Annotated in this window: 47 protein-coding genes and 1 pseudogene (2 of these 48 cut by a window edge); 13 read left to right on the top strand and 35 right to left on the bottom strand. The window is 66.6% G+C overall.

Features of this window, described 5'->3' with window-relative positions:
* Nucleotides 1-2508, bottom strand: the 5' portion of a protein-coding gene (gene clpB, locus ACO06P_RS17425) for an ATP-dependent chaperone ClpB (RefSeq protein ID WP_420346493.1). It extends 84 nt beyond the left edge of the window; only the first 2508 of its 2592 coding nucleotides appear in the window; its start codon is at nucleotides 2506-2508; its stop codon lies off the left edge, out of view.
* Between the two features lie 374 nt (nucleotides 2509-2882).
* Nucleotides 2883-3923, bottom strand: a complete 1041-nt coding sequence (locus ACO06P_RS17420; protein ID WP_420346492.1) for a cytochrome-c peroxidase — start codon at nucleotides 3921-3923, stop codon at nucleotides 2883-2885.
* Between the two features lie 391 nt (nucleotides 3924-4314).
* Between ACO06P_RS17420 and ACO06P_RS17415 the strand changes: the two genes are divergently transcribed.
* Nucleotides 4315-5937 (top strand): BCCT family transporter, encoded by a 1623-nt coding sequence (locus ACO06P_RS17415; RefSeq protein WP_420346491.1) that lies wholly within the window; start codon nucleotides 4315-4317, stop codon nucleotides 5935-5937.
* Nucleotides 5938-6026: 89 nt separating this feature from the next.
* Here the strand turns inward: ACO06P_RS17415 and ACO06P_RS17410 are convergent, their stop codons facing one another.
* Entirely contained in the window at nucleotides 6027-6440 is a 414-nt protein-coding gene (locus tag ACO06P_RS17410) for a universal stress protein (RefSeq protein ID WP_420346490.1), read from the bottom strand.
* A gap of 563 nt (nucleotides 6441-7003) precedes the next feature.
* On the opposite strand from ACO06P_RS17410, the gene ACO06P_RS17405 reads away from it, so the two are divergent.
* The gene (locus tag ACO06P_RS17405) at nucleotides 7004-7801 is read left to right on the top strand and encodes an MOSC domain-containing protein (protein ID WP_421938137.1); all 798 of its coding nucleotides are present in this window, start codon (nucleotides 7004-7006) and stop codon (nucleotides 7799-7801) included.
* A gap of 82 nt (nucleotides 7802-7883) precedes the next feature.
* On the opposite strand, the gene ACO06P_RS17400 is transcribed toward ACO06P_RS17405, so the two are convergent.
* From ACO06P_RS17400 to ACO06P_RS17360, 9 genes are all read right to left on the bottom strand, one after another.
* Entirely contained in the window at nucleotides 7884-8648 is a 765-nt protein-coding gene (locus tag ACO06P_RS17400) for a DUF4167 domain-containing protein (protein WP_420346488.1), read from the bottom strand.
* Nucleotides 8649-8834: 186 nt separating this feature from the next.
* Entirely contained in the window at nucleotides 8835-9785 is a 951-nt protein-coding gene (gene prmC, locus ACO06P_RS17395; protein ID WP_420346487.1) for a peptide chain release factor N(5)-glutamine methyltransferase, read from the bottom strand.
* On the bottom strand, nucleotides 9782-10858 hold the full coding sequence (gene prfA, locus ACO06P_RS17390) for a peptide chain release factor 1 (protein WP_420346486.1): 1077 nt from the start codon (nucleotides 10856-10858) through the stop codon (nucleotides 9782-9784). The genes prmC and prfA overlap by 4 nt, the downstream gene beginning before the upstream one ends.
* The gene (hemA, locus tag ACO06P_RS17385) at nucleotides 10855-12165 is read right to left on the bottom strand and encodes a glutamyl-tRNA reductase (protein WP_420346485.1); all 1311 of its coding nucleotides are present in this window, start codon (nucleotides 12163-12165) and stop codon (nucleotides 10855-10857) included. The genes prfA and hemA overlap by 4 nt, the downstream gene beginning before the upstream one ends.
* 10 nt (nucleotides 12166-12175) lie before the next feature.
* Nucleotides 12176-13450: a histidine--tRNA ligase gene (hisS, locus tag ACO06P_RS17380; protein ID WP_420346484.1), complete on the bottom strand. Its 1275-nt coding sequence runs from the start codon at nucleotides 13448-13450 to the stop codon at nucleotides 12176-12178.
* Between the two features lie 17 nt (nucleotides 13451-13467).
* Complete coding sequence (gene ispG, locus ACO06P_RS17375; RefSeq protein ID WP_420346483.1) at nucleotides 13468-14646, bottom strand: flavodoxin-dependent (E)-4-hydroxy-3-methylbut-2-enyl-diphosphate synthase; 1179 nt, start codon at nucleotides 14644-14646, stop codon at nucleotides 13468-13470.
* 219 nt (nucleotides 14647-14865) lie between these two features.
* Nucleotides 14866-16359: a helix-turn-helix domain-containing protein gene (locus ACO06P_RS17370; RefSeq protein ID WP_420346482.1), complete on the bottom strand. Its 1494-nt coding sequence runs from the start codon at nucleotides 16357-16359 to the stop codon at nucleotides 14866-14868.
* Between the two features lie 152 nt (nucleotides 16360-16511).
* Nucleotides 16512-18791 carry a phosphoenolpyruvate--protein phosphotransferase gene (ptsP, locus tag ACO06P_RS17365; RefSeq protein ID WP_420346481.1) on the bottom strand — a complete coding sequence of 760 codons (2280 nt, stop codon included), beginning with the start codon at nucleotides 18789-18791 and terminating at the stop codon, nucleotides 16512-16514.
* Between the two features lie 84 nt (nucleotides 18792-18875).
* Nucleotides 18876-20096 carry an aspartate kinase gene (locus tag ACO06P_RS17360; RefSeq protein WP_420346480.1) on the bottom strand — a complete coding sequence of 407 codons (1221 nt, stop codon included), beginning with the start codon at nucleotides 20094-20096 and terminating at the stop codon, nucleotides 18876-18878.
* 162 nt (nucleotides 20097-20258) lie between these two features.
* Here ACO06P_RS17360 and ubiG point away from each other — a divergent pair, with 162 nt between their 5' ends.
* Complete coding sequence (gene ubiG, locus ACO06P_RS17355) at nucleotides 20259-21209, top strand: bifunctional 2-polyprenyl-6-hydroxyphenol methylase/3-demethylubiquinol 3-O-methyltransferase UbiG (RefSeq protein ID WP_420346479.1); 951 nt, start codon at nucleotides 20259-20261, stop codon at nucleotides 21207-21209.
* Between the two features lie 55 nt (nucleotides 21210-21264).
* On the opposite strand, the gene ACO06P_RS17350 is transcribed toward ubiG, so the two are convergent.
* Both ACO06P_RS17350 and ACO06P_RS17345 read right to left on the bottom strand, forming a co-directional pair.
* On the bottom strand, nucleotides 21265-22560 hold the full coding sequence (locus ACO06P_RS17350; protein WP_420346478.1) for a methyltransferase domain-containing protein: 1296 nt from the start codon (nucleotides 22558-22560) through the stop codon (nucleotides 21265-21267).
* A 290-nt stretch (nucleotides 22561-22850) separates the two neighbouring features.
* Entirely contained in the window at nucleotides 22851-23273 is a 423-nt protein-coding gene (locus ACO06P_RS17345; RefSeq protein WP_420346477.1) for a DUF1178 family protein, read from the bottom strand.
* Between the two features lie 169 nt (nucleotides 23274-23442).
* On the opposite strand from ACO06P_RS17345, the gene ACO06P_RS17340 reads away from it, so the two are divergent.
* Nucleotides 23443-24054 (top strand): class I SAM-dependent methyltransferase, encoded by a 612-nt coding sequence (locus tag ACO06P_RS17340; RefSeq protein WP_420346476.1) that lies wholly within the window; start codon nucleotides 23443-23445, stop codon nucleotides 24052-24054.
* A 13-nt stretch (nucleotides 24055-24067) separates the two neighbouring features.
* Here ACO06P_RS17340 and grxC read toward each other — a convergent pair whose 3' ends face one another.
* Together grxC and ACO06P_RS17330 are read right to left on the bottom strand one after the other, a co-directional pair.
* A complete protein-coding gene (gene grxC, locus ACO06P_RS17335) occupies nucleotides 24068-24331 on the bottom strand; it encodes a glutaredoxin 3 (RefSeq protein WP_420346475.1) in 264 nt (87 codons plus the stop codon).
* A gap of 129 nt (nucleotides 24332-24460) precedes the next feature.
* Nucleotides 24461-25159, bottom strand: coding sequence for a double zinc ribbon domain-containing protein (locus tag ACO06P_RS17330; RefSeq protein ID WP_420346474.1), 699 nt, complete (start codon nucleotides 25157-25159; stop codon nucleotides 24461-24463).
* 215 nt (nucleotides 25160-25374) lie between these two features.
* Between ACO06P_RS17330 and ACO06P_RS17325 the strand changes: the two genes are divergently transcribed.
* Nucleotides 25375-26340 carry a methyltransferase domain-containing protein gene (locus ACO06P_RS17325; protein ID WP_420346473.1) on the top strand — a complete coding sequence of 322 codons (966 nt, stop codon included), beginning with the start codon at nucleotides 25375-25377 and terminating at the stop codon, nucleotides 26338-26340.
* 6 nt (nucleotides 26341-26346) lie between these two features.
* Here ACO06P_RS17325 and ACO06P_RS17320 read toward each other — a convergent pair whose 3' ends face one another.
* From ACO06P_RS17320 to ACO06P_RS17300, 5 genes are all read right to left on the bottom strand, one after another.
* Entirely contained in the window at nucleotides 26347-26553 is a 207-nt protein-coding gene (locus ACO06P_RS17320) for a ribbon-helix-helix domain-containing protein (RefSeq protein ID WP_421938136.1), read from the bottom strand.
* A 263-nt stretch (nucleotides 26554-26816) separates the two neighbouring features.
* Entirely contained in the window at nucleotides 26817-27209 is a 393-nt protein-coding gene (locus ACO06P_RS17315) for a (deoxy)nucleoside triphosphate pyrophosphohydrolase (RefSeq protein WP_420349659.1), read from the bottom strand.
* A gap of 112 nt (nucleotides 27210-27321) precedes the next feature.
* Entirely contained in the window at nucleotides 27322-28509 is a 1188-nt protein-coding gene (gene argJ, locus ACO06P_RS17310; protein WP_420349658.1) for a bifunctional glutamate N-acetyltransferase/amino-acid acetyltransferase ArgJ, read from the bottom strand.
* A 105-nt stretch (nucleotides 28510-28614) separates the two neighbouring features.
* The gene (locus tag ACO06P_RS17305; protein WP_420346471.1) at nucleotides 28615-29619 is read right to left on the bottom strand and encodes a peptidylprolyl isomerase; all 1005 of its coding nucleotides are present in this window, start codon (nucleotides 29617-29619) and stop codon (nucleotides 28615-28617) included.
* A 110-nt stretch (nucleotides 29620-29729) separates the two neighbouring features.
* Nucleotides 29730-30812, bottom strand: coding sequence for a foldase protein PrsA (locus ACO06P_RS17300; protein ID WP_420346470.1), 1083 nt, complete (start codon nucleotides 30810-30812; stop codon nucleotides 29730-29732).
* Between the two features lie 226 nt (nucleotides 30813-31038).
* Between ACO06P_RS17300 and secA the strand changes: the two genes are divergently transcribed.
* Entirely contained in the window at nucleotides 31039-33786 is a 2748-nt protein-coding gene (gene secA, locus ACO06P_RS17295; RefSeq protein WP_420346469.1) for a preprotein translocase subunit SecA, read from the top strand.
* A gap of 129 nt (nucleotides 33787-33915) precedes the next feature.
* On the opposite strand, the gene acdA is transcribed toward secA, so the two are convergent.
* Both acdA and ACO06P_RS17285 read right to left on the bottom strand, forming a co-directional pair.
* Nucleotides 33916-35121: a 3-sulfinopropanoyl-CoA desulfinase gene (gene acdA / locus ACO06P_RS17290; protein WP_420346468.1), complete on the bottom strand. Its 1206-nt coding sequence runs from the start codon at nucleotides 35119-35121 to the stop codon at nucleotides 33916-33918.
* A 97-nt stretch (nucleotides 35122-35218) separates the two neighbouring features.
* Nucleotides 35219-36247 carry a flippase-like domain-containing protein gene (locus tag ACO06P_RS17285; protein ID WP_420346467.1) on the bottom strand — a complete coding sequence of 343 codons (1029 nt, stop codon included), beginning with the start codon at nucleotides 36245-36247 and terminating at the stop codon, nucleotides 35219-35221.
* A gap of 210 nt (nucleotides 36248-36457) precedes the next feature.
* Here ACO06P_RS17285 and ACO06P_RS17280 point away from each other — a divergent pair, with 210 nt between their 5' ends.
* On the top strand, nucleotides 36458-36874 hold the full coding sequence (locus ACO06P_RS17280; RefSeq protein WP_420346466.1) for a diacylglycerol kinase: 417 nt from the start codon (nucleotides 36458-36460) through the stop codon (nucleotides 36872-36874).
* Nucleotides 36875-36906: 32 nt separating this feature from the next.
* Here ACO06P_RS17280 and ACO06P_RS17275 read toward each other — a convergent pair whose 3' ends face one another.
* The 10 genes from ACO06P_RS17275 to ACO06P_RS17230 all read right to left on the bottom strand — a co-directional run bounded on the left by ACO06P_RS17275 (nucleotide 36907) and on the right by ACO06P_RS17230 (nucleotide 48545).
* A complete protein-coding gene (locus ACO06P_RS17275; protein WP_420346465.1) occupies nucleotides 36907-37896 on the bottom strand; it encodes an ABC transporter ATP-binding protein in 990 nt (329 codons plus the stop codon).
* Nucleotides 37893-38942, bottom strand: a complete 1050-nt coding sequence (locus tag ACO06P_RS17270; RefSeq protein ID WP_420346464.1) for an ABC transporter ATP-binding protein — start codon at nucleotides 38940-38942, stop codon at nucleotides 37893-37895. The genes ACO06P_RS17275 and ACO06P_RS17270 overlap by 4 nt, the downstream gene beginning before the upstream one ends.
* Before the next feature lie 2 nt (nucleotides 38943-38944).
* Nucleotides 38945-39844 carry an ABC transporter permease subunit gene (locus ACO06P_RS17265; protein ID WP_420346463.1) on the bottom strand — a complete coding sequence of 300 codons (900 nt, stop codon included), beginning with the start codon at nucleotides 39842-39844 and terminating at the stop codon, nucleotides 38945-38947.
* The gene (gene oppB, locus ACO06P_RS17260) at nucleotides 39844-40767 is read right to left on the bottom strand and encodes an oligopeptide ABC transporter permease OppB (protein WP_420346462.1); all 924 of its coding nucleotides are present in this window, start codon (nucleotides 40765-40767) and stop codon (nucleotides 39844-39846) included. Before oppB ends, ACO06P_RS17265 begins: the two co-directional genes overlap by 1 nt.
* A gap of 128 nt (nucleotides 40768-40895) precedes the next feature.
* Entirely contained in the window at nucleotides 40896-42482 is a 1587-nt protein-coding gene (locus ACO06P_RS17255; RefSeq protein ID WP_420346461.1) for a peptide ABC transporter substrate-binding protein, read from the bottom strand.
* Between the two features lie 531 nt (nucleotides 42483-43013).
* The gene (locus ACO06P_RS17250; RefSeq protein WP_420346460.1) at nucleotides 43014-43970 is read right to left on the bottom strand and encodes an acetyl-CoA carboxylase carboxyltransferase subunit alpha; all 957 of its coding nucleotides are present in this window, start codon (nucleotides 43968-43970) and stop codon (nucleotides 43014-43016) included.
* A 236-nt stretch (nucleotides 43971-44206) separates the two neighbouring features.
* Nucleotides 44207-45184 (bottom strand): HpcH/HpaI aldolase/citrate lyase family protein, encoded by a 978-nt coding sequence (locus ACO06P_RS17245; RefSeq protein ID WP_420346459.1) that lies wholly within the window; start codon nucleotides 45182-45184, stop codon nucleotides 44207-44209.
* A gap of 257 nt (nucleotides 45185-45441) precedes the next feature.
* A complete protein-coding gene (gene xerD, locus ACO06P_RS17240) occupies nucleotides 45442-46434 on the bottom strand; it encodes a site-specific tyrosine recombinase XerD (protein WP_420346458.1) in 993 nt (330 codons plus the stop codon).
* A gap of 7 nt (nucleotides 46435-46441) precedes the next feature.
* Nucleotides 46442-48424, bottom strand: a complete 1983-nt coding sequence (locus tag ACO06P_RS17235) for a hypothetical protein (RefSeq protein WP_420346457.1) — start codon at nucleotides 48422-48424, stop codon at nucleotides 46442-46444.
* Complete coding sequence (locus ACO06P_RS17230) at nucleotides 48405-48545, bottom strand: hypothetical protein (RefSeq protein ID WP_299398598.1); 141 nt, start codon at nucleotides 48543-48545, stop codon at nucleotides 48405-48407. The genes ACO06P_RS17235 and ACO06P_RS17230 overlap by 20 nt, the downstream gene beginning before the upstream one ends.
* 369 nt (nucleotides 48546-48914) lie before the next feature.
* Between ACO06P_RS17230 and ACO06P_RS17225 the strand changes: the two genes are divergently transcribed.
* The 4 genes and pseudogenes from ACO06P_RS17225 to ACO06P_RS17210 all read left to right on the top strand — a co-directional run bounded on the left by ACO06P_RS17225 (nucleotide 48915) and on the right by ACO06P_RS17210 (nucleotide 52720).
* Nucleotides 48915-49466: a shikimate kinase gene (locus ACO06P_RS17225; protein ID WP_421938205.1), complete on the top strand. Its 552-nt coding sequence runs from the start codon at nucleotides 48915-48917 to the stop codon at nucleotides 49464-49466.
* Nucleotides 49463-50569: pseudogene (aroB, locus tag ACO06P_RS17220) on the top strand (3-dehydroquinate synthase); the annotation flags it as partial. The gene ACO06P_RS17225 and the pseudogene aroB, both read left to right, overlap by 4 nt.
* Nucleotides 50570-50731: 162 nt before the next feature.
* Nucleotides 50732-52060 (top strand): HlyC/CorC family transporter, encoded by a 1329-nt coding sequence (locus ACO06P_RS17215; RefSeq protein WP_420346455.1) that lies wholly within the window; start codon nucleotides 50732-50734, stop codon nucleotides 52058-52060.
* 213 nt (nucleotides 52061-52273) lie between these two features.
* Nucleotides 52274-52720, top strand: a complete 447-nt coding sequence (locus tag ACO06P_RS17210) for a cyclic nucleotide-binding/CBS domain-containing protein (protein WP_420346454.1) — start codon at nucleotides 52274-52276, stop codon at nucleotides 52718-52720.
* A gap of 80 nt (nucleotides 52721-52800) precedes the next feature.
* Here the strand turns inward: ACO06P_RS17210 and creD are convergent, their stop codons facing one another.
* Nucleotides 52801-54261 carry a cell envelope integrity protein CreD gene (gene creD, locus ACO06P_RS17205; RefSeq protein ID WP_420346453.1) on the bottom strand — a complete coding sequence of 487 codons (1461 nt, stop codon included), beginning with the start codon at nucleotides 54259-54261 and terminating at the stop codon, nucleotides 52801-52803.
* A gap of 214 nt (nucleotides 54262-54475) precedes the next feature.
* Here creD and ACO06P_RS17200 point away from each other — a divergent pair, with 214 nt between their 5' ends.
* On the top strand, nucleotides 54476-55129 hold the full coding sequence (locus ACO06P_RS17200) for a DUF2889 domain-containing protein (RefSeq protein ID WP_420346452.1): 654 nt from the start codon (nucleotides 54476-54478) through the stop codon (nucleotides 55127-55129).
* Here the strand turns inward: ACO06P_RS17200 and ACO06P_RS17195 are convergent.
* Nucleotides 55046-55717: an NnrU family protein gene (locus tag ACO06P_RS17195; RefSeq protein ID WP_420346451.1), complete on the bottom strand. Its 672-nt coding sequence runs from the start codon at nucleotides 55715-55717 to the stop codon at nucleotides 55046-55048. The genes ACO06P_RS17200 and ACO06P_RS17195 overlap by 84 nt on opposite strands.
* Before the next feature lie 119 nt (nucleotides 55718-55836).
* On the opposite strand from ACO06P_RS17195, the gene ACO06P_RS17190 reads away from it, so the two are divergent.
* Nucleotides 55837-57044: the 5' portion of an NnrS family protein gene (locus tag ACO06P_RS17190; protein ID WP_420346450.1), read on the top strand. Its footprint extends 13 nt past the window's final position; only the first 1208 of its 1221 coding nucleotides appear in the window; its start codon is at nucleotides 55837-55839; its stop codon lies off the right edge, out of view.

The following is a 57044-nucleotide window of genomic DNA, read 5'->3' as shown; positions in this document are numbered from 1 at the left end:
GCCCTCCAGGATCATGCTGGCCAGGGGGTTCTGCAGCTCGCGCTGGATGACCCGCTTCAGCGGCCGGGCGCCATAGACCGGGTCATAGCCGCGGTCCGCCAGCCAGGTCTTGGCCGGCTCGTCCAGTTCCAGGGTGATCTTGCGCTCGCCCAGCATGGCGTGCAGGCGGGCAAGCTGGATATCGACAATGCCGGTCATCTGCGGGCGCGTCAGGCGGTGGAACAGCAGCACCTCGTCCAGGCGGTTGAGGAACTCCGGCCGAAAGGCGGCGCGCACCACCTCCATGACCTCGCCGCGCACGGCATCGCTGTCCTGACCTTCCGGCTGGGCGGCCAGGATGTCGGCGCCGAGATTGGAGGTGAGGATGATCATGGTGTTGCGGAAGTCGATGGTCCGGCCCTGGCCGTCGGTCAGGCGCCCGTCGTCCAGCACCTGAAGCAGAATGTTGAAGACGTCCGGGTGCGCCTTTTCCACTTCGTCGAAAAGCACCACCTGGTAGGGGCGGCGGCGGACCGCCTCGGTGAGCGCGCCGCCCTCCTCGTAGCCGACGTAGCCCGGCGGCGCACCGATGATGCGGGCGACGGCGTGCTTTTCCATGTACTCCGACATGTCGAGCCGCACCATGGCCGTCTCATCGTCGAAGAGGAAGCGGGCCAGAGCCTTGGTCAGTTCCGTCTTGCCGACGCCGGTGGGCCCGAGGAAGAGGAAAGAACCGATCGGCCGGTTGGGGTCCTGCAGGCCGGCGCGCGCGCGGCGGACCGAGTTGGAGATAGCGACAATCGCCTCCTCCTGGCCGATCACGCTGCGACGCAGGGCGTCTTCCATGGAGAGCAGCTTCTCGCGCTCACCCTCCAGCATCTTGTCGACGGGGATGCCGGTCCAGCGCGACACCACCGAGGCGATGTCGTTCTCCGCCACCTCTTCGTTCAGCATGCGGTGTTCCTGGGCCGCCTCGGCGTCCTCGAGCTGTTTTTCGAGGCCGGGGATCACCCCGTACTTCAGTTCGCTGGCGCGATTGAGGTCGCCGTCGCGCTGGGCGATTTCCAACTCACCGCGGGACTGATCGAGCTGCTCTTTCAGCTTCTGGGCACCGGCCAGCTTGTCCTTCTCGCCCTGCCACTGGGCGGTCAGTTCCGCCGACTGCTTCTCCAGTTCGGCAATTTCCGCGGTGAGCTTCTCCAGGCGCTCCTTGGAGGCCTTGTCGCTTTCCTTCTGGAGGGCGTTCTCCTCGATCTTCATCTGCACGAGGCGGCGGTCGAGCTCGTCGATCTCCTCGGGCTTGGAGTCGACAACCATGCGCAGGCGGCTGGCGGACTCATCCACCAGGTCGATGGCCTTGTCCGGCAGGAAACGGTCGGCGATGTAGCGGTTCGACAGCGTCGCCGCGGCGACGATGGCCGCATCGGTGATGCGCACGCCGTGGTGCAGCTCGTACTTCTCCTTCAGGCCGCGCAGGATGGAAATGGTTTCCTCGACGCTCGGCTCCGGCACGAAGACCGGCTGGAAGCGCCGCGCCAGCGCAGCGTCCTTTTCGATATGCTTGCGGTACTCGTCCAGGGTCGTAGCGCCGACGCAGTGCAGGTCGCCGCGGGCCAGCGCCGGCTTCAGCATGTTGGAGGCGTCCATGGCGCCCTCGGCCTTGCCGGCGCCGATCAGGGTGTGCAATTCGTCGATGAAGACGATGATTTCCCCGCCGGCATCGGCGATCTCCTGCAGCACCGCCTTCAGGCGTTCCTCGAACTCGCCGCGGAACTTGGCGCCGGCCACCATGGCGCCGAGGTCGAGCGACATCAGGCGCTTGTCCTTCAGGGTGTCGGGCACGTCGCCGTTGACAATGCGCTGGGCGAGACCCTCGACGATGGCCGTCTTGCCGACGCCCGGCTCGCCGATCAGCACGGGATTGTTCTTGGTCCGGCGGGAGAGCACCTGCACGGTGCGGCGGATCTCCTCGTCGCGGCCGATGACCGGATCGAGCTTGCCCTCACGCGCCACCTCGGTCAGATCGCGGGCATACTTGGTCAGCGCCTCGTACTGGTCCTCGGCAGTGGCGGTGTCGGCGCGCCGGCCCTTGCGCATGTCGTTGATCGCCTGATTGAGGGACTTGGGCGTCACCCCGGCGGCGTCCAGCGCCTTGGCCGCATCGCTGCCCGGCAGCATGGCGATGGCCAGCAGCAGCCGCTCGGCGGTCACGTAGCTGTCGCCGGCTTCCTCCGAGAGCTTCTCAGCCTGGGCGAAGAGGTCGTTGGTTTCCTGCGCCAGGTAGAGCTGGCCGGCGCCGGCCCCTTCCACCTTCGGCTGCTTGGCCAGCGCAGCGTCCACGCCCTTGACCGTGGCTTCGGGTTTGCCGCCGGCGGTGCGGATCAGCTTGCGGGCCAGGCCCTCTTCATCGTCGAGCAGAACCTTCAGCAGGTGCTCGGGCGTCAGGCGCTGATGGTGTTTGCGGCTGGCGAGAGTCTGCGCGGCCTGGAGGAACCCGCGCGAGCGTTCGGTATAGCGATTGAAATCCATCTATATCCCCTTTCCCGCACCCTCGGATTCGGCATGCAGGTGAGCCAACAAAGTCTAACGTGGCGCCCGCGCCCGTCCTAGCGGCACACGGTCGCCGGAACCGGCCTCATGGGCCCGGCCCCTACAGGACATATGGGCTGTTGCAAAAAAGACACAAGTCCCATCTGGCGGCGATTTTTGACTGACTTTTCCGGGCTCCGGCCAAGGCGGCGCCCCTGCACCGCGGGCGGGTTCGAAGAGAGCACGGATGCGCCCCTGCTTCGACCCGCCGGCGGTGGTTCCGGAAAGGCACGCCCAGGCGTCAGGCACACCCAGGCGTCAGGCAAGCCCGCGTGGTGGGCTTGCCCCCCGGTCATCGGATCGTCAGCGGATCGTCAGCGGATCACCTCGGCCGTCGGCCGCGGGGTCTCCGCGGTCTCGGGAGGCAGGACAGGCACCGTCACCTCGGGCACCTCGCCGGTCAGGCTCTCAAGAAAGGCGACGATCGCTTCCGCCTCGCTGTCGGTGAGTTCTTCGCCAAGCTGCGACTCCGCCATGATCTGCACGGCCACCTTCAGGTCCCAGACCTTGCCGGAATGGAAGTAGGGCGCGGTCACGGAGACGTTGCGCAGCGGCGAGGCACGGAAGACGTACTCGTCGTCGATGGTCGCGGTGACCGCAAACCGCCCCTTGTCGCCCGGCGGCAGGATCTCCGCGCCCGGCTTCTCGATGAGGCCGAAGGGATAGTAGCCATGGCCGCCGACATTGACGCCGCTGTGACAGGCGGCGCAGCCCTTGTCGATGAACAGCACCAGCCCGTCCTTGGCCTCCTGCGTCAGGCCGTCGTCGTTGCCGTTCAGGAAGGCGTCGAAGGGACCGGGCGTGATCAGGGTGGCTTCAAAGGCCTCGATCGCCTTGGCCAGGTTGTCGAACGTGACGGGCTGCCCTTCCCCGGGAAAGGCCGCGGCAAACCAGTCCCGGTACTGCGGCATGCTCATCAGGGTCGCAATCGCGTTTTCCGGCGTGTTGGCCATCTCGACGCCGGCCTGGATCGGGCCCTTGGCCTGCTCTTTCAGGTCCTCCGCGCGGCCGTCCCAGAACTGCGCCTCGTTGAGCACGGCATTGAAGACGGTCGGGGAGTTGCGCGGCCCGATCTGCCAGCCATGGCCGATGGAGGTTTCCAGATTGTCGTCGCCCCCGGTCGTCAGGTTGTGACAGGAATAGCAGCTGAACACGCCGGAGGCCGAAAGCCGCGGGTCGAAGAAAAGCGCTTTTCCAAGATCGATCTTCTCCGGCGTGATCGGGTTGTCCCGAACGCTGGGGATCGTCGAGGGAAGCGGCTTGAAGTACTCCAGGGCGGTGTCGCGCAGTTCGTTCGCTTCTGCGGCGCCGACCAGGCAGGTGGACATGAAGAGAATGGTAATGAAGCGTTTCATCCTGACCTCCTTGAGCATCAGGAAAATGTCTTGATTTCAAAGCTTAAGGGCCTTGATTTAGATCAATTCTAATCTGTGACACGCTGTCGCATGCCCGCTCCGCCGAGGCCTTTCCGGCTCCGATGACGCGCCCGGAGCGGCCCGCGGGCCGCGCACCCGACGGGCAGCGACCGAAGATGTCGCAAATAGACAACGGGTAATACTGTGACGGACGATTAGACCGGCCGCCGGGTTTCTATGATCTCGGAGCCGTCACCCAGGAAAACGCCAAAAGAACACCCGGTGTTTCTCGGGCCTGTCGGCGGGTGCCGCCCGGAAAGAAGGCGGGACATTACTAGGATCATCGAACCGCACTATTTGCGGCTTCCTAGAGCAATTGAGGGGGACCCCTATGAGCAATCCAGAAACCACGGATTATGAAATCGGCCAGGACAACATACGTCCCTTCGGCCTCGATATTCACAACCCGGTTTTCGTCGTTTCGGCACTCACCATCATCGTTTTCGTCCTGCTGACGCTGGCCTTCCAGGAAGAAGCGACCGAATTCTTCGGTTGGTTGCGGCCGTTTCTGACATCGAACTTCGATTGGTTTTTCCTGCTTTCCGCAAACATCTTCGTGCTGTTCGGCGTCCTGCTGGTGGTGACGCCCCTGGGGTCGGTGCGCCTGGGTGGCCCCGATGCCAAACCCGAATACTCCTACCTCGGTTGGTTCGCCATGCTGTTCGCCGCGGGCATGGGCATCGGTCTTATGTTCTTCGGCGTGTCCGAGCCGATGTCGCACTTCGCGTCTTCGATGGGCGGCACCAGCCTGGAGAACGGCGTGCGGACAGACTGGGCGCCGCTCGGCGCGGCGGCCGGCGACGTGGAAGCCGCCCGCAACCTGGGCATGGCCGCGACCATCTTCCACTGGGCCCTGCATCCCTGGGCGATCTACGCCGTGGTGGCGCTGGCGCTGGCGTTCTTCGCCTACAACTACAATCTGCCCCTCACCCTGCGGTCAGCCTTCTATCCGATCTTCGGAGAGGCCGTCTGGGGCTGGGTCGGCCATGTCATCGACACTCTGGCCGTCTTCGCCACGCTCTTCGGCCTCGCCACCTCGCTCGGCTTCGGCACCGAACAGGCGCTGGCCGGCCTCAACTACCTTTTCGGCACGCCGACCGGCGACGGCGCCCGCGTGCTGCTGATCTCGGTCATCACGATCATTGCGTTGATCTCGGTGCTCCGCGGCCTGGACGGCGGCGTGAAGGTCCTCTCCGAAATCAACATCGCGCTGGCCGCGCTGCTGATGATCTTCGTCATCTTCGTCGGCCCGACCGCGGCCATCTTCGAGACCATCCTGGGCGGCGGTGTCGCCTATGTGAAGGAGGTGGTGCCGCTGTCCAACCCCTTCGGCCGCGAGGACGCCAACTTCTCCCAGGGCTGGACCGCGTTCTACTGGGCCTGGTGGATTTCCTGGTCGCCCTTCGTCGGTATGTTCATCGCCCGCGTCTCGCGCGGCCGCACGGTGCGGGAGTTCGTGATCTGCGTGGTCTTTGTGCCCACCGTGGTCAGCATCCTGTGGATGGGCGCCTTCGGCGGCACCGCCATCGATCAGGTGATCGCCAATCCGGAAGCCGCCGTGCAGTCCGCCTCGCTGGAGTTGAAGCTCTTCGAGATGCTGAAGGACCTGCCCCTGGCCTGGCTGACGTCGTTCCTCGGCATCGTGCTGGTGATCGTGTTCTTCGTCACCTCATCCGACTCCGGCTCCCTGGTGATCGACACCATCACCGCCGGCGGCAAGACGGATGCCCCGGTGTCGCAGCGCGTGTTCTGGTGCACCTTCGAAGGCCTGGTCGCTGCGGCGCTGCTGCTGGTCGGCGGTGCCGGCGCCCTGACCGCGCTGCAGGCCATGGCGGTTTCCACCGGCTTCCCCTTCACCATCGTGCTGCTGCTGATGTGCGTCAGCCTGTTCATCGGCCTCAACCGGGCACGCCGACAGGGAACCCAGGCAACGGCGCCGACCCAGGCGGAATAGCCGCCATCGGACACCCTGACTTCCAAGCCCCGCCGTCTCGGCGGGGCTTTTTCTTTGGGACGCACTGCGTGGGAGACGCGCGGCAAACCTCAGCGCACGACAAACACCGAGATGTCCGTATGGGAGGCCAGATAACCGGCGCGGGACGCGAAGACATGCTCGGTCAATCCGGGAACATGGGACGCCATGACGATGAGGTCTGCACCGATGGCATGGGCCTCGCGGCCCAGGGTCTCATCGAGATCCACGGCCGGGTCCGGGCTGGTGAGGGCATCCGCCGCAAAGGCCACGCCGTGCCTGGCGCTTTCGGCAGCGGCATAGTCCGCCAGCTTGCGCGCAAACTCCTCCGGGTTGTGGGCGACCGCGCTGGGCGCCGTCGTCGTCACCGCAACCATCTGCACCGGCGCCTCATAGACCTTCGAGAGATCCGCCGCCGTCGCCAAAGCCTTGTCGAGCTTCTCGGTATGCCCGAGGTCAACCGGAACCATGATTTTCTTGTACATACTGGCGTCTCCTCCCCCCTTTTCGCGGCCCCCACTTCACGGCCACTGTCTCGCGGCGACTCCGCGCGCCGGTTCTCTCGGCGTTCGATATGGCAGGGTAGGCAAGCCTCTGCCGCCACGGCCATGAGACAGGTCAAAGGCTCCCGACGCGCACAGTTCCGCCCCGGAGCAGATCCGGATTTGGTCGAACCGTCCCTGTGGTTCCAATGGGGCGATCCATCAAACCCCGTGAACCCGCTCTGGCGCCCAAACAAGAACCCCGCCGGGCCTTTCGGCCGGCGGGGTCGGGCATTGCCCAAAGTAGGATCAGGAGAGATCAATGCTTACCCCGCTGCGGGAAACCCGCGTTTCCGGCAGCGGGGGCGGCCATGACAGGCCGATCGCCCCGAATTCCCGGAAGCCGCTGACTCAGCAGCGAAAAGCATGGTCGGACGCTACATCAGCCAATCTGCAATTGCAACTCATTATCAATCTCACAGATGGCTTTTTCCGGACCCATGCCCCTTGGTATCAGGGCCGCTGCTTGACTCTCCCAGGTCGAAAGCGCTTAGGTGCACCGCAACATGAATGAAAGAAACGCGATGACCGCACGCGTCGAGCAGATCCATCGTTTTCCGGTGAAGGGCCTGAACGCCGAATCCCTGGAGTCGGTCGTCCTGACCGCGGGCGCCGGCCTGCCGGAGGATCGGCGCTTTGCCCTGGCTTACGGCCTGACCACCGGCGCCAAGCGCGGTTTCTTTCAGCTGACCACAGAGGAAAAGCTGGCCCAGTTGAGGGTCGCCTACGACGCGGCGGCCCCACTGCTCACCATTCACCGCCAGGGCCGCCAGGTGGTTTCGGCCAACCCCTGCGACCAGACCGGCCGGATGCTGCTCAATCAGTTTTTCGCCGGCTTCTTTGCCGGGTCGCCGCGCGGAGCACCGTCGTTTCAGCAGGTCCGGGGTCCGGCGGCCTCAAGCGAGTCCTCGGCTGAAGCCCTGCCGGAGGCCGTATCCATCATCAATCTGGCCAGTGTGCGCGACTTTGAGCGGGTCGCCCGCACGGCCGTAGACCCGCGGCGCTTCCGCGGCAACATCCTGATCGACGGCCTAGCGGCCTGGGAGGAGTTTTCCTGGCTGGGGCGTGAACTCGTGGCCGGAGAGGCGCGCTTGAAGGTCACCGAACGGACCGAGCGCTGTGCGGCCACAAACGTCAATCCCGAGACGGCCGAGCGCGACATGAACATCCCCCTCACGCTGCGCAAGGGATTCGGTCACATGGACCTGGGCGTCTATGCCGAGGTAACGCTGGGCGGCAGCGTGAAGTGTGGCGACGGACTGGCTCTTGCCGGGGCCGCAGCGGCAGATCTGCCGTTCAGCTGACACAGCAGCCTGCGGGGCAGCTTAAAGGGCAGCGCGTTCACCGCTGCGGACAAAGCCTTCGCGAGATGTCGACAAGGCCTGATCAGGCCGATGCGGGATCGCTTTCCGCTTCGCTCGGCGCGCCTTCTTTGGTCGTGCTGTCTTTCGACGCACGTTCCTTCGGGGCCCGCTCTTTCGGTGCGCCGTCTTTCGGGGCGCTGTCTTTCGAGGCGCTGTCCTTCGCGCCGACATCCTCTTGATCGCCGCTGCGTGCCTTGCGTGGCCGTCCGCGCCGCTTGGGGGCCGGCTTGGGCGCCGCCTCTTCCTGTTCGGACTGCGCGGCTGCCGGCACGATCAGGGTCTCGGCGTTCTGGCCATTCTGGGCACCGTCGGAGCCGTTGTGATGCTGGTCCCCATGTTCCGCCGCGACTTCGACGGCTTGGGCATCGGCCGGTTGTTCGACGACGAGGCTTTCACCGCCGGCGGTCTCCTCCGCTTCGCCATTGACGTGGGCGACGGCCGCTCCCTCGCCGGCCGCCGCGGCGCGGCTGTCGGCGCGCGCGTCCGTGCGGGCGTCTGTCCGGGCGTCCGGGCGCCGTTCGGGGCGCTGCGGATCGGTGGAGTCGCTGAGTATCCGGAAATAGTGCTCGGCGTGCTGGAAATAGGCTTCGGCGGCAATCCGATCGCCGGCCGACTGCGCGTCGCGCGCCAAGGTCAGGTATTTTTCGTAGACCTGCCGGGCATTGCCTCTGACCCGTCCGTCTGGTCCGTTGCTGTCGTAGGTATGGGGCCTCGAAGGCCCACCCCCATGTTGCTTGCGATTGGTTCGGCCACGAGGCCGACGTCCATTGTTGGAACCTTGTCTCATCGTTCGCTTGCTTCAGAATGGATAACGTGCCGCCCGCGCTTCCGAAATCCAGCACGGATCAACTCCGCGAGCTGTAAACCACACACAGGTTAATTTGGGGTGGTTGCGCGTCTCCCGAGACGCTCGGAGCCCCTTGGCTCGGCTCCTTCAAGGTAGAGGCCTTTGACCCTTATTCCAACTCTTTTTTTAACCTGTTTGCCGCGAATCCGAAGGGCTCCCGCGACTTTTGCGCGCCTGCGTGGCAAGAACGCAACGCGCGGTCCCGGATAGGTCACAGGCCGTCTCCAGACCCGTAAATCCGGCTGCGCGGAGGAGGCCGGAAACCGCCTCCGCCTGGCCGGCGCCGACCTCCAGAGCGAGCAGTCCGAGAGGCCGCAGCCCGGCAGCCGCAGCCGGTATGAGGCTGCGGTAAGCGTCCAGACCGTCAGGCCCGCCGTCGAGGGCCGCCCGGGGATCATAGCCCGCCACCTCCGGCGCGAGGGTGGCAATGTCCGCGCTGGGAATGTAGGGCGGATTGCTGACGATGACGTCCCAGGCACCGGCCGCATCGACCTTGTCCGGCGGGCACGGCAGACCGTGCTCCCATGATCGCTTCTGAAAGCGTGCACGATCCGCCAGACCGAGATGCCGGGCGTTGCGTTCGGAAAGCGCCACAGCGCCCGGCGCCGCATCGATGCCGACACCCTCCGCCGCGGGCAGTTCGCTCAGCAGCGCCAGGAGCAGACAGCCGGAGCCGCAGCCGAGATCGAGAATGCGCAGACCGCCATCCGCGCCGCTTCGCTGCGCATCGCGTCGCAGCCGCTTCAGCACCGCTTCCACCAGGGTTTCGCTGTCGGGGCGCGGGTCGAGGGTTTCCGGCCCCAGCAGAAAGTCGAGGCTCCAGAACTCGCGCCGGCCAAGAATGCGCGAAACCGGCTCGCGCCGCTCCCGGCGCAGGATAGCCGCCTCGCAGCGGCACGCTTCCTCGTCGTCGAGCGCACGTTCGGGATGCGCAAGCAGCAGTTCCGGCCCGGCCCCCAGCAGACTACAGATCAGCAATCGCGCATCCCGCCGCGGGCTCTCGACCCCGGCGCTCCGCAGGCGCGCCGCGGCCGTGTCGACGGCTTGCGCCAGCGTGACCGGTGCGCTCAGCCTCACTGCAGTTCAGCCAGCTTCGCGGCCTGGTCATCGGCGATCAGGGGATCGATCAACTCGTCCAGGCCCTCGCCCGTCAACACCCGTTCAAGCTTGTAGAGCGTGAGGTTGATACGGTGGTCGGTGACGCGGCCCTGCGGAAAGTTGTAGGTGCGGATGCGCTCGGAGCGGTCGCCGCTGCCGACCTGGCTCTTGCGTTCGGCCGCTCGCGCATCGGCCTGCTGCTGGCGCTGGACCTCGTAGAGCCTGGCGCGCAGCACCTTCATGGCCTTGGCGCGGTTCTTGTGCTGCGACTTCTCATCCTGGCACTGCACCACCACACCGGTTGGCAGGTGGGTGATGCGCACCGCCGAATCGGTGGTGTTCACGTGCTGGCCGCCGGCCCCCTGGGAGCGGTAGGTGTCCACACGCAGGTCCTTGTCTTCGATGTGGACGTCCACCTCCTCGGCTTCCGGCAGCACGGCGACCGTGGCGGCCGAGGTATGGATGCGGCCGCCCGATTCGGTGACCGGAACCCGCTGCACCCGGTGCGCGCCCGATTCGAACTTCAGACGCGCGAAAACGCCGCTGCCGGTGATCGAGGCGCTGGCCTCCTTGTAACCGCCCAGTTCGTTTTCGGAGGTCTCGATGAGTTCGAAGCGCCAGCCCCGCTGCTCGGCGTAGCGCTGGTACATGCGCATGAGATCGGCCGCGAAGAGCGCGGCCTCATCGCCGCCGGTGCCGGCCCGCACCTCGAGAATGACGTTGCGGGCATCGGCTTCGTCCTTGGGGATGAGCAGCAGCTTCAGATCCTGCTCGAGGGTCGGCAGACGAGTCTTCAGGCTTTCGAACTCTTCCTCCGCCAGCGCCCGCATCTCGCTGTCCGACTCCGGATCGGCGATCATTTCGGCGAGGTCGGCCATTTCGGTCTGTGCCGAGCGCAACGCCTCGATCCCCTCGACCACCGGCGTAAGGTCGGAGAACTCCTTCAGCATCGCGGTGTGCTCCGGCGATCCCGGATTGGCGTGGGTCGCCACCAGGTTCTGCAGCTCGTCATAGCGGCTGAGCACACGGTTCAGGTTTTCGTCGAGGTTCACATATCCTCCTCAGGCTCGTCGCCGGACGCCCTCAAATCAAAAAGCCGCCGCAGACTGCGCTCCAGCGCCTCCCCGGCGGCCGGGTCGCTGCCCGCGGTGTGGCGCAAAGCCTCGGACGGGCCGTGCAGCAGCCTGTTGATCAGCAGCCGGGTGGCCGCCTCGGCGTCACCCGGTCCCTGGGCCAGCACATCCCGGCGCACCGCCTCGAAGTGTTGGCGGAGGGCAGTGACCGAGGGCGCAGCGCTGCGCTCCGCTTGAGCCCGGCAAAAGCGCTCCAGTTCCTCTTCCACCACCGCCCAGGCCATGGCCTCGGCGGCGGCGCGGCCGCCGGCCTCGCTCTGCGCAAGCCGCTCCAGGTCGTCGAGGTCGTAGACGAAGGCGCCGTCGAGCTCCGCCACGGCGGGTTCGATGTCCGACGGCACACCGGCGTCGATCAGCAGAATCGGGCGCCGGCGCCGGCGTTTCAGGGCCGCCTCGACCTGTTCGGCGTTCAAGGTGAACCGACCGGCGCTGTTGTCGGAGATCACGATATCGGCTTCGGCCAGATGATGGTCCAGCATTTCCGGTGGCGCGAAGTTGGAACCGAGGCGCCGCGCGACCGACTCGGCCCGCAACGGCGAGGTGTGCATCACCAGCAGATGCTCGATTCCGGCGGCCAGGAAATCGCCCGACAGCATTTCGCCCATCTCACCGAGGCCCAGCCACAGCAGCTTGAGCGCATCGAAACGCCCGTGCAGGTCTTCGGCGACCTGTCGGGCCACGAGCGTCATGGAACTGGTCTGCTGACCGATCGGGGTTTCGCTGCGCACCCTCTTGGCGGCTGCAAAAGCCGCCTGCAGGACACCGTCCAGCAACGGGCCCGAGAGGCCGGCGTCCCGGCTGGCGCGGTAGCACTGCTTCATCTGACCCAGGATCTGCGGCTCGCCGACCACCAGGCTGTCCAGCGAGGCAGCAACCGCGAAGAGGTGGCGCAGGGCCTCCGTCCCGCTGTGGCAATAGCTCTGGCCGGCCAGATCCACCGGAGAGATCTCCGCCGTCCGGGCGATGCGCTGCAGCAGCTGCGCCGCCGGCTCGCACTCCGCTCTGCCGATCACCGCGAACTCCAGACGCTCGCAGGTGGCGATCGCCAGGGCCTCTTCCCAGTCGGGGCCGCGCAGGACCTCCAGCAGCGCGGCCTGATCCGGCTCCTCATCGAAAAAGCGCCCGCGCAGGGCTGCGTTCACGCTGCGATGGCTGACTCCAACCAGCGACAGGCGCCGAAGCTTGTCGGCGCTCGCCGCGGCCGTGGTGCTGTCGCCCTCCGCCATCGCCGGCCCGCTAAGCCAGGCGGGAGAGGCGCTCGGTCAAGGTCTTGAGCGAGACGAGCTCCTGCTCTCCCGAATCGAGATCGCGCAGGGTGGCGCTGTCGGCGGCCAGTTCCTCATCACCCAGCAGCAAGGCCGCACGGGCGTTCATCTTGTCGGCACGCTGAAGCCGCTTTTTCAGGTTGCCCGAATAACCCAGCTCGGCGACGAAACCGGCATGGCGCAACCCCTGTGTCACCTTCAGCGCCGTCGCACCCGCCGCCTCGCCCACCGGCACGACGACGATCGGCCGCGGCGCAGGCGCGGGTTCCGCCGTCAGCATGGCAAGCCGTTCGACACCCGCCGCCCAGCCGACCCCCGGCGTCTGGGGGCCGCCCATGGTCTTGATCAGGCCGTCATAGCGCCCGCCCGCCATGACCGCGGACTGCGCGCCGAGGCGGTCGGTGGTGAACTCGAACGCCGTGTGGCAGTAGTAGTCGAGGCCGCGCACGAGACGCGGGTTGAGCCGATAGGCGATCCCCAGGCCATCCAGCCCCGCCCGCACGGCGGCAAAGAAGTCCTGGCTTTCCGGGTTCAGATAGCGCTCGAACAGCGGTGCGTCTGCGACCAGCCTGCGGTCCCCTTCATCCTTGGAATCGAGGATGCGCAGGGGGTTGCGCGTCAGGCGCTCGCGGCTGTCCTCGGACAGGCTGTCGCGGTGATCGGAGAAATAGGAAACCAGCGCCTCACGGTAGGTCGCCCGGCTGTCCGGATCGCCGAGGGTGTTGAGCTCCAGCACCACGGCGTCCTGCAGGCCCAGCGCCTCCAGAATCTGCGCACCGCAGGCGATCACCTCGATATCGGCCTGCGGCTGTGGCACTCCGATCAGTTCCACGCCGAACTGGTGGAATTGGCGCTGGCGGCCCTTTTGCGGCCGCTCACGGCGAAACATCGGGCCGGCGTAGAAGGCCTTCATCGGCACCTGCTGCGCCAGACCGCCGGAAATGAAGGCGCGGGCGACGCCGGCGGTGTTTTCCGGCCTCAGGGTGATGCTGTCGCCGTCCGCAGCGCGCGTATCCTGATCGCGGGCCGCGCCCGGAGCGAAGGTGTACATCTCCTTGGTGACGATGTCGGAGGTATCGCCCAGGGTGCGTTTGAAGACCTCGGTGAATTCGAAGATCGGGGTGGCCATTTCCTGAAAGCCGTAGCGCGCGGCGATCTCGCGCGCGCAGTCCACCACCGCGCGGTGGCGGCGCATGGCATCGGGCAACAGATCGTGCGTGCCCCTGACGGGCTGAAGGCTGCTCAAGATGATCTCCGGGAAGGCTAAGAGGCCGCGGCGGCCGGCGTCGGGTCTTCGTTGCTCGCGCCGGGCTCGGCGCCCTGCGCCGCTGCCTCTTCGGCGGCCTTGGCCGCCTCGATCTCGGCCGCCTTGCGCTCCACCATCTCGACCAAATGATCGACGATGTTGTCGTCTTTCAGGCGGTGGTCCGGCAAACCGTTGACATAGACCTGATGGGTGCCGCGCCCGCCGCCGGTGAAGCCGATGTCGGTCATCAGCGCCTCGCCTGGCCCATTGACCACACAGCCGATCACCGAAACCGTCATCGGCGTGGTGATGTGGGCCAGGCGTTTTTCCAGCACCTCGACGGTCTTGATCACTTCGAACTGCTGACGCGCGCAGGACGGACAGGAGATGACGTTCACCCCGCGGTGGCGCAGGCCGAGCGACTTCAGGATGTCGAAGCCGACCTTCACCTCTTCGACCGGGTCGGCCGAGAGCGAGACCCGGATCGTATCGCCGATGCCGGCCCAGAGCAGGTTGCCGATGCCGATGGAGGACTTGATGGTTCCCGTCTGCAGGCCCCCGGCCTCGGTCACGCCGAGGTGCAGCGGATAGTCGCAGGCCTCGGCCAGGGCGGTGTAGGCCGCCACGGCCAGGAAGACGTCGGAGGCCTTGCAGGAAATCTTGAACTCGAAGAAGTCCTCATCTTCCAGGATGCGCGCGTGGTTCAGCGCGCTCTCCACCATCGCCTCCGGACAGGGCTCGCCGTACTTCTCCAGCAGATCGCGCTCCAGGGAGCCGGCGTTCACCCCGATACGGATGGAGCAGTTGTTGTCCCGCGCCGCCTTCACCACCTCACGCACCCGGTCGCGCGAGCCGATGTTGCCGGGGTTGATCCGCAGGCAGGCGGCGCCCGCCGCCGCCGCCTCGATGCCGCGGCGGTAGTGGAAATGGATGTCGGCGACGATGGGAACGGTGACTTCTGGAATGATCTTCTTCAGCGCCGCGGTCGACTCCTCGTCCGGGCAGGAAATCCGCACGATGTCGGCGCCGGCCACCTCCAGCGCGCGCACCTGGGCGATGGTCGCCGCGACGTCGCTGGTCAGCGTGTTGGTCATCGACTGCACGGTAATCGGTGCATCGCCGCCCACCGGCACGGAGCCGACGTGAATCTGGCGCGATTTCCGCCGGTAGATGTCCCGATATGGCCTAACGCTCATGCAGTCCTTCCTGACCCGCCCCGTCGCTGCCTGGCGCCCTGTGACGAAGGACCGGCAGGCTTGCGGCAAGGGGCTCGGCCTCAGCAGCCGCCATTGGGTATAGATGGCTATGCCCTCGGGCGAGAAGATGCGCCGAATTGCCGCAAACTTCAAGGCTGGCCGGAAGTTTTGCAGAGCCGCGGTGGCGGCCCCTTTGCAGGGCGAAAAGCCGCGCTTCGCCTAGCGGCCGGCGCCCGCAACCAGTTGGTCGGGATCGAGCGGGATGTTGCGGCGCACTGCGCCCACCGGCCCGAGCGGCGCCAGGGGCGTGCCGTCAACGAGGATTTCCAGGCCGCCGGCGTTGCCGGTCAGCAGCGTCAGGTCCTCCTGATTGGGCACCCGGTAGCTGTCGCCGACCCGCAGAACGCGGGTCAGGAGCAGCGTACCCTCGCGGTCGCGGACCTGAACCCAGGCATCCTGGTTGGCGCGCAAGACAACCCGGGCATCGGCATTATCGCTGCCGTAGACCTGCGGTTCCTGGTTGACCAGGAAGCTGTTGACCGGGGCGCTCTCCGGCGCCGAAGGAATGGCGTAGGCCGTCTGATCGCTGTCCCCCGACGGCGCGGAGCCCCGCGGCTGCGGCGCAACGCCGCCATCCTGCAGGTTTTCTGCCGGCGCTTCCGGCTGACGCAGGACGATCGCCGGCGCGGGCTCGGCAGCCTGGGGGACCACCGCATCCAGCGGCGCCGTGATCACCGGCGCTTCGGCAACAGAGCTATCGGCTGCAGCGGTATCCGATGCGGCGGTATCCGATGCGGCGATATCCGATGCGGCGGGCGCTTCGGACGGACGCGCCGGCGCAGCAGGCGCCGCGGACTGGGTGCCCTGCTGGGTGCCCTGCCGGGTGTCTTGCTGGGTTTCCGGGGCAACCTCCGCCTCGACCGGCGCAGTCCCGGCAGGCGCCGTCTCAAGCGGCGCGGCCCCTGTCGAGGACGCTTCGGCCGCCGACGATTCGGAAGACGCCTCGGCGGTCGCAGCTTCGCCCGGCGTCGACGCCACAGCGCTCTCTGCGCCCTCGGCCACTGCCGCCGGGTCGGCGGGAACGGCTGACGCAGCCGTTGCGCCGTCTTCGTCCGCGGACGCGGCAGCCGCAGGGGCGCCCGCCGGCGCCGTGGCGGAAGGATCGCCGGATGGATCAGAAGCGGCCAGTTCCTGCAGGCGTTCGGGCACCGGCGCGACAAGGTCGGTGATGGTCTCGCCCTTGTTGGAAAGGTAGAACCAGACGCCGTAGGCGCCTGCGAACAGCAGGGCGGCGACCAGGAAGACGGCCCCGCCGGGCATCTTGCCCTCCGGCGCCGGCGTCGGGAAATGCAGCTTGGTCTGCCCGTTCAGGCCCTGCACCTCGTTCTTGAAGCGTTCGACGATGGTGTCGCCGTCAAGGCCGAGAAACTCGGCATAGGTCCGCACGAACCCCACGGCATAGGTGGCGCCCGGCAAATTCTCGTAATTCGCGCGCTCGATGGCGTCCAGGTAGGAATAGCGGATGCAGAGCACCTGGGCGATGGAGCGCAGGTCCTGACCGTACTGCTGCCGCGCCCTGATCAGGGTGTCGGCAACAGTCTCCCCCTCCAGCTTCTGGGCAATGGTGATCTCCGGGGAGGTCTCCGACTCACTCTCGGAGATCTTGTCGGGATCGATGAGTTTGGGCTCACGTTTCTTGGCTGTCTGGGCCACCGATTCTCACCAGGTTTGCTTTCGGGGCAGCGAAATCGCCCGCTTGCGCGGACACCCGGAAAACGTCCTCCGCCGGACCGCGCGCAGGAGCCAGACTGACCGGCGCCCCTACCCCGTCAAGTTAACAATTTTCTCTTCGCCGCAGCAACGCGTTAGATGGCGATGTTCCGCTCGATCGCATAGGACCTTAACGGTTCCCGGATACTGTGATCGGGTAAAGTTAAGAATTGATTGATGGCATCGCCGAGCGCCTGCACATCGAGACTGCGGACCATCGTCTTGACCGGGCCGACGGCGCTCGGCGTCATCGACAGGCGGCGCACGCCGCACCCGAGCAGCGCCATGGCCTCCAGCGGGTCGCCGGCCATCTCGCCGCAGACGGTAAAGGGCACACTCTGCGCCTCGCACTGGCGGGCGATATCGCGCACCAGGGTCAGCATGGCCGAGGACAACGGGTCGTAGCGGCGGGCCAGCCGGGGATTGCTGCGGTCCGCTGCGAAGAGAAACTGCAGCAGATCGTTACTGCCCAGCGACAGGAAATCGCAGAGCGGCAGCAACTGATGGAGCTGCAGCGCGAGTGCCGGCACCTCCATCATGGTGCCCACCCGCACCGCTTTGGGCAGCGCGCCGCCCAGGGCCGTCTCGCGGTCCATCTCCCGCTGCAGGAGCGCCCGCGCGGCGGAGAACTCCGCGACGCTGCTGATCATCGGGAACTTGACGTAGAGCTCCTGCCCCACTGCCGCCCGCAACAGCGCCCGCAGCTGCTGGCGCAGCAGCGCCGGCCGGTCCAGCCCGATGCGAATGGCCCGCCAGCCCATCGCCGGGTTGTCCTCATGACTGCCGCGCCAATAGGGCAGCAGCTTGTCACCGCCAACATCCAGGGTGCGAAAAACCACCGGCTTGTCGCCGGCGTGCTCGAGGATCCGGCGATAGATGTCCGCCTGGGTTTCGACCCCGGGAAAGGAGTCGCGGATCATAAAGGGAACCTCGGTACGGTAGAGCCCGATGCCTTCGGCGCCGGCATCGCCCAGGTGCGTCAGGTCGATCATCAACCCGGCATTGATCAGCAGCGCGACGGACTGCCCATCCTGCGTCACCGACGGCAGATCGCGCACCGCGCGGTACGCCGCCTGCTGGCGCTTCTTGTTGGCGATGCTCTCCTGAAAGCCGGACCGCACCGAAGCGCTCGGCCGCAGCAGCACCTGACCGCTCTCGCCGTCGACGATGACCGGATCGCCCTCGCCGGCCTGCGTGGCGATGCCCTCGCAACGCCCGATCATCGGGATCTGCAGGGCACGGGCAACGATGGCCACGTGCGACGTCGGCGCACCCTGTTCCAGGACGACGGCGCGCAGACGGTTCTGGTCGTAGTCGAGCAGCTCCGCCGGACCGAGATCGTTGGCAATCAGGACCATGTCCTCTGGCAGGTCTTCACGCCGCTTCTCGTCCAACCCCAGGAGGTGGTGGAGCAGGCGGTTGCCCAGATCTTCCAGGTCGGCCAGGCGCGCGCGCAGGTAGGGATCCTTGATGCTCGCCATGCGCGCCCGGGTCTCGTTCTGCACCTTCTGGACCGAAGCCTCCGCCGTCAGCCCGCCGCGCACCGCATCATGCATGCGCCGGCGCCAGCCGCGGTCGTCGGCAAACATGCGATAGGTCTCCAGCACTTCCCGGTGTTCGCCCGCGACTGCCACCTCCTGGCGCGCCAGCATGGCATCCAGAGCGTCGCGCATTTCGCTCATGGCCGCGTCGAGGCGCTGGCGCTCGGCTTCGGGGTTCTCCGCCACAACCTGGGAAATCACGATGCCGCGGTGATGAGGAACCGCCACGCCGATGGCAATGCCCTGGTTCAGGGTGATGCCGGTGAGGCGCGCGGGCATCAATTCGCTCTCGCCGCCGCCGGAGCCCGCAGTCCGCTCCAGCAGCCGGTCGCCCGCCAGAAGTTCGGCGAGCACCATGGCGACCGTCTCCAGGGCCTCGACCTCCTCCTCGTCGTAGCTGCGCTGGGTGCGGTTCTGAACCACCAGCACGCCGAGCACGCGCCCGCTGCGCATGATCGGCACGCCCATAAGGGAGTGGTAGACCTCCTCGCCGGTCTCCGGCCGATAGGCGAAGTTCGGGTGGCCCTGGGCATCGGCCAGGGCCACGGGTCGCGCCTGGGCCGCAATCAGGCCGACCAGGCCCTCGTTCACCTTGAGCCGGGTCATATGCACCGCGGCGGGCTTCAGCCCTTTGCTGGCAAAAAGCTCCAGAACCTCGCCGCTGCGCATGGCATAGATCGAGCAGACTTCGGCAACGATGTGCTGGGCGATCAGATCGACAACCCTGTCGAGCCGCTCCTGACTGCTGCCGCCGGCCTTCATGAGGTCGCGCAGCAGGCGCAGGAGACGCCGCGAACCGGCCCAGCCGTGGTCGATATCCGAAGGCGCGGTCATTCCGGCTCAGTCCGTCTTTGCGAAATCGCTTCGGCGCCACTGCGCGCCGGCAGTATGTTCGGTTCCCGGCGAACCAAACATTCCCTAAGCCGCGTCCAACCCGTAAGCGCTGTGCAGGCCGCGCAGGGCAAGCTCGGTGTATTCCTCGGCGATCAGGACCGAGACTTTGATTTCCGAAGTCGAAATCACCTGAATGTTGATCCCCCGGTCGGCAAGGGCGCGGAACATCTGTTGCGCGACGCCGGCATGGCTGCGCATACCGACCCCGATGACCGAGACCTTGACCACGTTGGGATCGGACAGCAACTCATCGAAGCCCAACTCTTCCTGGTTGCCGCGCAAGACTTCTTCGGCGCGTTCCAGATCGGCCTTGCTCACCGTGAAGGTCAGATCGGTGCGGTCGGTCTCCGCCGAGATATTCTGCACGATCATGTCGACGTTGATGGCTGCATCGGAAAGCGGGCCGAAAATCCTGGCGGCGACCCCGGGCTGGTCGGGAACCCTCAGCAGAGTGATCTTCGCTTCATCGCGGCTGTAGGCGATCCCACTGACGACGGCTTGTTCCACGATCTCTTCCTCATCGACGACCAGGGTTCCGGGGGCATCCTCGAAGCTGGAGCGCACCTGGATGCGGACATGGTGCTTCATGGCCATCTCCACAGAGCGCGTCTGTAGCACCTTGGCCCCCTGGGAGGCCATCTCCAGCATCTCCTCGTAGGTGATTTTATCCAGCTTGCGGGCCTTCGCAACGATGCGCGGATCGGTTGTGTAGACGCCGTCCACGTCGGTATAGATATCGCAGCGGTCGGCGCCGAGAGCCGCCGCCAGGGCAACGGCCGAGGTGTCGGAGCCGCCGCGGCCCAGCGTGGCGATGCGCCCCTGACCATCGACCCCCTGGAAACCGGCCACAACGGCCACCTGGCCGTCGTCGAAGCGGCGCTCCATCTCTTCGACGGCGATCTCCTGGATCCGCGCGCTGCCATGGGCATCGTCGCAGCGGATCGGGATCTGCCAGCCCATCCAGGAACGGGCGGAAACGCCCAGGTCCTGCAGCACAATGGCCAGCAGCCCCGCGGTCACCTGTTCGCCCGACGAGACCACCACATCGTATTCACGCAAATCAGCCAGCACGGCCGCATCGCGGACCAGGTCAACCATGCCGTTGGTGACGCCGGCCATGGCCGAGACCACCACGGCAACCTGGTGGCCCTGGTCGACCTCCGCCTTGATCCGCCGCGCGGCATTGCGGATTCGGTCCAGGTCGGCAACGGACGTGCCCCCGAATTTCATGACGATACGGGCCATCGACGGTCCTGACTCTTACCTGGGTTCGGCTGCGCACCCGGCGGGCAAGTACTTCAAATGGCTGCACAACCGGCTCTGCCGACCGGCGCGGGACGGTTGCCCCGCAGACGGCGGCTATCCATACTCTCAGCATCTCCTTGACGCAAGGGCACGAGGGGATAGATGACATTTTTGCGGGCCACGGAGCACAAGCGCCAGAAACCCTGGCACAGCGCCTCCACGGTCCCGCAGGACCCGGCCCCACGCATCCGGAAAGGACCGGCCCCCGTGAGCCAGATCTCCATAAGCCAGAGCCCCGCAAGCCAGGACCCCGAGACCGTGCCGCAAAGCCCGACCGCCAACACAGATCCCGCCAACATAGATACCGCCAGCGTAGATCCCGACGAGATCGCCAAGTTCACCGCCATGGCGGAAGCCTGGTGGGACCCCGACGGCAAGTTCCGCCCCCTTCACCGCTTCAACCCGGTGCGCCTGGGCTATATCCGCGACAAGCTCTGCAGCCACTTCGACCGTGATCCCACCGCCGAACGGCCGCTGGAGGGTCTGCGCATCCTCGATGTGGGCTGCGGCGGAGGACTGCTCTCCGAGCCCATGGCCCGGCTGGGCGCTGCGGTCACCGGGCTGGACGCGGCGGAGAAGAACATCCGCATTGCCCGCTTGCACGCCGCGGAGTCACGGCTCGAAATCGACTACCGCCACGGCAGCGTCGAGGACCTGGCCGCCGCCGGCGCAGCGTTCGATGCGGTCCTGAACATGGAAGTGGTCGAACACGTCGCCGACGTGGGCAGCTTTCTGGGCGCCAGCGCCGCCGTCGTGCGCCCCGGCGGGATCATGGTGGTCGCCACCCTGAACCGCACACCGAAGTCCTTTCTGCTCGCCATCGTCGGCGCCGAATACGTGCTGCGCTGGCTGCCGCGCGGCACCCACGACTGGCGGCGCTTCCTGCGCCCTTCCGAACTGGCCGGAGACTTGAGGGCCGGCGGCCTGGAGATCGCCGAGATGACCGGCGTCGCCTTCAACCCCCTGACCGACAGCTGGCGCCTGGCGCCCCGCGATCTGGACGTCAACTACATGGTCTTGGCGACAAAGGAGAGCAGCGCCCTAAAAGGCTGAGGCTCCGGATCAGGGCCGCCTTGCTTGCAATCGGGGCAAGGCCGCAGCAACCAGGTCAACTGCCGGCCGCTTGGCGCAGGGTCCCTGGTGTAGTCCCGAAAAGACGGCGCCACTCTGCAATCGAATAGAGTTTCGTCCCATCATGCGGCGAAACGACGATGTGATCACGCGACTTGGTCTCAGCAAAGGTGAACCACCGCTCGTAGTGGTCAATCACCTTTTCCGGTCGATGGTAGAGATCGCGAATCGCCAAATGACGTTTCGCTTTCTTGCCTTTGGCGAAAGCGGGCTCGATCTCCGCTTCCGTGATCTGCTTTATCAACTGCTCCGGCGGGGTCCATACGGTGACGAAAGTGATCTTTTCGGCCGTATCCAGAATGTCGTTCGTCTCGTCGCGCTCGTGAACCATGGCGCTTCTCATAAAGGGCCGCATGAAATCCTGGTGCAGGATCAAATGCTCCTGGACCGGCTCCATCGGCTGAAAGATCTTCCCCCCGTTCAAGGGAACGCCCCAGATGCTTCCGTCGGGTGTACCAAGCCGCCGGTTAAGCTCAGGCACCTGATTTGCCACCAGGGCCCGCATCAGCGATTTCTTGCCTGCCGAGGTCGGACCGCTGACGACCAAGAGGTGGCCGATTCTGCGTTTCTCCGCGATTGCGATATAGCGGTTCTTATGCTCTGACGGATGCTGCTGCAGTCTGGCGAACATTCCCCGCTGATAGATCAGCAGATTTTCAGTCGCCGAAGGCGAGATAAAGAACTTCTGGACCTGGTGCCTACCCCGCGTGCCGTACCGGCTGACGAAGATGATCGGCAACTTCGACAGTATCTTATGGGTAAACCAGCCAACATTGACTTTTCGCCGGTCATGGCGCCCAAAGCTGGCCAACTCCAAGATCAGACGTTCGTTGGCGCAGGCGGCAAGGTTATCGAGGGCCGCAATCGGATCCTTCAGATGATGAAGCAAGTTCAGGCAAAGCACGTAATCGAAACGCTCGTCGATCGGATCGCGTTCGATATCGCGCTGGGCGAACTCAACCTCGGCACCCATGCATTCGGCAAGAAGTTTGGCTTTTCGAACACTGTCAGGATCCACATCAAACCCAACGACGCGCTTGGCGCCACGCCTCAGTGCCTCGAAGCAGAAAAACCCGAAGCTGCATCCAAGGTCGAGGACGGTTTTGCCAGTGAGATCATCGGGAAAGATACGGGCAGCCGTGGCTGAGCGGTCATGCCCCCCGGTTCGCAAACCAAAAGGAAGCTCTATGTCCTGGTAAGCAAAGTCCTCGCGCGCGAGCAACGCCTCGATCTCTTCCTTACTCCACGTCGAACGTTCGTTTCTTATCTCCACGATTGCTCCAGGCGAGTGTTCGGTTGGTGTTCGTCAGATGGCGCGGAACTCCGCCCCAAGGCGACGAAGCTCAAATGCATGCTGGCCGCGGTTGTTTGCGCGCCAGGCCAGGTGTTGAGGTTGTTTGCGCGCCAGGCCAGGTGTTGACGTCGTCCTCCGGCAGGGCGGACCGGGCGACGTCAGCCGCCGGGCGGTATTGAGCTTCGAGCCGACAGCCAATAGGGGCGGATGGGGCTTGAGTTGCGGCCTGCTGGAGGAAGTTAAGGACGACATTGCCTGCGGTCCGGCGATCAGGAATTCTCGCGCGGCAGCCAGGGGACCTTCTGAACCGCCACGCCCTCGTCCTCCAGGGCCTTGGCCTCGTCGTCGGAGGTCTCGCCGTAGATGCCGCGGCTCTCCGCTTCGCCGTAGTGGATCTTCCGCGCCTCTTCGGCGAACTCCGCGCCCACGTAGTCGCAATTCTGTTCCACGTGCTGGCGGATTTCCTTGAGTTTCTCGCGGATCTGCGCAGCCTGGCCCGCGTCCGAAACGGTCACCTGACGCGCCTCGCCTTTGGCGACGTTGGGCGCCATCAGCGCCTTTTCGACCTTCTTGCTGCCACAGACCGGGCACTGAACCTTGCCCGCAGTCACCTGTTCGCGAAAGCTCTCGCTGTCACGGAACCAGGCTTCAAAGACATGGGCCCTGCGGCACTTCAGATCGAAGACAATCATTTCGGTCCGGCTATCCCGTCTGGCAGCATCTTTTAAGTTCGTCCGGCGGGGCGCCTTTGGGTTCGGACTGCAAAGCTGTCCGGAATCAGGCGCCCGAGGCCCGGAAACGCTGTATCTTCACTCTTAAGGCTTAGCGAAAGAAGCGCATTGAAACAAGACGGCAATCAAAGTGCAGCAGAACAGTAATCAAAGTCGATGGGACGGCTACGCCGGGGCGGACGACGGCGACACACCCGGCCCGCCGGCGGCTGCGCCGCCACCCTCGCCGTGGATCCTGCGCTTTGCCGCACGAATGCCGGCCGGGGGCCGGGTGCTGGATCTTGCCTGCGGCGCCGGGCGGCACAGCCGGCTGTTTCTCGATCGCGGCCACCCGGTGACGGCCGTGGACCGGGATCTGTCGCGCCTCGGGGCGCTGGCGGACCATCCGGGCATCGAGTCACTGCAATGCGATCTGGAAACGGGCGGCAGACCGGCTTTCCTGGAGCGGCCCTTTGACGGCATTGTGGTCACCAACTACCTCTTCCGCCCGCTGTTTCCGGCTCTCCTCGGCGGGCTGGCGCCCGGCGGCCTGCTGCTCTACGAGACCTTCGCGCGGGGAAACGAGCGCTTCGGACGACCCAGCAACCCGGACTTCCTCCTGACGCCGGGCGAACTCCTGACGTGGCTGCACCCGCAATTGCAGGTGCTGGCCTATGAGAATCTGGAGGTGAGCGCGCCGAAACCGGCCATGGTTCAGCGCATCGCCGCTTTGCGCCCCGCCGATCCGGCAGCGGACGACTGAGCGCGCAAGGGACCTAGGTCACCGCCTGCAGCAGCGGATCGAGCTTGTTGCCGGCATCCAGGGCAAAGAGATCGTCGCATCCCCCGACATGGCGATCGTCGATGAAAATCTGGGGCACGCTGGTGCGCCCGCCGCTCCGCTGCACCATCTCGGCCTTGCGGCGCGGATTCAGCATGACGTCGATCTCGGTGAAGTCGGCCCCCTTCTGCTCGAGCAGCTTCTTTGCCCGGTAGCAGTACGGGCACAGCATGCTCGAGTAGATCTCAATCTTCGCCATGATGAACGTCCCACTCCCTTTGCGCGGCTAGCCCGTTGTCAGAAATGGTGCGCCGCAGGGGGAAAATCCAGGGTCGGGCGGCCATCGGAGGCCCGAAACCGGCCGTTCGGCCCGCCATGGGCCGTCTGATCAGTCCCGAAGGGCCCGGGCCAGCACCACCACGTCGACGGCCTCGGCGCCGGCGGCGCGCGCGGCCCGGGCGCAGGCGGCCACCGTGGCCCCGGTGGTCATCACGTCGTCGACCAGCAGCAGGCGCCGTCCGCGCAACAGCGCCGCACGGCCGGGCCGCACCGCGAAGGCGCCGGCGACGTTCTGCCGGCGCTGCGTGGCGCTGAGCCGCCCCTGGCTCGGCGTCGCCCGCAGCCGGACCAGAAGGTCCGGCAGGCCGGGCCGACCGCTCTGCGCGGCCAGCGCCTGGGAAAGCAGCGCAGACTGGTTGTAGCGCCGGCCAAAGAGACGGCGCCAGTGCAGGGGCACCGGCGCGATCACGGCGCAATCGGCCAGCAGCTGCGGCGCCGCCCGAGCCATCCAACCGGCGAAGGTGGCGGCGGCTTCGGTGCGGTCGGCATGTTTGAAGCCCAGCACCAACCGCCGGCTGGCGTCGTCATAGCGCAACACGGCCCGCGCCCGGTCGAAGGGCGGTGCCTCGCGCAGGCAGGCGCCGCAGAGCATTTCGCCGCCCGGATCGTGATCGAACGGCAGTCCGCAGCATCCGCATTGCGGATCGCCGACAAAGGTCATCGCGGACCAGCAGGGGACACAAAGCGCGCCCTGTGCGCTGACCAGGGCGCCGCAGGACAGGCAGCGCGGCGGCAGCAGAAGATCCACAGCCGCCTGCAGGGGCCGCCGGACAGCGCCTGCCCAGAGCCGCTGCCGGTTCTGCGGAAGTTCTTGCGGGGGTTCTTGCGGGGGTTCTTGCGGGCGACCTCGCGCCGCGGCCCCGCTGCCATGACTGATCATCGCCAGAGTCTCACCGCGCCCAAGGGCGCGGTCAAGCGCCGGACGGCTTTCCCTCCGCGCATACCGAGGCCATATTGCAGGCAATGAACGCCTCACCCGAAGTCTTCGACCGGCGCAGCCTGCGTCTGCACCGCGACCGCGCGGCCGCCACCCTGGCCGAGCACGATTTCCTGCTGCGGGAGGTCGGCGAGCGCCTGCTCGACCGCCTGGGCGACATCAGGCGCGACTTTCCCCTGGCCCTCGACCTGGGCTGCCATCACGGCGTCGTCGCCGACCTTCTGGCATCCGGCGCCGCCGGCAAAACCACCGTCGGCACAATGATCCAGGCCGACCTTTCGCTGCCGCTTGCGCGCCTGGCGGCGAAGAAGCTGTCGCCGGCACTGGTCGCCGACGAGGAAACGCTGCCCTTCGCCCCTGGCAGCCTCGACCTCGTCGTCTCCCTGCTCAGTCTGCACTGGGTGAACGATCTGCCCGGGGCGCTGCTGCAGATCGGCCAGGCACTGAAGCCCGACGGCCTGTTTCTCGCGGCCATGATCGGGGGCAACAGCCTTGCGGCCCTGCGCAGCGCACTGATGGATGCGGAGATGGAGATCGAGGGGGGCGCCAGTCCGCGGGTGTCCCCCTTCGCCGACCTGCGCGACATGGGCGGTCTGCTGCAGCGTGCCGGGTTTGCCCTGCCGGTCACCGATGTCGACAGCATCACCGTCAGCTACTCTTCGGCCTTGGCGCTGATGCAGGACCTGCGGGGCATGGGCGAATCCAACGCCAGCAAAGAGCGGCGGCGCACCATCATGCGGCGGGAAACGCTCTTGCGGGCTGCGGCTCTCTATGAAGAACGGTTTGCCGACGCTGACGGACGCATTCCGGCGGTCTTCGACATCATCTATCTGACCGGCTGGCGCCCTCACGGGTCCCAGCAGAAAGCGCTGCGTCCGGGCAGCGCCGCGGCGCGCCTCGCCGCCGCCCTCGACAGCCAGGAAGTCGCCGCCGGAGAGGCGGCACCCCCGCAGCCCGGGGGCAGCGGACGCCGGGACGACGGTTACTCGTGACGACAGCTACTCGTAAGATGGAGCCTTGACGGAGTTGCCATGGGACGCGGCGGTATGTCCCTCCTCCGTCGCCGCAGCGCGAAAATAGTTCAGAATGAAGACCCTGACACCGGCGGTGAGGCCGGACTGCGTGCGCTCCCGGTCGATCTGCGTGCAGATATCGTGCAGGCTTCGGGATTCGCGATTGCAGATTTCGGCCAGGGCATCCCACATCTCAGGTTCCAAACGAATACTGGTCCGCCGATCCGAGAGCGTGACATTACGACTGATGAGCGTAGACACATGCCTCCAAAAGAATCTCTTTAAAGCAATACCGTTCAACGAACTGGGTAAACGATACTAGCCAATAGCAACTATCAGTAGCAAGTCTTTCGGAGACCTACGCGGAAATGTCGCAACAGGTGTTGCAGACAGGCTAGGATCGCCAACCGCGTCGCCTCAAGCCGCAGAAACCCTCAACCGCCCGGGTCTCAGCGTCAGAGCAGATCCCGCAACAGCGCGACCAAAGGCGCATCCGCCGGCGGCATCGGATAGTCGGCCAGCCGTTCCGGGCGCACCCAGGCGAGGCGTTGTCCTTCTTTCGGCTGGACAGTGCCCTGCCAGGTCCGGCAGGCAAACAGCGGCATCAGCAGATGAAAGTCGTCGTAGGCGTGCGACGCAAAAGCGATCGGCGCCAGGCAGCTCCGGCGGGTGTCGATGCCCAGTTCCTCGTGCAGCTCGCGGACCAGGGCCGCCTCCGGCGTCTCGCCTTCGTCGACCTTGCCGCCCGGGAACTCCCAGAGGCCAGCCAGGGAGCGGCCCGGGGGACGCTCCGCAATGAGCACCCGGCCATCCATGTCGATCAGGGCCGCTGCGGCGACCAGCAGAATCGATAAAGCCTTTTCCTGGCGTTCCTCAGCGCCCCAGCAGCCCTGCGAATCCGCCTGGGTTGTCGCCGCGCTGGCGCCTTCCAACTTGTCTCTGGTGACGTCGCCCAGTTGCTCAGCTCCGATAGTCGGCGTTGATCGATATGTAGCCGTGGGTCAGATCGCAGGTCCAGACCGTGGCCCTGCCGCGTCCGACACCGACGTCCACCGCGATGTCGATGGACTCGCCCTGCATATGGGCGGCCACGGGCGCCTCGTCGTATCCGGGCACGACCTCGCCCTCACCCGCCACGGCGACGCCGCCGATCTTGATGGCCAGACGGTCGCGGTCTGCGCGCTCGCCGGACTTGCCCACCGCCATGACGATCCGCCCCCAGTTCGCGTCCTCCCCCGCGATCGCGGTCTTCACCAGAGGCGAGTTGCCGATCGCCAGGCCGATGCGCCGAGCCGCCGAGCGCGAGGCCGCCCCGGTGACGGTGATGGTCACGAACTTGCTGGCGCCTTCGCCGTCGCGCACCACCTGTTGCGCCAGATCGCAGAGCACATCCTCAAGGGCACTCTTGAAGCTCTTGAGGTTCGGGTCCGCGGCGGCTGTGATCTTTGGGTGCCGCACCCTGCCCGTTGCCGCCAGCAACACCGTGTCGCTGGTTGAGGTGTCGCCGTCGACAGTGATGCAATTGAAACTGCGGTCGGCGCTGCGCCACAGAAGGCTCTGCAGCAGCGGCGCCGGCAGGCGCGCGTCGGTGGTGACGAAAGCCAGCATGGTCGCCATGTCCGGCGCAATCATGCCCGAGCCCTTGGCGATTCCCGCGATGGTCACCGGCTTGCCACCGATCTCGCACCTGCGCACAGCCCCTTTGGGAAAGGTGTCCGTGGTCATGATCGCCTCGGCGGCGGCCTGCCAGCGCCCGGGGGCGAGCTCGTCCGCCAGCCCGGCCAGGTGCCCGGTCACCAGACCGTCGGGCAATGCCTCGCCGATGACCCCGGTAGAGGCGACGAAGATCTCGCCGCGCCGGCAGCCAAGACGTTCGGACGCTGCCGCGACGATGCGCTCCACCGATGCATTGCCGCGCTTGCCGGTGAAGGCATTGGCGTTGCCGGAATTCACCACGATGGCGCGCGCGCGCCCGCGCGAGAGGATCTTTCGACACCACTCGACCGGGGCGGCCGCCGTCTTGGAGCGCGTCAGAACGCCGGCGATCGTGCTGCCCGGATCGAGCGCGATCATGCAGAGATCGGTACGCGAGCGGTACTTGATGCCGGCCTTTGCGGTTGCGACGGAGACACCGTCCACCGCCGGCATTGCCGGGAAGCGCCGCGGCGCCAAGGGAGATCGCTTCACTGTCGGCAACGCGGGCTCCGAAGTCCGTCTTGCAGTCGCATGGGGGGTCTGAACCGACGCCGGCGCCTACTGGTTCGTGGAACCGGCGTCCGGTTCCGGCTGCACCTGCGTCCCGCTTTCCGGTTCCCCAGGCTGGTCGGCAGGCTGGTCGGCAGGCTGCCCCCCGTCCGGCTGGCCAAGCAGGATCTCGACCTCCGCGCGCTCGCGCAATTCGGCGTAGAGGTCCTGGACCACCTCCTGCGCGAGCTGTTCGCGCAGTTGCGCATCCAGCGCCTCCTGGCTCGGCGGCTCGGTCATGCGCCGCTCCTCCACCCGGATGACGTGGAACCCGAACTGGGTCTGCACCGGCTCAGCGGAATGGCTGCCGGCTTCCATGGCGAAAGCCGCTTCTGAGAACTCCGGCACCATGTCGCCGGCAACGAAGGGCGGCAGTTCGCCGCCGTTCGCCTTGCTTGGCCCGATGGAGTTCTCTTCGGCCAGCGCTGCGAAATCGGCGCCGCCGTCGAGCTCGACGATCAGCGCCGTGGCGGCTTCTTCGGTCTCGACCAGGATGTGGCGGGCGATCAGCTCCGGCTCCGGCGGATTTTCCTCGAGATAGGCCTGGTAAGCCGCTTCCAGGCGGTCCGGGGTAGTCCGCGCATCGATGGTGCGCTGGAGGAAGACCTGGCGGATGATGATACCCTCGAACTGGGCCAGACGGGCCATAACCTCAGGGTCCCCGGCCATATCGGCCTTGCGTCCTGCATTGGTGACCAGGGCGTTGTTGACCATCTGTTCGACCAGTTGAGGCATCAGAAAGCCGACCTGACCCTGGATCTGCGGCGGCAGCGTCTGAATGAAGGCGATGAGATCCGATTGAAGGATGTCCTCGCCGTCAACCCGCGCGATCACCGGGTCGGCGGCCGCACCTTCGGCTTCGACGGTCTCATCCTCGGCCGGGGCCGCCTCCTCGGACTGCGCCGGCTCGGCCTGGGCGCCGGTCTGCTCGGCCCCGGTCTGGGCGAGCACCGGCTGTGCGGCCATGGCCGTGCCGCCGAGCAGCAATACGGCGGCCAAGAACTTGCTGAACATGAGGAGGTCCTCCCTGCGGAGCCGCGCGACCGGAATTGGCCTGGATCAGCGGCTGATGTCTGTTGCGGCGGGGTTACGGTCGGTTGTCGGGTCTTTCAGGCGTCCCCGCTTCACTGGCTGCCGCCCTGGGGATCGCCACCCTGGGGATCGCCGGCCTGGGCATCACCGGCCTGGGCACCGCCGCTTCGGGCCGCGCCGTCTTCGGGAAACATTTCGAGATCGGCGCGCTGGCGCAGGCCGGCGATCAGACGATTGATGGCCTCTTTGGTCACCTCCTCGCGCAGCTGTACCTGCATGTCCAGGAAGGAGGGCACATCGTCATCGCGGCGGTCCACCAGCAGAATGATGTGCCAGCCGAAATCGGTCTCCACAGGGCTGGGCGTGTAACCGCCGGGTTCCAGCTTCAACAGGGCCTCGGCAAAGGCCGGCTCCATGCGCCGCGCGAAAAAGTAGCCGAGATCGCCGCCCCGCTGCGCCGAGGGGCCGATCGAATGCTCCCGCGCCAGGGTCGGAAAAACCGCGCCCTCGTCGAGCTTGGCGATAATGCCCTCAGCCTTCTCTTCGGTCTCGACCAGGATGTGCCGCGCCCGCATTTCGCGGTTGGCGCGCCGCAGGGTCACCAGTGAATCGTAGCGCTCGCGCACCTTCGCGGTGGTCACCTCGTCGGCGAGATAACGCTCGAGCAACACGCCGGACAGCAGCTTGTCTTCGTAGCTGACGAGACTGCGGCGAACCGCCTCTTCCTCCAAGACGCCCTGATCCCGGGCCGCATCGGCCAGCAGGCGGATATCGACGAGGCGGTCCAACAACGCCGGAAACACGGACTCGAGCTGATCGCTGTAGCGCTCCGGCAGGTCGTCCGCCGAGGCCAGCACCTCCGCCCAGCGGATCTCATGGCCGTCGACCCGGGCGACCACCGGGTTTTCCGTCTTCATCTGCTGCAGGGCCTCGCCGAGACGGGCTGTGCCAGGGGCGGTCCCTGGAGCGGTCCCTGGGGCGGCCTGGCCCTCCGGCAGCGCCAGGGGCAAGGCGGCGCCGATGCCTTCGTCCACGGCCTGCGGCTGCTGCGCGGCGGCCTGCCGTGCCGTCAGCGAGGCCGCTGCCGAAAGCCACAGCACGGCGGCCAGCACGAGCAACAGGACTGTCAGGAATCGCGGAAAATCAGCCCTTTGGGAGGGCTGCTGCCGCGCCATGGCCGGTCGCCTCGCCAAAAATCGGTCCCCAACCTTCATGGCTACGCATCATGCACGCCGGGGGCCATATCACAAGGGGCGAGAGGGGCCTTCAGGGTCCCCCCAAAGACGGGGCGGACAGACCCCGAGGCGCGCGCCGCCATCGTTGACAGCCCGAAGCCAGGGCCCTATGTGTCACGTCACGGACGATCCGGCCTCGGCCCCCTCTTTGCTTTAAGGATTCTGCATGTTCGGCGCGCTCGCCAAGCGGCTGTTTGGAACCGCCAATGAGCGGTTCCTAAAAAACCTCGACACCGCCGTCGCGGCGATCAATGCCCTGGAGTCCAAGGTCCAGGACATGGACGACGACACCCTGAAGGGCCAGACCGCGGCGCTGCGCCAGCGCCTGGAAGCCGGCGAGAGCCTGGACGACATTCTCCCGGACGCCTTCGCCACCGTGCGCGAGGCCGCGCGGCGCACTCTGGGACAGCGCCACTACGACGTGCAGTTGATAGGCGGCATCGTGCTGCATCAGGGCAAGATCGCCGAGATGAAGACCGGCGAGGGCAAGACCCTGGTGGCCACCCTCGCGGTTTACCTGAACGCCCTGGCCGGCAAAGGCGTGCACGTGGTCACCGTGAACGACTATCTGGCCCGCCGCGACGCCGAATGGATGGGCCAGATCTATCGCTTTCTGGGCCTGACGGTGGGCTGCATCGTCCATGGTCTGAGCGAGGACGAGCGCCGCGCCGCCTACGCCGCCGATGTGACCTATGGCACCAACAACGAGTTCGGCTTCGACTATCTGCGCGACAACATGAAGTTTCAGCTGGAAGACATGGTTCAGCGCGACTTCAACTTCGCCATCGTCGACGAAGTCGACTCGATCCTGATCGACGAGGCCCGCACGCCGCTGATCATCTCCGGCCCGGCGGAAGATTCCTCGGAAGCCTACATCGGCGTCAACAAGCTGGTTCCCAATCTTGTGCCCGAAGACTTCGAGAAAGACGAGAAGGCCCGCTCGGTCACCTTTACCGAAACCGGCGCCGAGCACATGGAGGAATTGCTGCGCGAAGCGGGTATGATTCAGGACGGCAGCCTCTTCGACATCCAGAACGTCAGCCTGCTGCATCACGCCAACCAGGCGCTGCGCGCCCATCAGCTGTTCCAGCGCGATACCGACTACATCGTCAAGGACAACAAGGTCGTGATCATCGACGAGTTCACCGGACGCATGATGGAAGGCCGGCGCTATTCCGAGGGCCTGCACCAGGCCCTGGAAGCCAAGGAAGGCGTGCAAATCCAGCAGGAGAACCAGACCCTCGCCTCCATCACCTTCCAGAACTACTTCCGGCTCTATCCCAAGCTGGCGGGCATGACCGGCACCGCGATGACCGAGGCCACCGAGTTCCAGGAAACCTATGCGCTGGAAGTCATCGAGATCCCGACCAACGTCGAAGTGGTCCGCGTCGACCACGATGACGAGGTCTACCGCACAGCGGCGGAGAAGCACACCGCCATCCTGGAACAGATCCGCGACTGCCAGGAGCGCAAGCAACCGGTTCTTGTCGGCACCGTTTCCATCGAAAAGTCGGAAATGCTGTCCGAGGTCCTGAAGAAGGAGAAGATCAGGCACCAGGTGCTGAACGCGCGCTTCCATGAGCAGGAAGCCTTCATCATCGCCCAGGCCGGCGTGCCCGGCGCCGTCACCATCGCCACCAACATGGCCGGCCGCGGCACCGACATCCAGCTCGGCGGCAATGTCGAGATGCGCATCAGCCAGGAAGCCGCCGATATACAGGACGAAGGCGCGCGCGCCAGGAAGGTTTCCAAGATCGAAGAAGAGGTCGCCGCCGCAAAGAAGGTCGCACTGGATGCCGGCGGACTCTACGTGATCTCCAGCGAACGCCACGAGAGCCGGCGCATCGACAACCAGCTGCGCGGCCGCTCCGGCCGCCAGGGCGACCCCGGCGCCTCCAAGTTCTTCCTCTCCCTGGAAGACGACCTGATGCGCATCTTCGGCTCCGAACGCATGGATTCCATGCTGCAGAAGCTGGGCCTCCAGGAAGGGGAGGCCATCGTCCACCCCTGGGTCAACAAGGCCCTCGAGAAGGCCCAGCAGAAGGTCGAGGCGCGCCACTTCGAAGGGCGCAAATACCTTCTGAAGTACGACGACGTGATGAACGATCAGCGCAAGGTGGTCTTCGAGCAGCGCAAGGACCTGATGCGGGCGGAGGACGTGCGCGACACCGTCACCGAGATGCGCGAGGAGGTCATCAAGTCGATGGTCGAGCGCTGCGTGCCCGCCAACGCCTACTCCGAGCAGTGGCAGATCGACAGCCTGCACGAAGAGTCCGTGCGCCTGCTGGGCCTCGATCTGCCGGTCAAGGACTGGGCCGACGAAGAGGGGATCGCCGACCAGGAGATCCACGACCGCATCGCCGCCGCCGCCAATCAGCGCATGGCCGCCAAGACCGCCAACTTCGGCCCGGAGATGATGCGCGGCCTGGAAAAGCAGATCCTGCTGCTGGTGCTGGACCGGCAGTGGAAGGACCACCTGCTGTCCCTCGACCACCTGCGCCAGGGCGTGCAATTGCGCGCCTACGGCCAGCGCGATCCGCTGATCGAGTACAAGCGCGAGGCCTTCGACCTCTTCGAGAACATGCTGGCGCAGGTGCGCGAAGAGACCATCAGCCTGCTCAGCCGCGTCGAACTGCGCCCCTCGATGGAAGAGGTGATGGTCCCGCGGCCCCAGCAGGAAATGCACGAAGGGCGCCAGGATGTGGCGCTGGCCGGTGCGGGTGCGGGGGTCGGCCCGGACGGCGGCCAGCCGGAGGCTGCACCGCCGCCCCGCCAGCAGCCGGTCTCCAGCCGCGCCGCCGCCGCACAGATCAATCCGAATGACCCGGCGACCTGGGGCCGCACGCCCCGCAACGCCCCCTGCCCCTGTGGCTCCGGCAAGAAATACAAGCACTGCCACGGCAAGCTGAACTGATCGCGCAGGCGCAGGTCATCCTTCGAGACGCCGCCTGCGCGGCTCCTCAGCATGAGGTTCTGCAAGCGCGCTGCTAAGTCTCCTCATCCTGAGGAGGCCCGACAGGGCCGTCTCGAAGGATGAGTGGCCCTACTCCCCCGCCCTTGCCAGATTCAGGTAGCCGTCGCGGGTCTGCGGCAGTTTGCGTTCGAGCAGGCGCCCGGCGATCATGGTGCGCAGGATCTGCGCGGTGCCGCCGCCGATGGTGAACATGCGGGCATCCCGCACCATGCGCTCCAGCGGATTGCTGCGCGAATAGCCGGCGGCCCCGAAGAGCTGCAGCGCGTCGTTTGTCACCTTGATCGCCATCTCCGAGGCGAAGACCTTGGCCTGGGCGGCTTCCAGCGCATCGGGAAAGCCGCTGCCGTCGGCTGCCTGGCGGATCAGCGCGCGGGCGGCGGACAGCTGGGTCGCCATGTCCGCCAGCATCCACTGCAGGCCCTGGAACTCGCAGATCGGGCGGCCGAACTGCTCGCGCTTCTGGGTATAGGCCAGGGCCTGCTCGTAGGCGCCCTGGGCGATGCCGAGGGCGACCGTGGCCGCGCCGACACGCTGGGCATTGTAGGCCGCCATCAGCGCGCCGAAGCCGCGGCGCAGCCCCTCTTCGGGGCGCAGCAGCATGTCTTCGGAGACTTCCAGGTCCTGAAAGAGGATCTCCGTTTCCGGAATGCCGCGCAGGCCCATGGTGGGTTCGCGCCGGCCGACGGTCAGGCCCCGGGGCGCCCCGCTTTCCGGGTCGCGGACGACGATGAAGCCGCCGATCCCCTGCTCCACACCGTCCTCGAAGACCCGCGCGAAGATCAGGTGCAGGCGCGAGACGCCACCGCCGGTGATCCAGTGCTTGCCGCCGTTCAGGACGTAGCGGTCGCCCTTCCTGTCGGCGCGGGTGGTCATCTCGGTCGCTGCGGAGCCGGCGTCGGGTTCGGTGATGCAGATGGCCGGTTTGTCGCCCTTCAGCACCTGCTCGGCGGCCAGGCGGCACTGGGCCGGGCTGCCGTAGGCCATGATCGCACCGATGGCGCCCATGTTGGCCTCCACGGCGATGCGGCCGGTGACACCGCAGACCTTGGCCATCTCCTCGATCACCAGGGTCGCCTCCAGATAGCCGAGGCCGGGGCCGCCGTAGTCCCGCGGAATGGTCATGCCGAAAAAGCCCGCTTCCCGCAGGGCCCGGCAGTTGTCCCAGGGATAGGCCTCCTGGCGGTCGACCTCCGCGGCGCGCGGGGCGATCACCGCCTCTGCCAGTTGGCGCGCCCTCGTGCGTATTGCGTCCTGTTCTGCCGTCAACCTGGTCATTGCACCGCACCTCGCTTTGCCGCCCCGGGCTGGCCCGCGAAGGAGTGTGTGGGCGGGCCGCCGGCCGGTCAAGCGGGAGCGGTCAAAACAGCGGCGTTCAAGTCGGCGCGCGCAGGCGCCCCTCGCTGACCTGATAGAACGCAAGCCCCGGCAGGCCGACCAGGAACTCGCGCAGGCGTTTGGCCAGGGAAACGGCCAGCGCCAGCTCCGCCGGCACCCCGACCAGGGCGCCCAGCAGGATGAAGCCGCCTTCCTGGACCCCGTAGGCGCCGGGCAGGGCGAAGGCGGCGGAGCGCAGGGTTTGCGCCAGGCATTCGATCATCAGCGCTTCCGGAACCGTGACCGGATGGCCCAGCAGCGCGAGAGCCAGCCAGATCTCCGCCGCGATCACCAGGCGTGAGGCGAGCCGCAGCGCAAGATAGACGGCCATCGGCCCCGGCAGGCTGCAGATCTGCGTGACGGCGTCGCCGACCTCGACGGTCCGGCCGGCGATTCTTTGAGCGAGGCCGGCACCAGCGGCCGCAGGCCCGACCGTGGGAGTCCCGCCCCGGGACCGCGCAAGAGCCCGTTTCAAAAAGGCGCGCTCCGCCGCTCCCGCCAGACGCTGCAGCAGACCCTGGCGCTGGGCATAAACGAAGCCTGCCAGAACCGCCAGCATGGCCAGCGAAAAGACCAACGCAAAGGGAACCAGGCCGTTGTCGCCCGCCAAGGCCAGGGCGAGACCGACACCGACCAGCGCCACCAGCGCCTGGCCGGCGGTCTGCAGCACCTTGTCGACCACGGTGGCCGCCACCATGGTCGCCGCCGGCCCCGCGCGGCGCGCAAGCCAGGCCCCCTTTGCGATCTCGCCGCCGATTTGCGCCACCGGTAACAGCCAATTGATCGACATCCCGATCCAGGACGCCAGAACCAGCCGCGACAGCGGAGGGCGGGTTCCCGCGGGAAAGATTGCCGCCCAGGCGAAAGCCGAGAGAACCAGCGGCAGGGCAAAGGCCGGGCCCAGCCAAAGCAGGTGAAAACCCGCCTGATTCAAGGCTTTAGCAACGTCTCCGAAGCCCTGCCAGGCGATCAGTCCGACAGCCAGGGAGAGCCCGACAAACAGCGCGACTAGGCTCAGCCTCGACATCACGCCGCGGAGAGCCCGCATGGGGAGGGCGGCGCAGGACGCAATCGCACAGTGTCACAATTCGGCAACGTTGCAACCAAAGGCCCCCGGGGCCTGTGTCGACCGTCTTCCATCACGGGGCGCGTTACCTATTTAACAAGTCCGCAATCAAACCTCTGCAGGCGGTCGTTGCCGCAACCTCAGTTTTCTTATCCACAACCAGTATCAGGCATGGATCCCGAACGAGACCAACAAACGCGTGAACACGCCGAGGACCTCGGTCTGCCGGTTCCGGAAGCGCCCGCGATCAGACTCACCCGCCTGACCGTTGCCCTGCATGGCCTGCGGGCAGCCTGGCGCGAGGAGCCGGGCTTCCGCAACCACGTTCTGGGTGCGCTCGCGATGCTCACCACCCTCCTGGTGTTGAACCCGACGGCGGTGTGGTGGGCGTTGGGCCTGCTGTGCTCCGCACTGCTGCTTGCGCTCGAGCTCGTGAACAGCGCCATCGAGCGGGTGATCGACCATGTCGATGGTCGGCGTCACCCGCGCATCAAGGCCATCAAGGACATGTCCGCCGCCGCCGTGATCGTCGCCTCGGCGGGCGTCTTCCTGCTCGGCATCATCATGATCGTCGACACCCTGACCTGACGCGGCCTGCCGGAGGCGCAGATCTCCGGCGCCTACTCCCGCCAGTGGTGGCAGGCGATCAGATGGCCGTCGCCGGTGCCGTCGTCTTCCAGCATCGGCTCCGTCCTGGCGCAGAGCTCCGTCGCCTTGGGGCAGCGGGTGCGGAACACGCAGCCCGACGGCGGCGCCATGGGCGACGGCAGATCGCCATGCAGCACCATGCGGTGCTTGTTGCGCTCCTTGTCCGGATCGGGGATCGGCACCGCCGAGATCAGCGCCCGGGTATAGGGGTGGCGCGGCGCGGCGTAGATCGAGGCCCGGTCGGCGATCTCCATCACCTTGCCCAGATAGAGCACCATGATGCGGTGAGAGATATGGCGCACCACCGAGAGGTCGTGGCTGATGAACAGCAGGGAGAGCCCGAACTCCTGCTGCAGGCGCATCAGGAGATTGATGATCTGTGCCTGGATCGAGACGTCGAGGGCGGAGACCGGTTCGTCGCAGATGATCAGCTTGGGCCCCAGCACCATGGCGCGGGCGATGCCGATGCGCTGGCACTGGCCGCCGGAGAACTCGTGCGGGTAGCGGTTGATCATCTGCGGCAGCAGCCCGACCTTGGCCATCATGTCCTTAACCCTGGCCTTCATTGCCGCCTTGCCGATGCCGGGCGCGAAGGTGCGCAGGGGTTCGCCGATGATCTCGCCCACCGTCATGCGCGGGTTGAGACTGGCCAGCGGGTCCTGGAAGATGATCTGCATCTCCTGGCGCTTGGCGCGCAGCGCTTCGGCGCCCAGGTGGCCCAGTTCCTCGCCCAGCCAGACCACCTTGCCCGCGGTCGAGGGAATCAGCTGCAGCACCGCACGCCCCAGGGTCGACTTGCCGCAGCCGGATTCGCCGACGATGCCCAGGGTCTCGCCGGGCTTCAGCTCGAAACTGACCCCGTCGACCGCCTTCAACGGCTGGTAGCGCCCCGCCAGGATGCCGCCGACCCGGATGTCGAAGTGCACCTTGAGGTCGCGCACGGAAAGGATCGGCGTGCTCATGGCCGCGCCTCCTCGGTGTCCGGGGAGGCTGCGACCGGCGCGGCCTCCGCCTCCTTCGGTATCGCGGTCAGATGGCAGGCCTTTTCGCGCCCCGGCTCGATGACATGCAGGTCGGGCTCGACGGAGCGGCAGGCGTCGAAGACATAGGGACAGCGGTCCTGATAGGCGCAGCCCTCCGGCAGGTCCTGAAGGTTCGGCGGCTGCCCGGGGATGGTGTTGAGTTCGCTGGCGCCGGCCTGATCGAGACGCGGCATGGAACTGAGCAGACCGAGGGAATAGGGATGCTGCGGGCGGTAGTAGATGTCGCGCACGGCACCCTTTTCCACCACCCGACCGGCATACATCACCATCACCCGGTCGCAGAGCCCCGCGACCACACCCAGGTCGTGGGTGATCATGATGATGGCGGTGCGGAAGTCGCGCTTCAGGTCCGCCATGAGATCCAGGATCTGCGCCTGGATGGTGACGTCCAGCGCTGTCGTCGGTTCGTCGGCGATCAGCAGGTCCGGCTCGCAAAGCAGGGCCATGGCGATCATCACCCGCTGGCGCATCCCGCCGGAGAACTCATGCGGATAGAGGTCGTAGCGCGCCTTGGCACCGGGAATCCCGACCCGGTCCAGCAGCTCGATGCCGCGGGCCCGCGCCTGATCCTCGTTCATGCCCTTGTGCTCCACCAGCACCTCGTTCATCTGTTTGGAGATGCGGAGAAAAGGGTTCAGCGACGTCATGGGGTCCTGGAAGATCATCGACATGGTGACGCCGCGGATCTTGTTCAGGTCTTTGGCCCCCAGCCCGAGGATTTCCTGGCCGCGATAGCGCACCGATCCGTCGGCGCGGCCGTTCTTGGCGAGCAGCCCCATGATCGACAGAAAGATCTGGGTCTTGCCGGAGCCGGACTCGCCGACCACGCCGACGCTTTCGCCCTCGGCGATGTCGAAGCTCACCGAGTTCACCGCATGCACCTCCCCGTCGGGGGTGGAGAAGCGGGTGTCGAGGCCGGTGACCTCCAGGACCTTGGCGCCCACGCCGTTGCTTGCCGCATCCATGGTCACCGATCCTTCGGGTCGAGCGCATCGCGCAGACCGTCGCCGATAAAGTTGAAGGCAAAGAGCGTCACCGCCAGGAACGCCGCCGGGAACATCAGCATCCAGGGCGACTGCTCCATCACGCGCGCGCCCTCGGAGATGAGCACGCCCCAGGAGGTCAGCGGCTCCTGCACGCCCAGCCCAAGGAAGGAGATGAAGCTTTCCGTCAGGATCACCTGGGGAATGGTGAGGGTCATGTAGACGATGACCGGCCCCAGGACGTTGGGAATGATGTGGCGGAAGATGATCTTGACGTTGGAGACGCCGCTGGCGTGGGCCGCCTCGATGAACTCCTTGCGCTTCACCGAGAGCGTCTGGCCGCGCACGATGCGCGCCATGGTCAGCCACTCCACCGCACCCAGGGCGATGAAGATCAGAAAGATGTTCCGCCCGAAGATCACCATCAGCAGGATGACGAAGAACATGAAGGGCAGCGAGTACATCACGTCGACGAAGCGCATCATCAGGTTGTCGACGCGCCCGCCGACATAGCCGGCAACGGCGCCGTAGGTGACGCCGATGACGAGGCTGACGGTGGTGGCGAGGATGCCCACCATCAGCGAGACCCGTGCGCCGTAGAGCGTGCGCACGAAGAGGTCGCGGCCGTTGCCGTCGGTGCCGAACCAATGGGCGTTCTCGAAGTCGGGCCCGACCTGAATGCGCTCCCAGTAGACCTCGTCATAGGGATGCGGGCTGAGATAGGGCGCCAGGATCGCCATGACGGCGATGATGCCCAGCACGACCATGGAGACCACGGCGGCCTTGTTGCGGAAGAGACGGATGCGCGCGTCCTGCCAGAGGGAGCGGCCTTCCAGTTCTTCCATGCCGGCCATGGCATCGGCGGAGGCGGTGGTATGGATCATCACGTATACCTCACCTTGGGATCGAGCACCGCGTAGAGCAGGTCGACGACCAGATTGAGCACCATGATGAGCACGGCGTAGAAGATCATCACGCCCATCACCAGGGTGTAGTCACGGCTGAGGGCGCCTTGGATGAAGTAGCGGCCGATGCCGGGAATATCGAAGATGGTCTCGATCACCACGGAGCCGGTGATGACCGCCGCGGTCGCCGGCCCGAGGTAGGAAACGACGGGCAGCAGCGCGCCCTTCAGCGCGTGGCGCACCACCACAAGCTGTTCGCGCAGGCCCTTGGCGCGGGCGGTGCGCACGAAGTTGGCGTTCAGCACTTCGACCATGGAACCGCGGGTCAGGCGCGAGATGTAGGCGATCTGCGGCAGCGCCAGAGCCACGATCGGCAGCACCTTGTTGGCCAGCGCGCCGCCGCCCCAGCCGGCGACCGGCAGCCAGGACAGGTAGACGCCGAGGACCAGGGTCAGAAGCGGCGCCATGACGAAGTTGGGAATGGCGATCCCCACCATCGCCGCCCCCATGACCGAGTAGTCGGTGAGCGTGTTCTGGCGCAGCGCGGCGAAAGCCCCCAGCGAGACCCCGATGATCACCGCCAGCAGGATGGCGGTGCCGCCGATCTGCAGGCTGGCCGGAAAGCCCGACATGATGAGTTCGGCCACCGAGAAGTCGCGCACCCGGAAGGAGGGTCCGAAGTCGCCCTGGACCAGCCCGCCGAGGTATTTGAAGTACTGCTGCCAGAGCGGCAGATCGAGGTTGTAGTGCGCCAGCACGTTCTTCTCGATGGCCGGCGGCAGCACCCGGTCGGAATCGAAGGGTCCGCCGGGGGCCAGGCGCATCAGAAAGAACGCCAGCGTGATGATGACGAAGAGTGTGGGTACGGCCACCAAGAGGCGGCGAATCGCATAGGCGAACATGGAACCAGCTCCCCTGATCCCTGTCGTCACCGCAGCAAAGAGGACACGCGGCCGTCGAAGCGGCCCGCCGATCCGTCAGCGTGCGGCGAAAGGGCCCTCCGCCCGGTCAGGACGGAGGGCCCCGGCGATCAGGGTTTGATCGACAGATAGCGGGTTCGCTGAACGTCTTTCACATTCGGTTCCCAACCGGCCACGTCGTTGGAAACCAAATTCTTGGACACGTAGTAGTAGATCGGAATGACCGGCTGGTCTTCCATCGCAATGGCTTCCGCCGAGCGCAGATACTGTGCCCGCTTGTCCATGTCGGTGGTGTTGGAAGCCCTGGCCATGTAGTCGTCGAACTCGGGGCTCGAATAGCGCCCGTAGTTCTGGCGTCCGGTCCGCGTCTCCAAGAGATAGAGGAAGTTCTGCGCGTCGTTGTAGTCGGCGATCCAGCCGGCACGCGCGACGTCGAAGTCGTTCTGTTCCAGCTTGTTGTAGTGCGGCGTCACTTCCTGGTTGAAGAGTTCGGCCTGCACGCCCAGCTGCTTCCACATCGCAGCCACGGCAATGGCGATGCGCTTGTGGTTCTCACTGGTGTTGTACGACAGCGTGAACTTCAGGGGGTTGTCAGGGCCAAAGCCAGCTTCGGCCATCAGAGCCTTGGCCGTCTCGACGCGCTCCTTGTACGGCACATCCATCCAACTGACGAAAGCCGGGTCGCCATAGTTGCCGGTGCCCGGCGGCACGAAGCTGTAAGCCGGGACCTCGCCCGTCTTCAGGATCTTATCGGTGATCGCTTCGCGGTCTATGGCCATGGAAAGGGCCTGGCGCACGCGCTTGTCGTCGAAGGGCGGCTTGTTGGAATTGATGGGATAGTAGTAGATGCCCAGCTTAGGCGCGACCTGGATCTCGTCCGGCATGTTCTTCTTCAGGAAGTCGAACTGTTCGGAGGCGAAATCCTTGGCGATATCGATCTCCCCAGCGCGGAAGCGCTTCTGCACCGCACCACGGTCTTCCGAGGGGAAGAACTCCACTGTCTCAATGGAAACGTTGGCCGCGTCGTAGAAGTCGATGTTCTTGACCAGCCGCACATGGGTGTTGGGCACCCACTCATCCAGAACATAAGGGCCGTTGCTGGCGATGTTGTCTTTCTTGATCCAGTCGTCGCCGTGCGCCTCGACCAGGTGCTTGGGCACCGGAAAGGCGGTGTAGTGGGTGAGCTGTTCGATGAAATAGGGCGTCGGCGCCACCAGGGTAACTTCCAGCGTCTTTGCATCGACCGCCCGGGCGCCCAGCAGCGACGTGTCGGCAATGCTGCCGTTGTTGATCTCTTCGGCGTTCTTGATGGGATAGAGCAGCGAGGCGTACTTGGCAGCCAGCTCCGGCGAAAGGATGCGGCGCAGGGCAAAGACGAAGTCGTCGGCGGTGACCGGCGTGCCGTCGGACCAGCTGTGGTCCCGCAGCTTGAAGGTGTAGGTCAGGCCGTCATCGCTGACAGTCCAACTCTCCGCGGCGCCGGGCACGACGCTGCCGTCAGGCCCTTCGGTGGTGAGTCCCAGGAACATGTCGCCGATGATCCGGTTTTCCCATACGCCGGCCACATGATGGGGATCCAGGGTCGCGGGCTCGCCCATGTTGCCGACGCGCAAAACCGTCTCGGCGGACGCCGTCCCGGCCAGAGCAAGGGCAATGCCGATGCTCAATGAGGCGCGTTTGAAGTGTTTCAGAAGCATGAAATCGCTCTCCCATTCTTGTTGTTGTGTGCCTTCCCCACCAGGCCGGCAGATTCCCCCCGAAATCAGCCGCCTTGACGGTGAGCCGGCGCCTGCACGCCGGTGTTACAGCCATAATAGAGCCCCAACGCCCTGAGGTTACAAGCCTCCTTCTGGGGCAATTTGTAGGGGTGGGCTCCTCTGCGCGCGCCCTGAAGCATTTCCTAGTCGAATTGCCTAGGTTGGCAGCCCGGCGCGCGCGGGAGCGCCCCAGGCAGTTGCCGGGGAGTTGGAAGCGGGAGGGGTCGGAATCGGGCTTGGTCGGAATCGGGCTTGGTCGGAATCGGGCTTGGTCGGAAGCGGGCGCGGTCGGAATCGGGCTTGGTCGGAATCGGGCGGCCCTTGCGACGACAGGGCTGCCGCCGACGACAGATCTGCCGAAGGGCGGCCGCAACGGCAGTGCGCGAACGAGCGAGCGGGAAAGCGCGGTGGGCCGGGTCGGCCTGGGGCCCATGGATCGATCCAGGGACGGCAAAGAGTTGCGAAAAGAGTCTACCCGAGACCCTTCTGGCCCATCTCCAGAAACTTTTCGCGGCGGCGCTGCTTCAGGTGCGGTCCGCTTTGCCGCAGCAGCTCGCGGATGCCCTCTTCCAGCTTGTCGCCGACCGCGGTGATGGTGCTCTCACCGCCGCGGTGGGCGCCGCCCAGGGGCTCGGGAATGATCTCGTCGATGACGCCGAGTCGATGCAGGTCCTGGGCCGTCAGGCGCAAAGCCTCGGCAGCCTCCTGGGCCTGCTCGGAGGAGCGCCAGAGGATCGAAGCGCAGCCTTCCGGCGAGATCACCGAATAGATCGAGTGTTCCAGCATGAAGATACGGTTGGCGGCGGCCAGCGCAATCGCCCCGCCCGATCCGCCCTCGCCGATGATGACCGACAGCAGCGGGACCTCGACGTCCAGGCAGACTTCGATGGAGCGGGCAATGGCTTCGGCCTGGCCGCGCTCCTCGGCGCCGACGCCGGGATAGGCGCCTGCGGTGTCGACCAGGGTGATGACCGGCAGGCCGAAGCGCGCGGCCGTGCGCATCAGGCGCTGGGCCTTGCGGTAGCCCTCCGGGCGCGCCATGCCGAAATTGTGGGTGACGCGCGAATTGATGTCCGAGCCCTTCTCGTGCCCGATGACCACGACGGAATAGCCGCGGAACCGCCCCAACCCGCCGACGATGGCCTTGTCTTCGGCAAACAGCCGGTCGCCGGACAGCGGCGTGAAGTCTTCCACCAGCGCGGCGATGTAGTCGCCGAAATGGGGACGGTCGGGATGGCGGGCGACCTGGGTCTTCTGCCAGGCCGAGAGCTTGCCGTAGGTCTGGCGCAGCAGCCGGTCGACCTTGCCCTGAAGCTTCTCGACTTCTTCGGCGATGTTGATCTCGCCATCGTCGGAGAGATGCCGCAGTTCCTCGATCTTGCCTTCGAGTTCTGCGATGGGTTTTTCGAAGTCGAGAAAGTTGTGCATGAGATCCTGTCTAGCACAGCGGCCAACGGCTGGCACGCTTTCGCTCCGGGCCTTCCAGCCGCGCCCTTTTGGTCGAGTCCGGCCCGTTTGCGGCGCCTGCACCCCTAAATAATCGCCCGGGCCGGGGAAATAAAGCCCGATGCGCCGGACGCAGAATCGAAGAAGCCGGCGCCCACCCGGACGCCGGCTTCAGAACCTCAGGTCCCTTGCGGGGCTGTGGCGCCCCCGCGCAAGCCTCAGCCTTTGGCGATCTGCCGGGCCTTCTTCACCATCACTTCGGCCTGCTTGATGGAGGCAATGTCGATGAGACGCCCGTCGAGGGAAACGGCGCCCTTGCCCTCCTTCTGAGCCTGACGCATGGCCTTCAGGATGCGCTTGGCCTTGTCGACCTCGGCCTTGGAGGGGCTGTTGACCTCGTTGGCCAGCGCGATCTGGCTGGGGTGGATGGCCCACTTGCCCTCGCAGCCCAGCACCGCGGCCCGGTTGGCCTGAGCACGGAAACCCTCGGGATCCGAGAAGTCCCCGAAAGGCCCGTCGATGGGCCGCAGCCCAGCAGCCCGCGCCGCAACCACCATTCGGGCGATGGCGTAATGCCACATGTCGCCCCAGTGGTAGAGCCGCTCGCCCGCCTCATCGGGATCGGTCAAGACGCCATAGAGTTCGTTGGGGCCGCCGATGACCGTGGTCCGCGCCTTGGTCGAAGCGGCATAGTCGGCCACGCCGAAGTGAAGGCTTTCGTTGCGCGGCGAGGCCTTGGCGATCTCGTCGACATTGGCCATGCCCAGTGCGGTTTCGATGATCATCTCGAAGCCGATCCGCTTTTTGCGCCCGACCGCCTCTTCGGCCTGGCTGACCAGCATGTCGACGGCATAGATGTCGGCAGCAGTGCCCGCCTTCGGGATCATGAAGAGGTCGAGGCGCTCGCCACCCTGCTCGATGATGTCGATAACGTCGCGGTACATATAGTGCGTGTCGAGACCGTTGATGCGCACCGACAGGGTTTTGTTGCCCCAGTCGACCTCGTTCAGGGCCTTGATGATGTTCTTGCGCGCCTGAACCTTGTCGTCCGGCGCCACGGCGTCCTCGAGATCCAGGAAGACAACGTCGGCCTCCGACTCGGCGGCCTTCTTGAACAGCTTGGGATTGCTGCCCGGGACGGCGAGTTCGCTGCGGTTCAGACGCGCCGGCGCCTGCTCGACAATGGTAAAGCTCATGGAAGTTCCCCTGGTGGATCTGGCCCTGTCAATCCGGGCGGTCTTCAACAGTCGGCAGGCGCGCAGGAGACAAGGCGGGACCCAATCTGCGGCAGCCGATCGCGCACGCTGGGCAAACTGGTCATACCACTTGCTCTTGTCAACCGGAACCTCGCGCGCGTTCGTGCAAATCGCGCGGCGGAAGAGCAGCGGTAGACGAACAGCGGACGAGGATTGGCGGATGAAGAACGGCGGCGGGCGACCCGCGCCCTGCCTGGTCAGCCGGATCTGTCCTTGGCCAGGGGATGGTGCGTCTGAACCAGCGACTTCAGCCGCTCGTTCAGCACGTGGGTATAGATCTGGGTCGTCGAGATGTCGGCGTGGCCCAGCATCTTCTGCAGGGAGCGCAGGTCGGCGCCGTGGTCCAGCAGGTGACTGGCGAAGGCATGGCGGATGACATGCGGGGAGACCTTGGCGGCATCCACCCGGGCCTCACGGGCAAGGTCCTTCAGCAACTGGCCGACACGGTGCCGGGTGATGTGGCCGCTGGCGCCGCGGGAAGGAAACAGCCAGGGCGAGTCCGCGGGACGCGCTTTTTCTCCCTTCCCCGCCTTGGGGAGAAAGCTGGCGCGAACGCCCAGGTATGCCGCGAGGCTGCGGCGGGCGGCCTCGCTCAGGGGAACCATACGTTCTTTATTGCCTTTGCCGCGGACGATGAGCAGGCGCTGGTCGCGCCGGGTGGCGGCGAGGCGCAGACCGACCAGTTCGGAGACCCTGAGCCCCGTCGCATAGAGCAATTCCACGAGCGCCGCCAGGCGCAGGCCCTCGGCATCCTGCCGGGCCTGTGCGGCGGCCAGAAGAGCGTCGACCTCCGTCTCGCTGAGCACCTTGGGCAGGCTGCGGCCCTGGCGGGGCGAGTCGATCGCCGCGCTCGGATCGTCGCCCCGCAGCCCCTCGCTCAACAGAAAGCGATAGAACTGGCGCAGCGCCGAAAGCCGGCGCGCCGCGGTGCGCGGTGCCATCCCGGCCTTGGCCAGCTGCGACAGAAAGGCTCGCAGGTCATCGGCCGACGCGGTCTCCGCTTGCCGGCGGCGCGGGCGCAGAAAGGCTGCGAAGCTTTCGAGATCCCGGCGGTAAGCCTCCAGGGTATTGGCCGCCGCGCCGCGCTCTGCGGCCAGCATCTCCAGGAAAGGCTCGAGCTGTGAGGTCGGCTGTGACGTCGTCAGGGGCGAGGTCAGGGGCGGGGTCAGGGGCGGGCGCCGGGCCGGCATTGCGCGCCTAGAGACCGGCGTCGAGCGCGGCTTCCAGGGCCAGGGCCCGGGCATCGCCGCCGAGGCCGATGGAGCGCAGCGCGGAGACGGCATAAGCGAGCGCCAGGGGATGGCTTTCGACCGGCGGTCCAGCGCCCAGCGCGCGGCTGGTGAGCAAGACAACCTCACCCGGGCGCCCTGCTGCTGCGGCGTCGCCCAGGGCGAGCAGGCTGGCCAGCCGCTCCAGTGGTTGGTCGGCCGTGTCTGCACCTTGCGTGATGCCGGGCCAACGCGCCTCGTCCTGGCCAAGCGCCCGCGACAGCAGCAGGGCGGTCAGCAGCCGCTCGCCGGACCGGGACGCCGCAGCGGCATCGCCAAAGCGGATCGGATCGCTTCCGCCGGCAAGGCGCGCGAGAGGCGCCAGTGCCTCGAAGGCCGCCTGGGACTCCGGGTTCCTCGCGCCATCTGCGCGCAGCACGGCGGCCCAGGCTCCGGACCGCTCGAAGCCGCCGGTGCGGTAGAGGCTGCGTGCCGCGGTGCCGGCGAACCAGGCAAGCTCCACCGCCGGCGCCAACTGTTCCAACTGAGGCTGCACCGCCCGGGCCATGGCAAAACCACGGCCGTCGCGCTCGGCGGCCTGCAGGGCAGCCTGCAGATACTCGGCCTTGGTCTGGGCCAGGGTCTCGCGCCCGGCGGCATGCACCAGAAGCGCCCGCCCGCGAACGCCGCCCAAGGCCTCGGCACGGACCAGCGGATCGGTCGGGTCCGAAGCCTCGGCGGCCACGGCGTCGTAGGCCTCCGCCAGGGCGGAGCCCGGCAGGACCGCGGCCTGCACCAGACGTTCCACCGCGCCGGCCCTGTCGGCGGGCGCTGCCGTCTCCAGCGCCGCGATGCCGTGGAGCAGCAGCGGGGCCACTGCGTCCGCCAGCCCTTCCGGCGGCGTCCCGCCCCCCAGGCGGAGCATCGCAAACGTAAGCGGCGTCAGGTCTTCGGCCGCCGGGGGCGCCACCGTGCCGCCGATGAACAGGTTGCTGAGCGCGTAGAAGACCGGATCGCCGTCAGGGTCCTCCTCCCGCAGCAGATCGAGCGCCAGGAAGGCCTGGTCACGCTGTTCGGCCAGAAGCTGACAGAAGACCAGGGCCTTGCCCCAGTATGACTGCCCCGGGAACCGCGTGACGGCGCCGCGCACCTGGCTGCAGGCTTCCTGATCCCGTCCCGCCAGCAGCAGGCCGTCGACCCGTGCCTGGGCCAGCCAGGAGTCTTCGGCGCGCTGCGGGACGATGGAGAGCAGCCGGTTGAGGCCCGCCAGTTCGCCCATGGCATAGAGCCGTTCCGCACGCAGCCGCAAAAAGCCGCCCTGTAAGCGATCGCCCTGCAAGCCATCGCCTTGCACGCTGCCGGCCAGGGCATCGGCCAGCGTCGGTGCACCCGCTGTCGCGCCGCCACCCGGCCCACTCCCTGCTGACCCGGGCGCACGGGCGTTGCTCAGCAGCAGCCGGGTGGTCAGAGCCCGCAGCGTCGGCGATGCCGGGTCGTCCGGCAGCGCCCGGATCAGTGCCTCCACAAAGGCGCGTTCGCTCCCGGCCCAGGCATCGAGCCCCAGCCCGCCGGAGGCCGCCTCCAGGATACCGAGGGACTCGGTATCCAGTTCCTGCAGGCGATCAACCTCGATGCCTTCGTATCGGGGCGTCTCCGGCGCCGCTTCCACAGCGCCGGGCACGGCAGCTCCGCCGGTTGTTCCACCAGGCGGCTGCGTCTGGCCCACCGCCCCTTCCGGTCCTTCCGGCGCATCAGGCGCGACAACCGTAGGCGGAAAGAGGCTGATCGGTCCCTCTGGCCGATCCTGGACCGCCTGGTCTTGTGCCGCCAGCGGCACCACCGACAGGCTCCCCGCCAGCATGGCCAGCCCGGCGGCCCCGGCGAGCGTCCTCAGCTTGCGGCTGAAAGCCGGCACAGGCTGCCATGGCAAAGCGCGACGGCAGCCGCCGTCCTCAGCGCGGGAAACGTTCATCGGGAAGGACCTTCTCGACCGGTGCCGAAGGGGGTGGAATGTCCCAGGTCAGAAGAAAGAAACCGCCGGAAACGATGAGCCCGGCGAGAACGATCAGGGCGATGAGGCTGGTCTTTTTCATCAATTCACTTGCTTGCGGCTTGGAACGCCAGGCTGTCGACGCCTCTGTTAAGAAACCCCGCTGTGCAGCGAAACCCCGGCGTAACAGAGAGGCTCAAGCGGGCTGCGACCGTACTACTTGCACCGCCCCGAAGATTCTATGGTAAGGTCCGAATCTGGCGCGAAGGCGGCAGTTTACCTAGGGTCTACACCCCTTGCAATGATCGCCGGAGCGGCGAAGGCAGGAGGTTGGGGCCATCGAAATGGCCCGGCCCGAAGAACGATTGGCAGACGCGTGGCTCGTACAGAATCAAACGGCTCGACCGCGAAAGAGGCCGCACCGGCAGCCGACGGGCTGGAGGTGCCCCGGACCATTGTCTTCGTCGGCCTGATGGGGGCCGGCAAGTCCTGTATCGGGCGCAATCTCGCCGCGGCGCTGGATCTGCCGTTTGTCGACGCCGACAAGGAGATCGAAGCGGCCGCCGGCTGCTCCATCGAGGACATCTTCGCAGAGCATGGCGAAGAGGCGTTCCGCGCCGGCGAGCGACGCGTCATCGCACGCCTGCTGAATGAGCCGACCATGGTGCTGGCGACCGGCGGCGGTGCCTTCATGGACCCGCAGACCCGCAAGCTGATCCACGAGTGCGCCACCTCGGTCTGGCTGCGGGCCGACCTGGACCTGCTGCTGCGGCGGACCGCGCGGCGCAACAACCGGCCCCTGCTGAAGCGCGGTGACCCGCGGCAGATTCTCAGTGACCTCATCGAGCAGCGTTACCCCGTCTATGCCGAGGCGGACATCACGGTCGATTCCGTCGACGGACCGCCGGAAGCGACCCTTGCCCGGGTGATCGAGGGGCTGCGCGCCTACGGCAGCGGCGGCGCGAGCGGCGGCTCCAAGGATGGCGGCTCGCCTGCGCACAAGGGGCGGAGCGCCGCGTTGTGAGCGGTCATCAGAGACTGACCGTCGAACTCGGCGAGCGCCGCTACGATATCCTCGTCGGCACGACGGTGCTGGCCGAAGCGGGTCGGCTCATGCAACCGCTCCTGAAGAGCGCCCGCGTCGTCGTCGTCACCGACCGGCACCTGGCGGAACTGCATCTGGCGCGCCTGGGGCGTGCGCTCGACGATGCCGGCCTGCAGCATGAGGCCATCATCCTGCCGCCGGGCGATGCCAGCAAGTCGTGGGATCAGCTGGGCGCACTGCTCGACCGCCTGCTGGAGATGAAGGTCGAGCGCAGCACCACGTTGATTGCGCTGGGCGGCGGTGTCATCGGCGATCTGGCCGGCTTTGCCGCGGCGGTCACCCTGCGCGGCCTTGACTTCGTTCAGATCCCAACCAGCCTGCTCGCCCAGGTCGACAGCTCGGTGGGCGGCAAGACCGGTATCAACAGCCGCCACGGCAAGAACCTGATCGGCGCCTTCTACCAGCCGCGGCTGGTGCTGGCGGACACCTCCATCCTGACGACCCTGCCGCGGCGCGAGATGCTGGCCGGCTATGCCGAGGTGGTGAAGTACGGGCTGATCCAGGACGCCGGGTTCTTTGCCTGGCTGGAATCGCACGGCGCCGACCTGATCGAAGGCAACCGCGCAGCCCTCGAAACCGCCGTGCTGCGCAGCTGCCGCTGCAAGGCCGAGGTGGTCGCCGCCGACGAGCGCGAAGGCGGCCGCCGCGCACTCCTGAACCTCGGTCATACCTTCGGCCATGCCCTGGAGGCCGAGACCGGATACGGCAGCGAGCTTCTCCACGGCGAAGCCGTCGCCGTCGGCATGGTGATGGCCTTCGATCTCTCGGTGCAGCGCGGGCACTGCCCGCCGGAGGACGCGGACCGGCTGCGCCGCCATCTGGCCGCCGTCGGCCTGCCCACCGGCTTTGCCGACCTCTCTCCACGGCACTGGGACGCGGCCCGCCTGATGGAGCATATGACCCGCGACAAAAAGGTTCGGAAGGGCCGCATCAACTTCATCCTGGCGCGCGGCATCGGCGATGCCTACATAGAAGGCGATGTGGGCAACGACGAAGTGATGGCCTTGCTGACCAGCGCCATCGACCAATCCGACCAACTGGCCAAAGAAAACACCGCGGCGGACATGACGTCGCGCGCGACCCTGGGCAGCTAGAGTCCCAGCCGGCCCCCCTTACGCTAGAGCCCCCAGCGACAGCCTCAGCCAGAGCAAGCCCCACCAACCCCGCAGCAAAACAGACAGACAATGGACATGGACATTGCCATAACCCTCGGCGCCATTCTGGCGCTGCTGGTCGTTTCGGCATTCTTCTCAGGATCGGAAACCGCGCTGACGGCGGCCTCACGGCCGCGGCTGCACAACCTCGCCCAGTCCGGCAACCGCCGCGCCAACGTGGTCAACCAGCTCTGGCTGGAAAAGGAACACCTGATCGGCGCGATCCTGCTGGGCAACAACCTGGTGAACATCCTGGCCTCGGCCCTGGCCACCAGCGTGCTGATCGCGCTCTTCGGCGAGGCCGGCGTGGTCTACGCGACGCTGGGCATGACGCTGATGGTGCTGATCTTCGCCGAGGTGCTGCCCAAGACCTACGCCCTGCAGAACGCCGAGCGTGCGGCGCTTACCGTGGCGCCTATCCTCCACGTCATCGTGGCCCTGCTGAAACCGATCTCGGTGGCCATTCAGCTGGTCGTCCGCAACGCCCTCTCGCTCTGGGGCATCGAGGTGCGCCACACCTTGAGCGCCGAGGCGACCGAGGAGCAGCTGCGCGGCGCCATCGACCTGCACCAGGGCGAAGGCGAGGGCGAGGAGGAAAAGCACGAGCGCGAAATGCTGCGCTCAATCCTCGACCTGGGCGATGTCTGGGTTGAGGAGATCATGGTCCATCGCAAGGAAATGGTCTCCATCGATATCGACCAGCCGCCGGCCCGGATTGTCGAGGAAGTCCTTTCGAGCCCCTATACCCGCCTGCCGTTGTGGCGCGACGATCCCGACAACATCGTCGGCGTGCTGCACGCCAAGGCCCTGCTGCGGGCGGTCCAGGCCGCCGGCAACAAACTGGACGGCCTGGATGTCGTGGCCATCGCCAATGACGCCTGGTTCATCCCGGAAACCACGGACCTGCTGTCGCAGCTTCAGGCTTTCCGAAGCCGCCACGAACACTTCGCGATCGTGGTCGACGAGTACGGCGAGGTGCTTGGCATCGTCACCTTGGAGGACATTCTCGAGGAGATCGTCGGGGACATTTCCGACGAGCACGACATCGAGATGGAAGGTGTGCAGATGGAGCGTGCCGGCAGCTTCATCGTCGAGGGGAAGGTCACCCTGCGTGACCTGAACCGCCGCTTCGAGTGGCGCCTGCCCGACGAAGAAGCCTCCACCATCGCGGGCCTGGTGCTCCACGAGGCGCGGCGCATCCCGGAAACCGGCCAGATCTTCACCTTCCACGGGTTGAATTTCGAGATTCTGGGGCGCAAGCGCAACCAGATCACCTCGATCCGGATCACCGAGCCCCCCGAAACCGAAGCGCCGGAGGCCGGGAGGCCTGCCGGGGCCCCGCCCGAAACCGCCCAGTAGCCGGTGGCCCCCGCGTCTCCGGGACCACCAGCATAGCGCGTAGCGCCCGGAAAGCTGCCGGAGAGCGGCCGAAGTGGCGCAAGGCCAGGCTTTCTGCCGGTCACAGCCTGGATTCAGCCCATCGCTTGACGGTTTTGCCGCGCCCCTTCACAATTGGTCCCAAGAAAAGACCAAAAGGTCGCGCGGCCATCAACGTGCAGGCGGGAGGAATCCATGCAGCGCAAGGTTGTTCCTGACATCGTCAACAAACAACGCATCGAAGTGCTGCCGGCGGGCACCACGGTCCGTGACGCGACACGCAAGATGACCGAACGCCACATCGGCGCGGTCCTGGTCGGTACGGCGGAGCACCTGGAAGGCATCTTCACCGAACGCGACGTGCTGACCCGGGTGGTGGCCCAGGGCCTGAACCCGGACAATACCCGGCTGGAGTCGGTCATGACGCCGGACCCGGATACGGTGGCGCCGGACGACATCGCCCTGCACGTTCTGGAGCGGATGCGCGCCTCCGGCTACCGCCACCTGCCGGTCGTCGACGCGGGCCATGTGATCGGCATTGTCTCGATCCGCGATCTCTATGCCGCCGTGAAGAGGGAACTGGAGGAGAATCTCCAGCAGCACGAAGCCTTCATCTTCGACACCGGCTACGGCACCGGCTGACGCCGCAGTCCGCGTCAGCGAGACGACATCGAAACCGAGGGCCGGCGCCTGGGAAACCGGGCGCCGGCTTTTGGTCTGCTCTAGGCGGCGCCGGCACCGTCTTCGGCCTTTGCGGACTCCTCTCTCTCCAAGGCCGTCTGTGTCATACGCTGCCCAAGGGCGTACCAATCGAAGTTGCGGGTCGCGTACATGGCCGCCGCCAGCAGGACAAGCAACAGCAGGCTGCCCATCAGCAGGGCATGGTCCTCCGACTGCAGGGTGATGAAGAGATAGCCGTAGATGCCGGCCAGCAGGCCGCCGAGCACGACGCCCCGCGCGCCGCTGGTCGTGATCTTGGCGGCGTAGAGGGTGACCAGGGCAACGCAGGCCAGGGCGGCAAGGCCGTAGGCGGCCGCAAAGCCCACCACTTCGGCCAGCGAGAGCTGCAGCAGGAAAAACAGAGTGAGCGCCGCCCCCACCATGAGGTACTGCACGGCATGCAGCCGGCGGCGGCCCAGCGCTTCGAAGGTGAACAGCGTCCCGAAGGTCACGAGCACGAACAACAGTCCGTACTTCACCGAACGCTCGCTCTTCAGATAGAAATCGACCGGATTCACCAGGCGCGTCTCGACGCCGCCTGAGCGGACCTGCCCCAGAAGCGCTGCCGTTCCGCCGTTGTCATCGCGCAGAACCTGTGGAAGCCCGCGCGCCAGATGGGAAACCTGCCACGCGGCCGAGAAGCCGGCGCTTTCGACCGTGCTGGCCGTCGGCAGGTTGATCCCGGCAAAGCTGGGATGGGGCCAGTCGCCGGAGAGCGCGACGTCGCTGGACCGTCCCAGGGGAACGAAGCGCAGCCCGCCGCTCCCCTTCAAATCGACCCGGAAAACGAAATCCAGCGGCCCTGACCCGACAGAGAGCTTCGGCAGAGGGGCTTCGATCCAGGAGAGCTGGTTGTCGCCGCCGCCGAGCAGAGGCGCACTGCGGACGTCGAACAGCAGCCGTTCATCGCCCCATTGCAGCTGCGGCGCATTGGCGCTGCCGCGCAGGTCGGCAATGTGGACGAGAAGCCTGGCCTCGTCCAGCAGCAGGCGCGCGCCCTCTTTCACCGGCAGCGCCGCGGCGGCCGGCAGGCGGAACGCGCCCCTTGTTTCGGAAGAGGTCGTGTACAGCAGCGCCTCGTAGATCCCGCGCCGGCGCGTCTGGCTGGCGAGGGTTGCCGAGACGCTTTGTTCTTCCGGCAGGACATAGAGGTGGCGGCGGTTCCACTTCTGCTCCTCGACATAGACGGGCTGGACCGCGGTCCAGCCGGGTGCGCGCACCTTCACGGTTTGCGGCTCCTCGATCGGCAGAAGCAGGACGGGTCCTGCGATCGTCTGCGCGCGCCCCCAGCTCTCGCCCAGTTCCCGTTCCACGGACCGGCTGAGGTAGGCGCGCTCCTGAATCACCGACCAGACGTATTCCAGCGGCACCGTCATGATCAGCACCAGCAGGCCCAGCAGCGCAATCTTCAGCAGCGCGGCGTTGCGCATGAAAAAGCCAGGCAGGGTCTTGTCCTTTTCCATCGTCGGTCCCCCGAAATCGGTCTGTGGTCCACGGATTGGCCAAACGCTCTTGTGAAGGTGATTTGCGGCGCGATGCAGGCGCGACATGATCGCTTCTGAGGCGAAATTGCGGCGATCATGGCCGAAACGACGCGGATGCCGGCCGAGTTGACGCCCCGGGTTCCGGTTCTATAGTCACGGGTCCTGTTGCAAACAGCTGCCGCGGAAGACCGTCATGCCCCTGAGCCCGCCCCCTGTGGAACGGACCAAGCTGCACAATCGTACCTACGATTTTCAGGGCTATCAGCGCAGTGACGGCCTCTGGGACATCGAAGGGCGGATCGTCGACACCAAGACCTACGCCTTCGACAACGACTACCGCGGCGAAATCCGCCCGGGCGAGGCGCTGCACGACATGTCGATCCGCCTGACGATCGACGAGGACTTCGTGGTCCACGATATCGAAGCGGTCACCGACGACAGCCCCTTTGCCGTCTGCACCGCCGTGGCGCCGAACTTCAAACGCGTCATCGGCTGCCAGATCAAGGCCGGCTGGCGCCAGCAGGTGCGCAAGCAAATCGGCGCCGCCGACGGCTGCACTCATCTGATCGAGATGCTGGGGGCCATGGCCACCGTCGCCTTCCAGACCCTCTACCCGGTGCGGGCGCGGCGTGCGAACGCGCGCAAGCCGGGCGAGAAGCCCGGTCTGATCGACACCTGCTATGCCTTTCGCAGCGATGGCGACATCGTCAGGAAATCCTGGCCGTCGTTCTACACCGGCCCCGATGCGCCCGCGGTGCAGTCCTCAGAAAGCGGCCAGCGGGTCGACGCCAATGACGGCTTCGTGGACATGAAGGAAGATCCCGTAAAGCAGGAACCCGGCGAGTAACTCCACCCCCGTGCGCAGGCTCAAGGCGCGGGCCAGACGCGCCGTGAACGGCCCCTCCGCCACGGCCATGGCGGCTGCGAGGTCCTCCGCCGAAAGGCGCTGGGCGGCACGCTTTTCCAGGCGGCGCATGCCCATCAGACTGAACGCGGAAAGCGCGCCAAAGAGCACCACCGAGACCACATCGCCGTTGGCCACGAGGTGCCCCGCCGCCCAGAAGAAGAACGCCCAGAGAATCGGATGGCGGGTCAGGGCCAGCAGGCCCGGGTTCTGCGGATCGGTGATGCCGCCGCGGAAGGAAACCGACAGCGGATTGGGCCGCAGGACCGCGGCGGCGAACAGCAGCGAAGCGGGGATCATCGCCAGGAAGGGCACCAGGGCCGCAGACCCGCTGGGCGGCCAGAGCTCCAGATAGGGCGCCCTGCCGGCCGCGACGATGACCCAGGCGATGGTGGCCAGCGACACCAGCGAATAGGCCGCGACATAGAGCCGCCGCCCCATCCGATCGATCAGCGCACCACGCAGCCCCGTCGCCGCGGGCAGCACATGGGCGCCGAGAAACACAAGGATAGCCAGCGCAAATTCGATCATGAACGGCCCGTCGCCGATGCTGTTGTGCGGCTCCCGGCCAGGCCAGGGCGCGCTCTGCGCGGGCCTGCGGCAATCCGGCCGGTTGACTTGGCGCGGGCCGCTGCCGACCATCGCCTGTCATGACCGCAGCACTAGCAAAGCCGGCCGGAGACGGCAAACCCGGGACCGCGGAACCGGCAGCGACATCGCGTCGCGCCCGCGGTGATCAGACCGGTGTCTTTCTGTTTTCCCAGGGTTTCCGGCCGTTCTTCCTGGCCGCAGGCCTGCTGGCCGCGACGGCCCTGCCGCTGTGGATGCTTCAGTTCGCGGGCGTCCTCACCCTGCCAGGGGTTCCAGACCCGCTCGCCTGGCACAGCCACGAGATGCTGTTCGGCTACCTGGGGGCCGCCCTGGCGGGCTTTCTGCTGACCGCCGTGCCGAACTGGACCGGGCGGCTGCCCATTTCCGGCGGCCCGCTGATGGCCCTGTTCGGCCTCTGGGTGGCCGGACGCATCGCCATGCTGAGCGATGCCGAGGGTCCGGTCGGCACCGCCGTGGCGCTCATCTTCCTGCCGGTCATGGCCGCGGTGGTCTGGCGCGAGGTGGCCGCCGCCGGCAACCGCCGCAACCTGCCGGTCTGCCTGCTGGTCACCGCGCTTGCCGTGGCCCAGGTTGTCTTTCTGCTGGGCCCGGCGGAGACCGGCCTGCGGCTCGGCTTCGCGACGGCGGCGATGATGATCCTGCTGATCGGCGGGCGCATTATCCCCAGCTTCACCACCAACTGGCTGAAGAAGCGCGCCGCCACTGCCCTGCCCAGGCCCTTCGGGCGCGGTGACAAGGCGGTTCTCGCGGTCAGTCTCATCGCGCTGGCGGCCTGGGTTGCCCAGCCGGAGTGGCTGGCGGCAGGCTGGGCCCTGGCGGCGGCCTGCGCGGCCAACCTGTGGCGTCTGGCGCGCTGGCGCGGCGCCGCCACCCTGGCGGAGCCGCTGCTTCTGGTGCTGCATCTGGCCTATCTATGGCTGCCGCTGGGCTTTGCGCTGCTGGCGCTGTCGGTTCTGACGCCGACCCTCGTTCTGCCGCAGCAGGGCCTGCACGCGCTCGGCGCCGGCGGCATCGGTCTCATGACCCTGGCGGTCATGAGCCGGGCCAGCCTGGGTCATTCCGGCCGGGCGCTCACCGCCGACCGCGCGACAACGCTGGCCTTCGGGCTGGTCTTTCTCTCTGCCGCAGTACGCGTCGCGGCGGATTGGAGCCTTGATCCGATGCTGCTCAAGCACCTCGCCGCGGTGGCCTGGACCGGCGGCTTCCTGCTGTTCCTGCTGCGCTTCGTGCCGATCCTCGCGCAGCG

Source organism: Pelagibius sp. (genome assembly GCF_965227505.1).
In the GTDB taxonomy this organism is placed as follows: Bacteria; Pseudomonadota; Alphaproteobacteria; order Kiloniellales; family Kiloniellaceae; genus Pelagibius.
The sequence above is the reverse complement of the archived record's forward strand: the minus strand, read 5'-3'. Positions and strand labels throughout refer to the sequence as shown.

Excerpts from the sequence above, each read along its gene's own strand:
- ACO06P_RS17420 (WP_420346492.1), bottom strand. The coding sequence starts at position 3,923 with ATGAAACGCTTCATTACCATTCTCTTCATGTCCACCTGCCTGGTCGGC.
- ACO06P_RS17415 (WP_420346491.1), top strand. The coding sequence starts at position 4,315 with ATGAGCAATCCAGAAACCACGGATTATGAAATCGGCCAGGACAACATA.
- ACO06P_RS17410 (WP_420346490.1), bottom strand. The coding sequence starts at position 6,440 with ATGTACAAGAAAATCATGGTTCCGGTTGACCTCGGGCATACCGAGAAG.
- ACO06P_RS17405 (WP_421938137.1), top strand. The coding sequence starts at position 7,004 with ATGAATGAAAGAAACGCGATGACCGCACGCGTCGAGCAGATCCATCGT.
- ACO06P_RS17400 (WP_420346488.1), bottom strand. The coding sequence starts at position 8,648 with ATGAGACAAGGTTCCAACAATGGACGTCGGCCTCGTGGCCGAACCAAT.
- hemA (WP_420346485.1), bottom strand. The coding sequence starts at position 12,165 with ATGGCGGAGGGCGACAGCACCACGGCCGCGGCGAGCGCCGACAAGCTT.
- ispG (WP_420346483.1), bottom strand. The coding sequence starts at position 14,646 with ATGAGCGTTAGGCCATATCGGGACATCTACCGGCGGAAATCGCGCCAG.
- ptsP (WP_420346481.1), bottom strand. The coding sequence starts at position 18,791 with ATGACCGCGCCTTCGGATATCGACCACGGCTGGGCCGGTTCGCGGCGT.
- ACO06P_RS17360 (WP_420346480.1), bottom strand. The coding sequence starts at position 20,096 with ATGGCCCGTATCGTCATGAAATTCGGGGGCACGTCCGTTGCCGACCTG.
- ubiG (WP_420346479.1), top strand. The coding sequence starts at position 20,259 with ATGACATTTTTGCGGGCCACGGAGCACAAGCGCCAGAAACCCTGGCAC.
- ACO06P_RS17345 (WP_420346477.1), bottom strand. The coding sequence starts at position 23,273 with ATGATTGTCTTCGATCTGAAGTGCCGCAGGGCCCATGTCTTTGAAGCC.
- grxC (WP_420346475.1), bottom strand. The coding sequence starts at position 24,331 with ATGGCGAAGATTGAGATCTACTCGAGCATGCTGTGCCCGTACTGCTAC.
- ACO06P_RS17325 (WP_420346473.1), top strand. The coding sequence starts at position 25,375 with ATGAACGCCTCACCCGAAGTCTTCGACCGGCGCAGCCTGCGTCTGCAC.
- ACO06P_RS17320 (WP_421938136.1), bottom strand. The coding sequence starts at position 26,553 with ATGTGGGATGCCCTGGCCGAAATCTGCAATCGCGAATCCCGAAGCCTG.
- argJ (WP_420349658.1), bottom strand. The coding sequence starts at position 28,509 with ATGCCGGCGGTGGACGGTGTCTCCGTCGCAACCGCAAAGGCCGGCATC.
- ACO06P_RS17305 (WP_420346471.1), bottom strand. The coding sequence starts at position 29,619 with ATGTTCAGCAAGTTCTTGGCCGCCGTATTGCTGCTCGGCGGCACGGCC.
- ACO06P_RS17300 (WP_420346470.1), bottom strand. The coding sequence starts at position 30,812 with ATGGCGCGGCAGCAGCCCTCCCAAAGGGCTGATTTTCCGCGATTCCTG.
- secA (WP_420346469.1), top strand. The coding sequence starts at position 31,039 with ATGTTCGGCGCGCTCGCCAAGCGGCTGTTTGGAACCGCCAATGAGCGG.
- acdA (WP_420346468.1), bottom strand. The coding sequence starts at position 35,121 with ATGACCAGGTTGACGGCAGAACAGGACGCAATACGCACGAGGGCGCGC.
- ACO06P_RS17285 (WP_420346467.1), bottom strand. The coding sequence starts at position 36,247 with ATGTCGAGGCTGAGCCTAGTCGCGCTGTTTGTCGGGCTCTCCCTGGCT.
- ACO06P_RS17280 (WP_420346466.1), top strand. The coding sequence starts at position 36,458 with ATGGATCCCGAACGAGACCAACAAACGCGTGAACACGCCGAGGACCTC.
- ACO06P_RS17275 (WP_420346465.1), bottom strand. The coding sequence starts at position 37,896 with ATGAGCACGCCGATCCTTTCCGTGCGCGACCTCAAGGTGCACTTCGAC.
- ACO06P_RS17270 (WP_420346464.1), bottom strand. The coding sequence starts at position 38,942 with ATGGATGCGGCAAGCAACGGCGTGGGCGCCAAGGTCCTGGAGGTCACC.
- ACO06P_RS17265 (WP_420346463.1), bottom strand. The coding sequence starts at position 39,844 with ATGATCCATACCACCGCCTCCGCCGATGCCATGGCCGGCATGGAAGAA.
- oppB (WP_420346462.1), bottom strand. The coding sequence starts at position 40,767 with ATGTTCGCCTATGCGATTCGCCGCCTCTTGGTGGCCGTACCCACACTC.
- ACO06P_RS17255 (WP_420346461.1), bottom strand. The coding sequence starts at position 42,482 with ATGCTTCTGAAACACTTCAAACGCGCCTCATTGAGCATCGGCATTGCC.
- ACO06P_RS17250 (WP_420346460.1), bottom strand. The coding sequence starts at position 43,970 with ATGCACAACTTTCTCGACTTCGAAAAACCCATCGCAGAACTCGAAGGC.
- ACO06P_RS17245 (WP_420346459.1), bottom strand. The coding sequence starts at position 45,184 with ATGAGCTTTACCATTGTCGAGCAGGCGCCGGCGCGTCTGAACCGCAGC.
- xerD (WP_420346458.1), bottom strand. The coding sequence starts at position 46,434 with ATGCCGGCCCGGCGCCCGCCCCTGACCCCGCCCCTGACCTCGCCCCTG.
- ACO06P_RS17235 (WP_420346457.1), bottom strand. The coding sequence starts at position 48,424 with ATGAACGTTTCCCGCGCTGAGGACGGCGGCTGCCGTCGCGCTTTGCCA.
- ACO06P_RS17230 (WP_299398598.1), bottom strand. The coding sequence starts at position 48,545 with ATGAAAAAGACCAGCCTCATCGCCCTGATCGTTCTCGCCGGGCTCATC.
- ACO06P_RS17225 (WP_421938205.1), top strand. The coding sequence starts at position 48,915 with ATGGGGGCCGGCAAGTCCTGTATCGGGCGCAATCTCGCCGCGGCGCTG.
- ACO06P_RS17215 (WP_420346455.1), top strand. The coding sequence starts at position 50,732 with ATGGACATGGACATTGCCATAACCCTCGGCGCCATTCTGGCGCTGCTG.
- ACO06P_RS17210 (WP_420346454.1), top strand. The coding sequence starts at position 52,274 with ATGCAGCGCAAGGTTGTTCCTGACATCGTCAACAAACAACGCATCGAA.
- creD (WP_420346453.1), bottom strand. The coding sequence starts at position 54,261 with ATGGAAAAGGACAAGACCCTGCCTGGCTTTTTCATGCGCAACGCCGCG.
- ACO06P_RS17200 (WP_420346452.1), top strand. The coding sequence starts at position 54,476 with ATGCCCCTGAGCCCGCCCCCTGTGGAACGGACCAAGCTGCACAATCGT.
- ACO06P_RS17195 (WP_420346451.1), bottom strand. The coding sequence starts at position 55,717 with ATGATCGAATTTGCGCTGGCTATCCTTGTGTTTCTCGGCGCCCATGTG.